At 51.4% G+C, this 57,671-nt stretch carries 57 protein-coding genes, 3 tRNA genes and 2 CRISPR repeat arrays (1 of these 62 running past the window's edge); of the genes, 17 read left to right on the plus strand and 43 right to left on the minus strand.

Annotation, left to right across the window (positions count from 1 at the left end):
• The first annotated feature begins 14 nt into the window (after positions 1–14).
• Positions 15–2,563: direct repeats of the CRISPR family, unit length 24 nt; unit sequence CTCTTAGTCTTGCTTATTTTGAAC.
• A gap of 12 nt (positions 2,564–2,575) precedes the next feature.
• From cas1 to F7C38_07495, 8 genes are read right to left on the minus strand one after another with little or no spacing between them, the layout of a single operon-like run.
• Positions 2,576–3,556, minus strand: a complete 981-nt coding sequence (cas1, locus tag F7C38_07460; protein MCE4601376.1) for a CRISPR-associated endonuclease Cas1 — start codon at positions 3,554–3,556, stop codon at positions 2,576–2,578.
• 3 nt (positions 3,557–3,559) lie between these two features.
• Complete coding sequence (locus tag F7C38_07465) at positions 3,560–4,174, minus strand: hypothetical protein (protein MCE4601377.1); 615 nt, start codon at positions 4,172–4,174, stop codon at positions 3,560–3,562.
• Complete coding sequence (gene cas2 / locus F7C38_07470) at positions 4,122–4,403, minus strand: CRISPR-associated endonuclease Cas2 (protein MCE4601378.1); 282 nt, start codon at positions 4,401–4,403, stop codon at positions 4,122–4,124. The genes F7C38_07465 and cas2 overlap by 53 nt, the downstream gene beginning before the upstream one ends.
• 10 nt (positions 4,404–4,413) lie before the next feature.
• Positions 4,414–6,546, minus strand: a complete 2,133-nt coding sequence (locus F7C38_07475) for a hypothetical protein (protein ID MCE4601379.1) — start codon at positions 6,544–6,546, stop codon at positions 4,414–4,416.
• 4 nt (positions 6,547–6,550) lie between these two features.
• Positions 6,551–7,231: a hypothetical protein gene (locus F7C38_07480; GenBank protein MCE4601380.1), complete on the minus strand. Its 681-nt coding sequence runs from the start codon at positions 7,229–7,231 to the stop codon at positions 6,551–6,553.
• A 14-nt stretch (positions 7,232–7,245) separates the two neighbouring features.
• Positions 7,246–8,274, minus strand: coding sequence for a type I-D CRISPR-associated protein Cas7/Csc2 (cas7d, locus tag F7C38_07485; GenBank protein ID MCE4601381.1), 1,029 nt, complete (start codon positions 8,272–8,274; stop codon positions 7,246–7,248).
• Positions 8,271–8,744 (minus strand): hypothetical protein, encoded by a 474-nt coding sequence (locus F7C38_07490; GenBank protein MCE4601382.1) that lies wholly within the window; start codon positions 8,742–8,744, stop codon positions 8,271–8,273. Before F7C38_07490 ends, cas7d begins: the two co-directional genes overlap by 4 nt.
• A 5-nt stretch (positions 8,745–8,749) precedes the next feature.
• Positions 8,750–10,591: a hypothetical protein gene (locus F7C38_07495; protein MCE4601383.1), complete on the minus strand. Its 1,842-nt coding sequence runs from the start codon at positions 10,589–10,591 to the stop codon at positions 8,750–8,752.
• A 100-nt stretch (positions 10,592–10,691) separates the two neighbouring features.
• Here F7C38_07495 and F7C38_07500 point away from each other — a divergent pair, with 100 nt between their 5' ends.
• Positions 10,692–11,324, plus strand: a complete 633-nt coding sequence (locus tag F7C38_07500) for a hypothetical protein (GenBank protein MCE4601384.1) — start codon at positions 10,692–10,694, stop codon at positions 11,322–11,324.
• Positions 11,325–11,328: 4 nt separating this feature from the next.
• Positions 11,329–12,177: a CRISPR system precrRNA processing endoribonuclease RAMP protein Cas6 gene (gene cas6 / locus F7C38_07505; GenBank protein ID MCE4601385.1), complete on the plus strand. Its 849-nt coding sequence runs from the start codon at positions 11,329–11,331 to the stop codon at positions 12,175–12,177.
• Between the two features lie 123 nt (positions 12,178–12,300).
• Positions 12,301–14,199: direct repeats of the CRISPR family, unit length 24 nt; unit sequence GTTCAAAATAAGCAAGACTAAGAG.
• Between the two features lie 33 nt (positions 14,200–14,232).
• On the opposite strand, the gene F7C38_07510 is transcribed toward cas6, so the two are convergent.
• The 4 genes from F7C38_07510 to F7C38_07525 form a co-directional block, all read right to left on the minus strand.
• The gene (locus tag F7C38_07510; GenBank protein ID MCE4601386.1) at positions 14,233–15,192 is read right to left on the minus strand and encodes a DUF1152 domain-containing protein; all 960 of its coding nucleotides are present in this window, start codon (positions 15,190–15,192) and stop codon (positions 14,233–14,235) included.
• Between the two features lie 162 nt (positions 15,193–15,354).
• Positions 15,355–15,663 carry a hypothetical protein gene (locus F7C38_07515; GenBank protein MCE4601387.1) on the minus strand — a complete coding sequence of 103 codons (309 nt, stop codon included), beginning with the start codon at positions 15,661–15,663 and terminating at the stop codon, positions 15,355–15,357.
• Entirely contained in the window at positions 15,660–16,226 is a 567-nt protein-coding gene (locus F7C38_07520; protein ID MCE4601388.1) for a hypothetical protein, read from the minus strand. The genes F7C38_07515 and F7C38_07520 overlap by 4 nt, the downstream gene beginning before the upstream one ends.
• 190 nt (positions 16,227–16,416) lie before the next feature.
• The gene (locus tag F7C38_07525; GenBank protein ID MCE4601389.1) at positions 16,417–17,523 is read right to left on the minus strand and encodes an inositol-3-phosphate synthase; all 1,107 of its coding nucleotides are present in this window, start codon (positions 17,521–17,523) and stop codon (positions 16,417–16,419) included.
• A gap of 94 nt (positions 17,524–17,617) precedes the next feature.
• Between F7C38_07525 and F7C38_07530 the strand changes: the two genes are divergently transcribed.
• From F7C38_07530 to F7C38_07550, 5 genes are all read left to right on the plus strand, one after another.
• The gene (locus F7C38_07530) at positions 17,618–17,944 is read left to right on the plus strand and encodes a PadR family transcriptional regulator (protein ID MCE4601390.1); all 327 of its coding nucleotides are present in this window, start codon (positions 17,618–17,620) and stop codon (positions 17,942–17,944) included.
• 94 nt (positions 17,945–18,038) lie between these two features.
• Entirely contained in the window at positions 18,039–20,726 is a 2,688-nt protein-coding gene (gene acnA / locus F7C38_07535) for an aconitate hydratase AcnA (protein ID MCE4601391.1), read from the plus strand.
• A 273-nt stretch (positions 20,727–20,999) separates the two neighbouring features.
• On the plus strand, positions 21,000–21,716 hold the full coding sequence (locus tag F7C38_07540) for a 5-formyltetrahydrofolate cyclo-ligase (protein MCE4601392.1): 717 nt from the start codon (positions 21,000–21,002) through the stop codon (positions 21,714–21,716).
• Positions 21,709–22,278, plus strand: a complete 570-nt coding sequence (locus tag F7C38_07545; protein MCE4601393.1) for a macro domain-containing protein — start codon at positions 21,709–21,711, stop codon at positions 22,276–22,278. Before F7C38_07540 ends, F7C38_07545 begins: the two co-directional genes overlap by 8 nt.
• The gene (locus F7C38_07550) at positions 22,254–22,853 is read left to right on the plus strand and encodes a UbiX family flavin prenyltransferase (GenBank protein MCE4601394.1); all 600 of its coding nucleotides are present in this window, start codon (positions 22,254–22,256) and stop codon (positions 22,851–22,853) included. Before F7C38_07545 ends, F7C38_07550 begins: the two co-directional genes overlap by 25 nt.
• A gap of 48 nt (positions 22,854–22,901) precedes the next feature.
• Here the strand turns inward: F7C38_07550 and F7C38_07555 are convergent, their stop codons facing one another.
• From F7C38_07555 to glyS, 6 genes are all read right to left on the minus strand, one after another.
• The gene (locus tag F7C38_07555; GenBank protein MCE4601395.1) at positions 22,902–23,279 is read right to left on the minus strand and encodes a hypothetical protein; all 378 of its coding nucleotides are present in this window, start codon (positions 23,277–23,279) and stop codon (positions 22,902–22,904) included.
• A gap of 57 nt (positions 23,280–23,336) precedes the next feature.
• Positions 23,337–23,897, minus strand: coding sequence for a tRNA-intron lyase (endA, locus tag F7C38_07560; protein MCE4601396.1), 561 nt, complete (start codon positions 23,895–23,897; stop codon positions 23,337–23,339).
• On the minus strand, positions 23,878–24,606 hold the full coding sequence (locus tag F7C38_07565; GenBank protein ID MCE4601397.1) for a hypothetical protein: 729 nt from the start codon (positions 24,604–24,606) through the stop codon (positions 23,878–23,880). The genes endA and F7C38_07565 overlap by 20 nt, the downstream gene beginning before the upstream one ends.
• A gap of 77 nt (positions 24,607–24,683) precedes the next feature.
• Complete coding sequence (locus F7C38_07570; protein MCE4601398.1) at positions 24,684–25,091, minus strand: hypothetical protein; 408 nt, start codon at positions 25,089–25,091, stop codon at positions 24,684–24,686.
• 44 nt (positions 25,092–25,135) lie between these two features.
• Positions 25,136–25,564: a hypothetical protein gene (locus F7C38_07575; protein ID MCE4601399.1), complete on the minus strand. Its 429-nt coding sequence runs from the start codon at positions 25,562–25,564 to the stop codon at positions 25,136–25,138.
• 30 nt (positions 25,565–25,594) lie between these two features.
• Positions 25,595–27,370, minus strand: coding sequence for a glycine--tRNA ligase (gene glyS, locus F7C38_07580; protein MCE4601400.1), 1,776 nt, complete (start codon positions 27,368–27,370; stop codon positions 25,595–25,597).
• Positions 27,371–27,468: 98 nt separating this feature from the next.
• On the opposite strand from glyS, the gene speB reads away from it, so the two are divergent.
• Positions 27,469–28,410: an agmatinase gene (gene speB / locus F7C38_07585; protein MCE4601401.1), complete on the plus strand. Its 942-nt coding sequence runs from the start codon at positions 27,469–27,471 to the stop codon at positions 28,408–28,410.
• On the opposite strand, the gene F7C38_07590 is transcribed toward speB, so the two are convergent.
• Positions 28,407–28,628 carry a hypothetical protein gene (locus F7C38_07590; GenBank protein MCE4601402.1) on the minus strand — a complete coding sequence of 74 codons (222 nt, stop codon included), beginning with the start codon at positions 28,626–28,628 and terminating at the stop codon, positions 28,407–28,409. The two genes, speB and F7C38_07590, sit on opposite strands and share 4 nt — an antisense overlap.
• Positions 28,629–28,745: 117 nt before the next feature.
• Between F7C38_07590 and yciH the strand changes: the two genes are divergently transcribed.
• Positions 28,746–29,051, plus strand: coding sequence for a stress response translation initiation inhibitor YciH (yciH, locus tag F7C38_07595; protein ID MCE4601403.1), 306 nt, complete (start codon positions 28,746–28,748; stop codon positions 29,049–29,051).
• A gap of 32 nt (positions 29,052–29,083) precedes the next feature.
• Here the strand turns inward: yciH and F7C38_07600 are convergent, their stop codons facing one another.
• The 3 genes from F7C38_07600 to F7C38_07610 are packed head-to-tail and all read right to left on the minus strand — an operon-like array spanning position 29,084 to position 31,782.
• Positions 29,084–30,238: an NAD(P)/FAD-dependent oxidoreductase gene (locus tag F7C38_07600; GenBank protein ID MCE4601404.1), complete on the minus strand. Its 1,155-nt coding sequence runs from the start codon at positions 30,236–30,238 to the stop codon at positions 29,084–29,086.
• On the minus strand, positions 30,235–30,918 hold the full coding sequence (locus tag F7C38_07605) for a methylenetetrahydrofolate reductase (GenBank protein MCE4601405.1): 684 nt from the start codon (positions 30,916–30,918) through the stop codon (positions 30,235–30,237). The genes F7C38_07600 and F7C38_07605 overlap by 4 nt, the downstream gene beginning before the upstream one ends.
• Before the next feature lie 6 nt (positions 30,919–30,924).
• Complete coding sequence (locus F7C38_07610; protein ID MCE4601406.1) at positions 30,925–31,782, minus strand: geranylgeranylglycerol-phosphate geranylgeranyltransferase; 858 nt, start codon at positions 31,780–31,782, stop codon at positions 30,925–30,927.
• An 87-nt stretch (positions 31,783–31,869) separates the two neighbouring features.
• Here F7C38_07610 and lysS point away from each other — a divergent pair, with 87 nt between their 5' ends.
• Positions 31,870–33,498 (plus strand): lysine--tRNA ligase, encoded by a 1,629-nt coding sequence (gene lysS, locus F7C38_07615; GenBank protein ID MCE4601407.1) that lies wholly within the window; start codon positions 31,870–31,872, stop codon positions 33,496–33,498.
• On the opposite strand, the gene F7C38_07620 is transcribed toward lysS, so the two are convergent.
• The 4 genes from F7C38_07620 to F7C38_07635 form a co-directional block, all read right to left on the minus strand.
• The gene (locus F7C38_07620; GenBank protein ID MCE4601408.1) at positions 33,487–34,278 is read right to left on the minus strand and encodes a DNA polymerase sliding clamp; all 792 of its coding nucleotides are present in this window, start codon (positions 34,276–34,278) and stop codon (positions 33,487–33,489) included. The genes lysS and F7C38_07620 overlap by 12 nt on opposite strands.
• A gap of 156 nt (positions 34,279–34,434) precedes the next feature.
• The gene (locus F7C38_07625; GenBank protein MCE4601409.1) at positions 34,435–34,965 is read right to left on the minus strand and encodes a cob(I)yrinic acid a,c-diamide adenosyltransferase; all 531 of its coding nucleotides are present in this window, start codon (positions 34,963–34,965) and stop codon (positions 34,435–34,437) included.
• Positions 34,966–35,034: 69 nt separating this feature from the next.
• A tRNA-Thr gene (locus F7C38_07630) sits at positions 35,035–35,138 on the minus strand.
• Between the two features lie 255 nt (positions 35,139–35,393).
• Positions 35,394–36,047 (minus strand): RNA ligase partner protein, encoded by a 654-nt coding sequence (locus F7C38_07635; GenBank protein MCE4601410.1) that lies wholly within the window; start codon positions 36,045–36,047, stop codon positions 35,394–35,396.
• Positions 36,048–36,125: 78 nt separating this feature from the next.
• On the opposite strand from F7C38_07635, the gene F7C38_07640 reads away from it, so the two are divergent.
• On the plus strand, positions 36,126–36,515 hold the full coding sequence (locus F7C38_07640) for a hypothetical protein (GenBank protein ID MCE4601411.1): 390 nt from the start codon (positions 36,126–36,128) through the stop codon (positions 36,513–36,515).
• Here the strand turns inward: F7C38_07640 and F7C38_07645 are convergent.
• From F7C38_07645 to pgk, 4 genes are all read right to left on the minus strand, one after another.
• Entirely contained in the window at positions 36,499–36,897 is a 399-nt protein-coding gene (locus F7C38_07645; GenBank protein MCE4601412.1) for a helix-turn-helix domain-containing protein, read from the minus strand. The genes F7C38_07640 and F7C38_07645 overlap by 17 nt on opposite strands.
• A 53-nt stretch (positions 36,898–36,950) precedes the next feature.
• Positions 36,951–38,159 (minus strand): PLP-dependent aminotransferase family protein, encoded by a 1,209-nt coding sequence (locus tag F7C38_07650; protein ID MCE4601413.1) that lies wholly within the window; start codon positions 38,157–38,159, stop codon positions 36,951–36,953.
• Positions 38,160–38,249: 90 nt separating this feature from the next.
• Positions 38,250–39,278: a type II glyceraldehyde-3-phosphate dehydrogenase gene (locus F7C38_07655; GenBank protein ID MCE4601414.1), complete on the minus strand. Its 1,029-nt coding sequence runs from the start codon at positions 39,276–39,278 to the stop codon at positions 38,250–38,252.
• Positions 39,275–40,528, minus strand: a complete 1,254-nt coding sequence (gene pgk / locus F7C38_07660; GenBank protein ID MCE4601415.1) for a phosphoglycerate kinase — start codon at positions 40,526–40,528, stop codon at positions 39,275–39,277. The genes F7C38_07655 and pgk overlap by 4 nt, the downstream gene beginning before the upstream one ends.
• 91 nt (positions 40,529–40,619) lie before the next feature.
• Here pgk and F7C38_07665 point away from each other — a divergent pair, with 91 nt between their 5' ends.
• Positions 40,620–41,267, plus strand: a complete 648-nt coding sequence (locus F7C38_07665) for an MBL fold metallo-hydrolase (protein MCE4601416.1) — start codon at positions 40,620–40,622, stop codon at positions 41,265–41,267.
• 15 nt (positions 41,268–41,282) lie between these two features.
• Here the strand turns inward: F7C38_07665 and F7C38_07670 are convergent.
• The 4 genes from F7C38_07670 to F7C38_07685 form a co-directional block, all read right to left on the minus strand.
• Positions 41,283–41,371 (minus strand) — tRNA-Ser (locus tag F7C38_07670).
• A gap of 85 nt (positions 41,372–41,456) precedes the next feature.
• Entirely contained in the window at positions 41,457–41,771 is a 315-nt protein-coding gene (gene rpsJ / locus F7C38_07675; protein ID MCE4601417.1) for a 30S ribosomal protein S10, read from the minus strand.
• A 138-nt stretch (positions 41,772–41,909) separates the two neighbouring features.
• Positions 41,910–43,223: a translation elongation factor EF-1 subunit alpha gene (tuf, locus tag F7C38_07680; GenBank protein ID MCE4601418.1), complete on the minus strand. Its 1,314-nt coding sequence runs from the start codon at positions 43,221–43,223 to the stop codon at positions 41,910–41,912.
• Positions 43,224–43,316: 93 nt separating this feature from the next.
• Positions 43,317–43,928, minus strand: coding sequence for a 30S ribosomal protein S7 (locus F7C38_07685; protein ID MCE4601419.1), 612 nt, complete (start codon positions 43,926–43,928; stop codon positions 43,317–43,319).
• Between the two features lie 148 nt (positions 43,929–44,076).
• On the opposite strand from F7C38_07685, the gene F7C38_07690 reads away from it, so the two are divergent.
• The gene (locus F7C38_07690; protein MCE4601420.1) at positions 44,077–44,574 is read left to right on the plus strand and encodes a DUF151 domain-containing protein; all 498 of its coding nucleotides are present in this window, start codon (positions 44,077–44,079) and stop codon (positions 44,572–44,574) included.
• Positions 44,575–44,605: 31 nt separating this feature from the next.
• Here F7C38_07690 and F7C38_07695 read toward each other — a convergent pair whose 3' ends face one another.
• The 7 genes from F7C38_07695 to F7C38_07725 form a co-directional block, all read right to left on the minus strand.
• Complete coding sequence (locus tag F7C38_07695; GenBank protein ID MCE4601421.1) at positions 44,606–45,049, minus strand: 30S ribosomal protein S12; 444 nt, start codon at positions 45,047–45,049, stop codon at positions 44,606–44,608.
• An 80-nt stretch (positions 45,050–45,129) separates the two neighbouring features.
• On the minus strand, positions 45,130–45,561 hold the full coding sequence (locus F7C38_07700) for a NusA-like transcription termination signal-binding factor (protein MCE4601422.1): 432 nt from the start codon (positions 45,559–45,561) through the stop codon (positions 45,130–45,132).
• Positions 45,562–45,572: 11 nt separating this feature from the next.
• A complete protein-coding gene (locus tag F7C38_07705; protein MCE4601423.1) occupies positions 45,573–45,875 on the minus strand; it encodes a 50S ribosomal protein L30e in 303 nt (100 codons plus the stop codon).
• 20 nt (positions 45,876–45,895) lie between these two features.
• Complete coding sequence (rpoA2, locus tag F7C38_07710) at positions 45,896–47,131, minus strand: DNA-directed RNA polymerase subunit A'' (protein MCE4601424.1); 1,236 nt, start codon at positions 47,129–47,131, stop codon at positions 45,896–45,898.
• 13 nt (positions 47,132–47,144) lie between these two features.
• The gene (gene rpoA1 / locus F7C38_07715; GenBank protein MCE4601425.1) at positions 47,145–49,793 is read right to left on the minus strand and encodes a DNA-directed RNA polymerase subunit A'; all 2,649 of its coding nucleotides are present in this window, start codon (positions 49,791–49,793) and stop codon (positions 47,145–47,147) included.
• A gap of 13 nt (positions 49,794–49,806) precedes the next feature.
• Entirely contained in the window at positions 49,807–53,346 is a 3,540-nt protein-coding gene (locus F7C38_07720) for a DNA-directed RNA polymerase subunit B (protein MCE4601426.1), read from the minus strand.
• A 20-nt stretch (positions 53,347–53,366) separates the two neighbouring features.
• Entirely contained in the window at positions 53,367–53,627 is a 261-nt protein-coding gene (locus F7C38_07725; protein ID MCE4601427.1) for a DNA-directed RNA polymerase subunit H, read from the minus strand.
• Between the two features lie 160 nt (positions 53,628–53,787).
• On the opposite strand from F7C38_07725, the gene F7C38_07730 reads away from it, so the two are divergent.
• Positions 53,788–53,902, plus strand: a tRNA-Lys gene (locus F7C38_07730).
• A gap of 71 nt (positions 53,903–53,973) precedes the next feature.
• Complete coding sequence (locus F7C38_07735; GenBank protein ID MCE4601428.1) at positions 53,974–54,696, plus strand: cytidylyltransferase family protein; 723 nt, start codon at positions 53,974–53,976, stop codon at positions 54,694–54,696.
• Here the strand turns inward: F7C38_07735 and F7C38_07740 are convergent.
• Positions 54,638–55,393, minus strand: a complete 756-nt coding sequence (locus F7C38_07740; protein ID MCE4601429.1) for an endonuclease V — start codon at positions 55,391–55,393, stop codon at positions 54,638–54,640. The two genes, F7C38_07735 and F7C38_07740, sit on opposite strands and share 59 nt — an antisense overlap.
• A gap of 13 nt (positions 55,394–55,406) precedes the next feature.
• On the minus strand, positions 55,407–56,024 hold the full coding sequence (locus F7C38_07745; GenBank protein ID MCE4601430.1) for a proteasome subunit beta: 618 nt from the start codon (positions 56,022–56,024) through the stop codon (positions 55,407–55,409).
• 177 nt (positions 56,025–56,201) lie between these two features.
• On the opposite strand from F7C38_07745, the gene F7C38_07750 reads away from it, so the two are divergent.
• Together F7C38_07750 and F7C38_07755 are read left to right on the plus strand one after the other, a co-directional pair.
• Positions 56,202–56,744, plus strand: coding sequence for a TFIIB-type zinc ribbon-containing protein (locus F7C38_07750; protein ID MCE4601431.1), 543 nt, complete (start codon positions 56,202–56,204; stop codon positions 56,742–56,744).
• Positions 56,725–57,671 carry the 5' portion of a 50S ribosome-binding GTPase gene (locus F7C38_07755; GenBank protein MCE4601432.1) on the plus strand. 76 nt of this gene lie beyond the right edge of the window, so only the first 947 of its 1,023 coding nucleotides appear in the window; it begins with the start codon at positions 56,725–56,727; its stop codon lies beyond the right edge, outside the window. The genes F7C38_07750 and F7C38_07755 overlap by 20 nt, the downstream gene beginning before the upstream one ends.

Raw genomic sequence — 57,671 nt, forward strand, 5'->3', positions numbered from 1 at the left:
GCTGTTGACGAAGGCTCTTAGTCTTGCTTATTTTGAACTCTCTGCATATCTCGCACTCTATGGCATCACTCTCTCTTAGTCTTGCTTATTTTGAACACGGTTGCTAGAGCCTCTATCTTGAAGGCATCTCTTAGTCTTGCTTATTTTGAACGAGGCGGTAACCGCCTCCCATGCATATTATATGATAACTCTTAGTCTTGCTTATTTTGAACATAAACCTTGAGAACGCTGACCATGTATTATCTCTTAGTCTTGCTTATTTTGAACCGTTGCCGTAATAGTCTACTACAGGCCCCCCCTCTTAGTCTTGCTTATTTTGAACACAAACTGTGTTTTGCGGAGAACGAATGCCTAGACTCTTAGTCTTGCTTATTTTGAACGCGGTGCATAAGAGCAAATGGACCATCCTGGTATGCCGACTCTTAGTCTTGCTTATTTTGAACAAGCCCATACCGGGCCCCATACGGGGGTTGCTCTTAGTCTTGCTTATTTTGAACGTGGTGAACAGCGTTTCAGCCCTCCTAGCCAATTCCAGAAGCTCTTAGTCTTGCTTATTTTGAACGCTACTTGTCCAGGTGTTAACTGGGGCCGCTGACTCTTAGTCTTGCTTATTTTGAACGGGAGCGGTTTGGGGGTATGCGGTCGCACGCATATCTCTTAGTCTTGCTTATTTTGAACACGAATGCCCCTGAGAAACTCTGCGCCTCTCTCTCTTAGTCTTGCTTATTTTGAACGCATCGATATCTGCATTGCTAACGCTGACGTCTCTTAGTCTTGCTTATTTTGAACACGGAGTAGCGAAGGATGGGACTTACACCCTAGCGACTCTTAGTCTTGCTTATTTTGAACGGCATAAACTACTCGTGATAGCCGGAAATGCTACTCTTAGTCTTGCTTATTTTGAACGGGGGAAAGTGGTATAGTGCACCTGTTACCTTGTCAATGGTTGCTCTTAGTCTTGCTTATTTTGAACGAAGAATAAGACTTTTGGAAGAAAGGAAAGAACTCTTAGTCTTGCTTATTTTGAACAAGTGTGTGAGGGAGGTGCACAGCTGTGAAGCTCCTCTTAGTCTTGCTTATTTTGAACGTAGATTTTCGGTGTGAATGCTGACTTGGCGAACCCGGAGCTCTTAGTCTTGCTTATTTTGAACTGAAGAAAATGTAACTGTAAAGAATAGTGTTAACGCGCGAGGTCCCTCTTAGTCTTGCTTATTTTGAACAAGCTTAGCGCCAACTTTAGTGGATACATTCTCTTAGTCTTGCTTATTTTGAACGAACAGGTTGAAGTGCTGGAGAAGCATATAGACTCTTAGTCTTGCTTATTTTGAACAAAAAATCTCTGACTGTATAAGGGTGTTGCTAAGCTCTTAGTCTTGCTTATTTTGAACAGTCGATCGTGTAGCAGTTGGCGTGTGGATTGACTCTTAGTCTTGCTTATTTTGAACTACATGTACCCGAGGCCGGTCAAAATGGCAGCTCTTAGTCTTGCTTATTTTGAACTGAAACGGCATAGCTCTACGCACTCGCTGGCTATCTCTTAGTCTTGCTTATTTTGAACTAACCATTTTTTCGGCTTATCTAGTCTTCGATGTCTCATCTCTTAGTCTTGCTTATTTTGAACTCATCGAGCTTTATAACGCCCGGTCGATCGCTCTTAGTCTTGCTTATTTTGAACTCATCGCTTAGCCAGCCATCGCCCTCGACTCTTAGTCTTGCTTATTTTGAACTAACCTGCTATACATACATACATACATAATAGAGGTTCTAGTTCCAGGATCTGCTCTTAGTCTTGCTTATTTTGAACGGGTTACCCCGCTAGTGATGAATCCTAAATGGACTTATACTCTTAGTCTTGCTTATTTTGAACTCTCGGTCCTCTCCTGTGTGGCGTGCTAACGCTCTTAGTCTTGCTTATTTTGAACATGCGTGGGGTCCCTTGCCTTACTGGGGTGGATCTCTTAGTCTTGCTTATTTTGAACAAGCAGGATAGCCTTCACAGCCAAGGAGTTGATTCCTCTTAGTCTTGCTTATTTTGAACTAGAGGGAGAAGGGTGCGTATTCGTGTAGGGGATATCTCTTAGTCTTGCTTATTTTGAACAACAACGGCTCTGGCGGCTCAGGCTCTGATTCTCTTAGTCTTGCTTATTTTGAACGCGCTAGTCTCTTCATAGTCTGTAGGGATGTTACTCTTAGTCTTGCTTATTTTGAACTAGACGTAATTCGCGAAGTCGTCGTGAACCTTTTCTCTTAGTCTTGCTTATTTTGAACGGGAAGGAAGAGGTTCAGGGAGCTGATGGAAGAGCTTGACTCTTAGTCTTGCTTATTTTGAACAGGAGAGGACCGAGACGATAGATATATGGCATGGGACTCTTAGTCTTGCTTATTTTGAACAGGGGGGCGTTCTTTTCATCCCTATAGAGCTTGCTTCTCTTAGTCTTGCTTATTTTGAACTCAAGACATATATCTTCCCCTCGCCCAGGCAGCTCTTAGTCTTGCTTATTTTGAACTACGCCATCCCATACGATACCGTGATCTTTGTCTCTTAGTCTTGCTTATTTTGAACTGGTAGTGTTTGTTATGTTCTTTTACGTCGCCTGTATTGGGCCCTACTCCACACAACCGTCAATCTGTCTTCTCTGCATTTGCCCTCAAGGTGTTTTGCTAGGCAAAAAGCTTTTAAGTATAAGTGCTGGTATGGGGTCTTTTTAGTGTCTTTATGTTTTAGTGTTAAGTAATCGTATAGGTATTTTATTGCTGTGTTTACCCATGGGCGGGTCAGTTCTCCTTCGTCTAGTTCTGGTAAGCCTTCGTTGTTTATTAATGATATTGTGGCTTCTATTGCTATTGGCTTAAACATTTCACTATAATCGAATGTTAAAGGCGTGCTGTAGCGGGTTCTGTGTAGGAAGCCGTATGTGGGGTCTAGTCCGGCTGCGATTAGAGCTTTTGTGGTTAGCGAGTATATTGTTGCGTACATTACGCTTAGTGTTTTGTTGAAGGGATCTGGATGTCGTGGTTTTCTACCTTTAAAGCTATATTCTATGTGTAGTTTTTCTAGTATATTGGGGTCGAGTAGGCTCTGTAGGTTACTCCATAATAGGCTTGAGGCTGTGGATTCCCATAGTCTTATTTCGGCCTCGTATGTATCTGCGTCTTCGATATCTTGTGGTGGTGCTGGGATGTTGGGCGGTTCTACACCATGGTATTTTAATATGTTGATCATTCCTTTGATTTTTGCCTCTATGTATCTTAACGCTATACTGAGTGCTTTTATCTTGTCGAGTTGGTACTGTAGCCTTCTATAGTTGTTATATCTCGTTACTATGGGATTCATCAAGATAGATATACTATCCTTGGCTAGGATCGCCAACGGGATATTGTGAAGGCTCAGGCTGGGAGGTACTGCCGAGTCTATGGATATCCCGGAGCCTATCACTAGAACCGAGTCTATATCTCTAAGCGCTTTTTCGCTTATACGGTCGCCTATCTTTATTACAAGCGTTGCCCTACCCTTTATCTTAAGAGTAGCCTTACTTCTTATGACGAGCAACCTCAAGGATCATATCACCCTGTAGGGACACTGGCTAGCCAGTTCGCAGAGGCTACAGAGGTTCGAGTTAGCTTCAAAGTTGCTACTCGGTTTATCTACGAGTTTCAGGAGAGCTACCTGATCCCGGTCTTCAACAACCTTATACATAATTTTAAACGGTGATACGATCATTACTATTACTGGAAGCCGGAGCTCGTAGTATAATGCAATAGCCCTTAAGATAGCCTGCCACGGCTTAGCCACGTTAATCCTGCTCGATGCTATCTCGACATAGAGCGTAGCTAATGTTTTGCCAAGTTTCACATTATAGACTAGATCAGCCTTAGATCTAGCACATAAAAGATCATCGCCACGATATATCCCAAGCACGTGCTCGTATTCAGGATAAGTTGCCAGAATCCTATCTCCCAGGAACGCGTTGAGATGCTCATCTACAAGCTTCTTCAGAACCTTATGTTGACTCTTGCTCTCCTCAGCCGTCGGATATAATGGCTGCTCTAACGGTGTTATCCCATGCCATAGCAGGTCTCTTGCATGAGGACATAGCAAAGCCCATCCGAGGAGGTTAAGCCTAGTATACCTCGAATCTTCGCTCTTGCACGATGTAGTAATCCTTGCCCTCAAATACATGTGCCCTCTGATACTCGTCCTCTCTAACCACGATAATAAACAGTGAATCGCTGTCTTCAACGAGCTTCTTAGCCTTCTCCGCCACGAGCCTCGCTGTAGTAGCTGTTCCAGGCCCAGCGTAGACGCTCCTGTTAACTCTAGACAAGCCCAGCCTCCGCAAGTAACGCCGCAATCTACCTCTCCTCGACTCATCCCCAATATCATAGGCGACAATAACAATCACCCATGACACCTCAGATAAAGATTACCGCATATCTTCTGCCTCGTGGTGACATGATTTCTGCTCCTTCTCCCGTATAGGAGAGGTAATCTGTGAGCTCCTCGCCAGCGTCAACTATGTAGACTAGTGCGTCTCCTGCTTGAATTGGGTCCATAGTGGTGTCTTCGCCAAGGTCTATTCGTCCTTTGAGAGTTTTGAGTAGTATCTTCAAATCGACGAATTTATCCTTGTAGATGGCCGGATTGCCTAGCACCGATATCCTTACACGTGTTCTGGCTGGCATTAGTGAAATTATTAATTCTCCGTTATGTGTTAAACCGTGGATAGCGAAGTTTCTCGCTATGAGGCCTATGCTGGATTCTCCCCGCTCATGCGTCTCTTTTACGATGTATTTGACGTTGAAGCCTGTTCTGCGGAAGACTAGGAGCTTCACGAAAGCGTTGGAGCCTACTACTGACTGGCGGAGTCTTCTTGCATGTTCAGGCGTAATTTTTAGCTTATCGTATACTGATTCCATACCGGAAACTCTCGCTACTGAAACTAGGCCGACAGTATATATGAGTCTTCTCCTTGTTTTATGAAATTCGTATGGGATCAGACGTGAGACTTCTCTTTTTCTCTTAGGGTAGTTTGGATATATAGTGTTAATTGTGGCTACTAGCCTCCAGTAGTCTAGACCAGTATTGATGTTGTCGATTAATTTGAGCTTATTATTGGGGATAACAAGGTATATCTTTGAGTCTATTCCTCTCCGCCCTATCCTGCCTATTCTTTGAATTACGTCCTCGGACGAGATACCCCCTGTAATGCCTAGAATTACTTTTCCAAGGTTCACCCCTTGCGTTGTTGCTTCGCTACCAACTATTATCTTCGACCCCGGTGTGCAGACCTGGGAGGGTACGATACTGGCTATGCACTCCGGTGCAAGCCCAGACGATGCCAGTTTCCTTGCTACGTCTGCTACCATCCAGAGCCTCTCAAGGATGAGTAGTGCCCGGCCACCACTCAAGTTTTTAAGTTCATCCATTAAGTCACCTAACACTATACCCGGTACAGCATCACTAGCTTCATAGAATGCGCCTAGCCCTTTCCGCCTAGTGACTACAGGTACTATTATAAACTCGGTTCTGCCTCTCACCTTAAACCCTTTTCCATTGCTCACTATCTCTGCTTTCAGTTGATGCACATTTATAGGCGTGTCAGATAGTTCTTCCTCTAAGATGTCACGTGCTGGTGTTGCGGATGAGAACACTACCGGTTTACCTATAAGTTCCTTATAGAGGTTAAGTAGTGCATGTAATGCGTCTACCTCGTATAACCCGTATAGGTGGAACTCGTCGATGAAGAGGGGCTGGTTAAGTATTCTCTGGACAAATGCAATGGTTTCATCAACCTGGCTTCTGGTTAAGACTCCAGTCTTCCTAAGAATATAGTCTATGTCCTTCCCTTCTTCGATGGCTAGCAATAGGTTTTCTACAGTCTTGTTTACGAGGTCAAAGTCCCTGTACGCACCCGTCATGACAAGCAAGAATGTGTCAGGAGTTGAGAATACGATAACGTAGATTCCTTGTTTCCTGTAAGATAGTATTTTTCTTGCAAGGTTGTGGAGAGACTCACGTTTAGGAATACCATTAATGGAAGGAATATACCTGCCGGAGAGTGCTAGGAGTGCCACGTACTTAGCCCCATTCCAAGCATTCTGGATTCTTTCGGTGTCTATCTCATATATTGAGAGTGGCTCTACACACTCCCGAGACCAGTCTTTATAGCAACACTCGCACCTCCTGGAACTACCTTGCTCTATATCTTTACACGGTTGCGTCATGCAGTAACCCGAACTGTTGATAAGTCTAGCACCAAAGTGTTCCACAAGTATATCTTCTACAGTGCATAGTTGGTTTAGGAGCAAAGTGTTGTTAGGGTATAATGCTACAAATCCCGGTGTCCTCGTGTCTATACTATTATTTAGTAGCAGTGTAAGTGTCTTTCCTCCACCGGTTGGCGCAGTAAGTAAAATATCCTTCTTCTTGTTCAGCAGGTCATAGACTTCTGATTGGAACTGGTTTAGTCTGATAGTGTCTGTGACCTGTTTTTTCGAATAGGGTATGGAGAAAGAGGGTACTGTAAAAGAAACAGGGTGCTCCATAATTCTACCTCCTTATTACTGGTAGAACTACTTCATAGAGACGTCTTCCGACCCTTACTTGGTACTTGAGTGCACGTTCAGCTACACCGAACATGCCGATGTTTCCGGCTTCGTGTGTCATTATTGTAGCGTAGTTGTACACGTTTACAACATCGTCAGTATTGAACGGATGCGTTACTTGCTTTTGCTCTAATATTTGCGGTTTTATACTAGTTAGCCTCACGAGAAGCACACCCATTCGTTTTGCCCCAATGTTAATAACCATCTTATCAGGCAACGGGTCTTCAGAGATTACTAGTGTTCTTAACATGCTTCCCGGCATTAGTACAACGTTTTTCGTGAAAAAAGGATATGCAAGCCTTGACTGGCCTCTAATCATTAGTAGTCCTTCATTGTTTCCTGCCATCAGTACCTCTCCTAGAACCGCTTTGAAAATTAGAGGAGGGTAAGCGTAGACGCCGTATCTCCTGTATACTTCGAGAGGTCTTTTGTATTTCTTGACGTTGAATTTTGACGCGTATCCTGTGTCTGGGTCTACAATGAAACCAGCTAAGGCTAGTGTCAGCCCGTAGTTGTGGATGACGGGTGGGATTTGGGATATGTAGTACTGGCTTGATGGCTGTGCCTTGAAGTGATACCATAACATTCCGTCGACTCTGATTTCGGCGTGGTAATAGCGTGGCATGGAGGGTTATCCCCTCACTTGAGGCCAGAAACTAGTTTATCCATCTGTTCCGCGAAGTCTATACTGGCGTCCCATAGTTCCTTGAATACTCCGTCTTTTTCTGCTGGGTTTACTCTTGAGAGGATGCCATCGTTGTTTATTGATATGAAGCCCATCTGGGTGATTATTTCTTTGAGTTTGCTGGTTATTTCGCTCGGTTTCTTGAGGTTCTCACTGGCAATCTTGTCTGCTAGGTCTAGTGCTGTTGTTAATGAGTATGTTCCACACCTTATTCCTAGGAGCTCTATTTTTACTGTCCCGTAGACGCCGCTTCTTCCACCTATTTCCTCGGTTGTTACGAGCGAGTATAGTACTGCTAGTAGTTCTGGCTCTGTCACGTCATGCAGGGTTACTCTACCGATGAATAATGTTCCCGGCATGACGTGTATATCGCTGAATAGCGCTCCTCCGGTTGTTGAAATTACTCCTTCTGTTACCTTATTGTGGGTTTCTGGCTGTACTTGTCTTGAAGTGGCGAATGCAGGGTCGAAGTGAACCCTTGTCTTTATCCCGACACTCATCTTGCTAGCCTTAGAGTACTGTGCGTCGGTTAGTGCGACTCCGAATATCGTACATGCGGGACAGTAGCCGTCCATTCCTGTGTCGGTGCTTTTTTCTCCGCTCTGTGCTAGTGGTGGCTGGATGGTGCAGTTCCATCCACTCTTCAAGTGCTCCTTTGCCTTCTTGAATCCTAGTTCGCTTGCCTTCTCTATGTATGGTTTGAGGTCTGCTCCACTATCCCTGTAGAGCCGGAGTGCTTGTAATAGTCTCCTTCTCACTGTTGCCATGAGCTTTTGTGGCTGGATTACTGGTACGCTTATTCCGCTCTCTGGTAGTGTAGCTTCGTTAATGTCTCCGGGTCCTTCGGTTCTTAGTAGTAGCATATTGGCCGCTTTTATTGTAAAGACTACCTCTATCTTCTTACCGTTTGGGAAGATGCGGCCCTCTTCCCCGATACTACGTAGACAGGGCCTAACCTCCTCTAAGATATGCTCGAGACTCATGCCTTCTCACCTCCTTCTTCAGATTGAGATTCAGGGGAGGAACCGGAATTAGAAAAAATAAATTTATATATTTCTTCCCCGACCGGAGCGCTAACTCCTCGTCTTGCCATTTCAGCTATCCCGGCTATTGTCATGTTCATTAGGCGTATCCTCGCACCTATCGGCAGGTCATCCGTCGTTTCTTTGAATCTCTTGAGTAGACCTACAAGCAGTTCTTTAAAGCACTCCTTCATCTTCGGGCTACGTATTCCAGTAGGTATGTTAGCTTCCGCTACTACCAGTACGTATTCGTCGCTTCTATCCCAGATTGAAAACACTAGTGTATGCATTGCCCTTCGGATTTCGCTTACATATGCGTGGGTTGACGGCTTGCCGGGCCCTACTACTACTTTCAGTATTGCCGCTAGGCCGGAGGCATAGTGGTCCACACCCCGGTCGGGGCTATATTTACATATATCCAACCCTTCCATACTTCTCACCCCAACCTGTTCCTCAAAAATTCAAGAGTAGAATAAAGACCGGGCGAGGCATACTGGACTAGTAGGGGAGCGTATTCCGGAGGATAGTCGAGAATCTCTAGTAGTGCAGGGAGATTTTCCTTCTTGTTTTTCCTGTAATTTAGCTCTGAGAGAGCTAACATAGCGGTTGCAACATAAGGTGTGTATGCGCCGAGCTTCTTGTCTCTCGGCTGATAGTCGTATAACGGTCTTCTTCCCTTGTAGTATGTCAGTAGCGTCTCGGAGGGCGTGGACGGAACGGTTTCAGATACTGTGATCGGGTAAAAGCCCCATGCAGACAGCACTCCCGCTGTTACAATGTCACGGAGCCATTCGTCCTGATGTTGTTTCATTTTATTTCTATACGGGATTATAATAGTTGATGAGAACGCGTCGTAGAAGTAGTTCGGTGTCTCTGCCACATCTAGGCTCTCGCCTATTTCTTTAAGCTTCTTCTCGAAAATATCATAATCGCTATATATGAGACCCTCTACCGTAGTGGACCCTGGTATGCCTGTTCCCAGATTAAACTTGAGAACGTATAGAAGCTTTCCAACTTCCTCTAGGACTTGGATTGGTGTTAGTGCCCTTACCGTCAAGCTTATGAGATACTGATATTGAGCTTGCCCCCTTATTATCGCTTCTCCTAGGCATAGCGGGTCTACTGCATAGGGCTTCACATCTTGCATAAGCCTGTTAACGCTTCCTGGGAAAAGAGAGCGAGTCCACTGTTCTGTTGTCGCATTGCTCGAAAAGAACTGTAGGAAATCTCCTGTGACTCCAGCAGGTGTTTCAACACCGCATACAGGGCACTTCACAGCCCCCTTCTGATAAGATACACCATTAACTACGACACCGTTGAACATCCCCTTAACCTGCTCTGGCAGGACTATAGTGCCCTTAACCCTATTCTTGTAGCCGAAGTACATTAACGCTATCTCATAGGAGCTCCTCTTTTTATTCCGGTACAGGCCTTTCTCGCAGTCTCTCTTCGTGAAACCGTGTTGTTTACATTCTTCTGGCTTACTTCTCTTACTGCATCTTTGTTTACACTCCGGGTTATGGCAACATTCGAAGTTCCACTTCAGGTTCTCTTCTAATCCTCCAGGGATTATGCCACTTCCATCGAAACCCTTTCTTATGTCATCCCAGTCTATGGTAACGGTTAAGTTTAGTTGGTCTGTTATTACTGCTAAGCCGAAAGGTGTTGCAATTGGTAATATGAACGTACCTTTTGCTTGTATTTCGTTTATCTTCTCATGAACAAGTCGGCTTATCAGAGTCCTAAATAGTTGTTGCGGTATCATAACGTTTAGCAGACTTACATTGAGGTTCAGACCCAGGTCTTCTTTGGCTTTATTAAGTAGCGGAACTATGTCGAAGGGATTCTCGATTCCTTGCAATCTGTCTGCTAGCCATAATAGTCTCCATATTTTATCGTCATATAAGGGGTCTCTGTTTCCCTCCGCTGGATTTGTATAGAGATAACGTGATAGCTCATCAGCCTCTCCGGGCGTAAAGCCTACTGCTTCTAATCTTTCCTTCACCCATGCTATTAGCTTACCCTCAGATGGTTTATCCCTTAACTTAATTTTCTGCCCCATATCGTGCAAAAATCCTATTACGAACGCCTCTTTAGCCTCAGGAGCATCAATGTTACCAGCTATACTGTAGGCTTGAATGAACTCCTGAAAGGCCCTAGCTACGGTGTAGCTGTGTAGTAGGAGGCTTATGCTTGTCCAGTATTTTGCTGGTAGTGCTGATAGTGGTGGTGGTAAGAGTGTGTATGCTGTTTTGAGTCTTTCGGAGATGACTTCCAAGGGATTTGTCCCCATTTATTGTATGGGTTGAGGTAGTATTTAACCTTTTATATCTGATTTGGTTGTTATTCTACTGGTGTTGGTTGAATTGGGGTTGTGTTTGGTTATGCCGGTCGGGGTTACTGGGGAGACTGTTAGTGAGCTCTTGCGGCGGGTGGAGCCTCCATCGTGCATAGTTAGTGTGACTATTCCTGGGTTTGAGGGGGAAAAGGAGAAGATTAGGGATGCAAACGAGTCTCTTGCGAGGATGCTGGGGGCGAAGCATTTCTGGGTTGTAGTTAGGCCTTGGATCGCGAGGGATGTGGTGAGGATCTTAGAGTGTGTCGAGGAGGCGGAGGCTGACAGATTATTGGTTGTAACCATGACAGGGAGCCGATACCTTTACCTTGTCCTGTTGGAGGTAGCGTTGTTCTACTGGAGGACTGGGGTTGAGGTCTCTGTTATCCATGGGGTCGAGGGAGGGGATTATAGGATAGAGCCGCTAGCCGGTTATGTGGCTCCGTGTCTAAGGCTTACTAGGGAGCAAGAGAAGTTACTACTACTAATCTATAGTACAGATAAAGTGCTATCGGGTTCGAGGTTGATGAAGGAATATGGTTACAGTAAAGTCGTCTACAAGCTACTTAGTGAACTAGAGCAGAAGGGCCTGTTAAGGGTTAGGCGAAACCGAATCGAGAAGACATTCCCAGGCTACATTCTATATGAGATAATTAAACATGCCAGGGGTGAATAGTCGCTTGGAGAACGTTAAGGCGATCAGAGCATGGTTAACTATTGAAGCCGAAGAGCCGATAGCTACATTCACCGGGCAACTCGTCAAAACACTCCTCTACACTCTAAACAGGGAGATAAGGCTACTGCATGGAATGCGGGGAATCATATCGCCCATCCACATATCACCTTTATTCACGCCTGGAAGGAGGTTTCACGAGCTAGGCACGCTAGTCACACCACTATACCGGTACAATAAAAATGTAAGAGCATATGAACTCGACCCCATCAAGCTAAACGGGGAATACGTTATCCACATAGGGGGAGACGCGTCTCTCATAGACTTGGTCTCTAAGAGCCTTGCTAGGCTAAGGTCGAGCCTGATGCTAAAGTATACGGACAATATAGTAACGTTTAAACTAGAGAAAATAGAGGACGTGACAAGCCATATATCCAGGAAAAACCTAGATAGCGATAAGATCACACTATACCTCAAGGGACCCGTCAAACCGTTCAACGTAATAGCACCATCGCGACTCCCAAAATTCAGCATATCCTCATATGAAATACTAATCACGGGCTACATGTACTTCAAGAGAGTCTACACGCTAACATACCACGAGGTGGTAAATGCAATGAGAATACTAGGCCTCCTAGTCGAAACATACTACAGCCTAAACACGGTCAAGCCAGTACTCATTCCCTACAAGGGCAAAGAACCCGCGATGATAGGCAAAATCACATATATCGTCGATACAAACAAACCAGAAGAAAAACAAACACTAAATAAAATACTTAACATAGCAGAAATAACAGGAACAGGAGAATCGCGTAGCAACGGCTTCGGAACAGTAACCTGGATCACCAAGACATAGACGCCTTAATAAGGTTTCCGCCCAGAAAACAACTTAAACTCACCATGTCTAACTCGCAGATTGACGGTTGTGTGGAGTAGGGCCCAATACAGGCGACGTAAAAGAACATAACAAACACTACCAGTTCAAAATAAGCAAGACTAAGAGTGTATTCGAATTTTCGGCATATTTCCTTGTGTATAGTTCAAAATAAGCAAGACTAAGAGCCCATTACCTGGCACGGCGTCTTTATCGTCTTCCCGTTCAAAATAAGCAAGACTAAGAGTCTCCGAGGACGAGCTAGAGGACCTAGTCGAGGCTCTCCAGGGCCTGTTCAAAATAAGCAAGACTAAGAGTGGCCCTAGCCGTCATCTCCTTAAGTGCTCGTTCAAAATAAGCAAGACTAAGAGTTAATAAAGAAATACTATGAGGAAAACCCTGTTCAAAATAAGCAAGACTAAGAGCAAACGTCCAATCCGCCAGATCCCAGTGACTTAGCCCGTTCAAAATAAGCAAGACTAAGAGTGCTCCGCCATTTTTCCCTGGCCTCCAGGGCCCGTTCAAAATAAGCAAGACTAAGAGATTGGAAGGTCGCTGTCAGGCTACTCGACTCTTCAAGTTCAAAATAAGCAAGACTAAGAGTTGATACACGGGGGTTTGGTGGGTGGGTTATCGTTGGTTCAAAATAAGCAAGACTAAGAGCTCATAGCAAGATACCGTTCAACCTCATCCCTCCCCAGTTCAAAATAAGCAAGACTAAGAGAGGGTGCTGGAGCATGGAGCTGGACGAGGTCCGTTCAAAATAAGCAAGACTAAGAGAACAGCGGCATGCACTGGGACAAGTGCTATCGAATGTTCAAAATAAGCAAGACTAAGAGACATCCTCCCAATACGGGTAATCCACCTCTAGTTCAAAATAAGCAAGACTAAGAGGGATACCCGCCGAATGGGGCGAGGAACAAACCAAGTTCAAAATAAGCAAGACTAAGAGTCCATGGACATAGCCAGACTCCCACTCTCCCTTTAGTTCAAAATAAGCAAGACTAAGAGATAATCGAGTTCGTAAGAAATGGTGTTACAGTAGTTCAAAATAAGCAAGACTAAGAGACGCCCTGCAACAACTCCCGCTGCACTGTCGGTTCAAAATAAGCAAGACTAAGAGGGCGGTGCTAGGAAGCTGGCTAGTAAGGCCTTCGTTCAAAATAAGCAAGACTAAGAGTATCATCATTTATAGCGAATCCATCCTGTCTAGTTCAAAATAAGCAAGACTAAGAGTCCAGTTTACCTTGCCGGTCACTCCACTCCAGTTCAAAATAAGCAAGACTAAGAGTTGTATACGCTGTGCCATATATCCAGGTAGATCCTGGTTCAAAATAAGCAAGACTAAGAGCCGTCAGCGAGGCGAGTAGCCTAACAATATTAGTTCAAAATAAGCAAGACTAAGAGTCGACTCCAACACCACGATATCATACTTCACAGTTCAAAATAAGCAAGACTAAGAGCGCTAAGCCTGTGCAGCTCAAGTAGCGAGGCCTTCCGTTCAAAATAAGCAAGACTAAGAGCATGCACTGGCCACCAATCCAACAGCGGACTCCACGTTCAAAATAAGCAAGACTAAGAGAAGTGGCTCGTGGCCCCGTTCGTATTATCATGTTCAAGTTCAAAATAAGCAAGACTAAGAGGGAGTACCCCTTGTACCCGAGGAGACGGCTAGGAACTGGGTTTATCGCTATGTTCAAAATAAGCAAGACTAAGAGAGGATCAGGCTTATCTCGGCCTGTGTGCAGCTGTTCAAAATAAGCAAGACTAAGAGAGCATAACAACCCAGAACCTGACGGTCGAGCTAGTTCAAAATAAGCAAGACTAAGAGATGAACGATATAGCGTCGAACCTGTCGTATCCCGCGTTCAAAATAAGCAAGACTAAGAGGCGACTGGATGGCGAGGAAGGCCGAGAAGAGGGTTCAAAATAAGCAAGACTAAGAGCTAATGCTTTTATGAACATTTTCCTTGCGTATTCGTTCAAAATAAGCAAGACTAAGAGGTGGTGCATTCGTTGTTGGATTCTCTTGGTATGCTAGCAGTTTATTATCGCTGCGAGGCTTATCCCTTCTTGGCTTTGGCTGCTCGTGTATTTCTTAATTATCTTTTTCAGCCATCCCTCTGGGTCTCTTTTGACTCGTTTCAGTATCCTCGCGTATTCCCGTGACGGGTTGGGGCGTTGCCAGTTTGCTATGCCGTCTATCCAGTTTTCCAGGGCGCTCCTGCATAGTGGACTGGCTTCGCAGGTTCCCTTGGCGTCTAGTAGGAACACGTAGGGGGTCCACCAGTCTAGTTTGTGGTAGCCTGTGCTGTAGCCCTTCGTTATCCTTATAGCGGTCCTCCCCTCCAGCGATGCTATGTATAGGGGTAGCATTACTGATACCATCTCCTTGCCCGGATATAGCAGGAGCTTAGCCACGTGCACCGTGTCTCGGGGCGGGTCTATTACTCCAAGCAGGTGGCCTAGGCCCTCGTAGTAGGCGATGGCGGCTACCTGTTCTTCGAGGCTGAAGAGCCTCCTCCTACCGCCTTCTAGCTGGAGGGCGCCAACGGCCAGCGTGGAGTGTATCCTGTGTCTGGTGGCTACCTCGTGTAGGACTGCTCTAGCCAGTGTATCGGCTATGTAGCTACCTAGGCTCTCCTCGTAGCCGGTTAGGAGCCCGTCTCCTCCCAGGTCGGTGTGGAGCGTGCAGCGGGGCTTGTAGGTTGATATGAGCCACTCTACACCCTCCATGACCTCCTCCCGGGGAGCCCTCAGGCATATCTTGTAGACGGGGGCCTTTGGAGCGAGCTTCTTCAGGGACCACTCGAAATCCCTGGGGTTGTAGGTTGCAGGGGTGAAGAGGCTCCTTACGATGCGGGAGCCGCCATACTTGTCCGGGCTGCAGCCCGAGAAGCTGGCGAAGACCGGCTTAGCGTCCTTGAGTTGCGCGGCCAGGATCAGGGCTAGGCCTATGTCGCCGCCCCCACCCAACCCGCCTACAATAAGGCTCATCCGCTCTATCCCTCCCGGTGGGTCTCCTCAAGCTTCCATCGAGCACTAATTACCTCAAACTGCGGAGCGACGGGATAAAGAGTGGACAGGGGGCTACGAAGGCGGACAAGAGCCTCCAGGATAGCCTCTAAGGCAACAAACGCCTTATCCTGGGGTGTCGTTCTATGGGGGTTTACGTGGCTCTAGGTATATCCTTGCCCTGTATACGCCGTCTGTTATTGTGATGTGGTTCTTGCCCCTGTAGACTCTTAGCTTCCTCCTCTTAGCCTCTTCGATCACCCTCTCCACGTCTCTACAGTGTAGCTGTAGGTATGGGGGGTGGTAGTCTATCGCTAGCAGGTTTCCTGCTTCGACTGCCTTCTTGGTTTGTTTGACGGGTTCACAGTACTCTAGGAGGAACCCCATGTATCCGGGCACGGCCAGGCCCGGCACTATCCGGATCATCCCCGTCTGGGCCTCTTCCGAGTTCATCCCAGTCTAAGCCTCCTCAATATCCTCTCCAGCTTCCTCTCTAATCCTGCCTGTCGAGCCCGCTTGTAGAGGTACTCCTTGTCAAGCCTATGCCACGTCTGGACGAGCATCTTCTTAACATCGTCCGTATCCTTCCTCTCTCCAGACATGAGTTTTAACACCACTATATCCTCTATAGAGGGCAGCAGTAGAATATCTCCAACTACACTCTTACTCCTCTCTATAAACTCTTCATCGAGCGTGAGTGGAGCATAGTTAATGTCTATGTGGATATCGTCCTCTACCAAGAATCCCCACTTCCTCCACTGCACCTTGAAACCCCTGGAGCGGAGCTCCCTAGTTATAGCATCTCGTAGCTCCGGCGTGAACGGCTTATCCACAGCTATGTCCCAATCCCGCGTCTCCCTACCCAAGTCCACTCCATGAACTATGGCGCTACGAGCACCTATAACAAAGACTCTGAGACCGAGCTTCGCGAGGATCTCGGAGACCTGGAGCAGAGACCGATGAATACCGCCAACCCTCCCAGCCCGGTTAGCGTCTTCATAGAAATCCCGTGTCACCGATACTCCACCACCTTTTCCTACTCGGTGATGAACCACCTTAGACCTAGTACTGTAGACGTTTTCAGGCAATTTACCTTCGGGTTTGTCTGGTCGCCATGGGGTTTACGGTCTTCATCGCCTGTTATGTGGGGCTCTGTTGACCGTCGTCCGCTCATCCCTGTATTGATTCTTGTCTTCCTGGGGGTGTTTATCTTGATCGTTCTCCCTTGATGAACTCTTGGAGCCAGTTGAGTGCATCCTCGTCGCTCGGCGCCTGCACTGGTGGGTGTTTGAAGAATGGTGCCGATACGCTTATGAGGGGCCCGCCTATCCCCCTGTCGAGCGCTATCTTCGTCGCCCTTATCGCATCTATCATCGCGCCTGCGAACATGCTTTTGTCGTCGACCTGTAGCTTGACTTCTAGCGTTACTGGGAAGCCGGCGAAGCTCTTGCCCTTCAGGTAGATGTATGCTATCTTGGTGTTCCCCAGGAATGGGACGTAGTCGCTTGGCCCTATCCTAACCTTGCCCTCCCGCCAGAGCTTCTCGCCGTAGGGTAGTATGCTTGTTACTGCACTCGTCTTGCTTATCCTCTTGCTCGCAAGCCTCTCCTCCATGAGCATGTTCTCGAAGTCTGTGTTGCCCCCTATGTTTAACTGGTAGGTCTCCTCCACGCGCACGCCCCTCATGTGCATGAGCCTTACCAGGGTCCTGTGGAGTATCGTGGCCCCCAGCTGGCCCTTGATGTCGTCTCCCACGAGCGGTAGCCGCTTCTCCTCGTAGAGCCTGGGCCACTCGCCCGTGGGGTCGCCGGCTATGAATACTGGGATCCCGTTTATGAAGGCTGTCCCGGCTTCTAGAGCTGCCCTGGCGTAGAATCTGGTCGCCTGCTCGCTCCCTACTGGGAGGAAGTTGATTAGTATGTCGGCCTGGCTCTCTCTTAACACGTTTACTACATGGTCTAGTCCTACCTCTTCATCGTGGGGGTCGAACCTCTCTCTCATGTGGGGTGCTACCCCGTCGAGCACGGGGCCTGGCTCGACGGTGACTCCTAGTTGCTTTGGTATGTCGGCGAATCTGGGTGTTATGTTTGGTGGCTGGAATATCGCTTCTGCTAGGTCTTTTCCTATCTTCTTTTTTGAGGCGTCGAATGCGGCCACCCATTCTATGTCGTCTACGTGGTAGCCTCCTAGCCTCACGCTGGTGAGGCCGGGTATCTCCTCGCCCTCGTCGGCGTGCTTGTAGTAGTATACTCCCTGTATGAGTGCGGAGGCGCAGTTCCCTACTCCTGCTATTGCCGCTCTAATCCTCGCCATGTTTCATCGCCACAAATATATCTACTGGTGAATATTGCATGGATCCATATAATAACCTTACCATGCGGAAAGGCAATTAACCGGCTGAGGAGCCGTGGAGGCGAAGCCGCTGAAGCGCCTGGAGAAGAAGCTCACGGTAGAGGTGCTATGGCTGTACATCATAGCGGTCCTCCTGGAAAAGCCGACCTATGGCTACGACGTGAGGAGGAGGATAAGGGAGCGGTTCGGGTTCAAACCAGCCACGGTAACCACCTACACCGTGATATACAGGCTTGAGAGGGAGGGACTCATAGAGAAGAAGAGCGATGGAACCTACACCGTTACAGAGGAGGGGGAAATGATCTTCCAGGAGGGGGTCGAGATGCTGGGCAGGGTCTACCAGCTCCTCTCCAGCCAAGCCAGCAACGTGCAGAAGGGATAAACCCGGGGCCACCCGGAGAGTCTACGACCATCACATATATCAGATATCGAACAACACCATCCTAAATAGGCAATGTAGACCCGGGTGAACTCGTGTGAGGATAGACAAGAAGGCATTTGAAGACTATATCGAGAGCCCGCGGGGAAGGGCCAAGATATACAGGGTCGACAAGATAACAGAGCTAGGGCTAGGCGACTACGCGGCGCTACCATACTCTATAAGGATAGTCCTGGAGAACCTGGTCAGGAACTACGACGGCTACGTCGTCCGCGACGAGGAGGTGCTGGCAGCGGCCAATTGGAGAGACCACGCTGGTAAGAAGGACATACCACTCTTCCCGACCCGAGTGATAATGCAAGACTTCACGGGAGTCCCGGCAGTAGTCGACTTGGCGGCTATGAGGGACGCCGTGAAGGATTTCGGGAGGGACCCGGCATCGCTCAACCCCCTGATACCGGTACACCTCATAATAGACCACAGTGTACAGGTAGACTACTTCGGGACCGCCTACTCGCTGGCCTGGAACATAAAGAGGGAGTACGAGAGGAACTCCGAGAGATACACCCTGCTGAAATGGGCCCAGAAGTCCTTCAACAACATGAAGGTGGCACCGCCAGGTAAGGGCATAATACACCAGGTGAACCTAGAACACATAGCCCAGCTGGTATGGCTGGGGAAGTGGAACGGGGAGCTCACAGCCTACCCCGACAGCGTGCTAGGCACGGACAGCCACACAACGATGATCAACGGACTCAGCGTCCTGGGATGGGGAGTCGGGGGGATAGAGGCCGAGGCGACGATACTCGGCCAGCCCTACTACATGCTACTACCAGAGGTGGTAGGCGTCAAGCTGGAGGGAGAACTGCCGGAGGGAGCGACTGCCACAGACCTAGTCCTCTACATAACGGAGAAGCTCAGGAAGATCGGCGTGGTAGGGAAGTTCGTGGAGTACTTTGGAGAGGGAGTCAAGAAGCTGTCTGTCCCCGACAGGGCGACGATAGCGAACATGTCCCCAGAGTATGGCGCTACGATGGGCTACTTCCCGCCCGACGAGGCGACCATCAACTTCCTCCTACTAACAGGGAGGGACCCCGCCCACGTCAAGCTAGTCGAGAACTACCTCAAGACACTGGGGATATGGTACAGTCTAGACAACCCGACGCCACAGTATACACAGGTCGTCGAGATCGACCTGAACGATGTAGAGCCCAGTATAGCGGGTCCAAGCCATCCGGAAGACAGGATACCGCTCCGCGAGGCCAAGAAGAGGACGAGGGAGATCGTGGAGTCTTACCTGAAGGAGAAGAAGAGGGGCAAGATAGTAGTCGAGCTGGAAACCGACGGGGAGAAATACACGCTCGAAGACGGGCACGTGGTGCTAGCTGGTATAACCAGCTGTACAAACACCAGCAACCCCGGGCTAATGATAGCGGCTGGGCTACTAGCCAAGAAAGCCGTAGAGAGGGGGCTATCCACGAAGCCCTGGGTCAAGACCAGCAACGCACCGGGGAGCAGGGTCGTACCGGACTACTGGGAGAAGCTAGGGCTAATGCCATACCTAGAAGCGCTGCGGTTCCACGTGACGGGCTTCGGATGCACCGTCTGTATAGGTAACAGCGGTCCCCTACCGCCAGCTATAGAGGAGGCGATAAAGAAGAACGACCTATGGACGGCCACCGTATTGAGCGGGAACAGGAACTTCTCCGGCAGGATACACCCCCTGGCACGCGGGAACTTCCTAGCGAGCCCGCCACTAGTGATAGCATACGCCCTGGCAGGCAGGATAGACATAGACTTCTACAACGAGCCCATAGGCTACGACCCCAACGGAGAGCCGGTATACCTAAGGGACATATGGCCCAGTGCAGAGGAGGTTAGAAAGGCCGTAGAGGAGGCACTAGACCCAGAATCCTACAGGCGGAAGTACTCCAACATATGGGAGGGCGACGAGCACTGGAATAAGCTCCCAGCCCACGAATCAGTGACCTATCCATGGGACCCCAAGAGCACGTACATAAAGAAGCCGCCCTTCTTCGAGGGCATGCCCCTGGAGCCCCCCGAGCCGAAGGACATAACCGGGGCCAGGGTACTAGTATGGGCGCCAGACAGGACTACTACAGACCACATAAGCCCAGCCGGCAGGATACTGCCTGAGACGAAGGCTGGACAATACCTGCTAAGCCTCGGAGTCAAGCCACACGAGCTCAACACCTGCGGTTCAAGGAGAGGGAACCACGAGGTAATGATGAGGTGCACGTTCGACAACCCACGCTTCAGGAACAAGCTAGTCCCGGACAGGGAAGGCGGGTGGACCATATTCTGGCCGACCAAGGAGGTAGTCCACGTCTATGACGCCGCGATGAAGTACAAGGAAATGGGCATACCGCTAATCATACTAGCCGGGAGACAATACGGTACAGGTAGCAGCAGGGACTGGGCCGCCAAGGGACCAGCACTCCTAGGAGTCAAGGCCGTGATAGCCGAGAGCTACGAGAGGATACACAGGAGCAACCTCGTAGGCATGGGCATACTGCCCCTCGAATTCATGCCAGGCGAGAACGCTGAAAAACTCGGCCTAGACGGGAGCGAGGTCTACGACATCCTGGGCATAAGCGAGGGCCTATACCCCGGGAAGATACTAACCGTCAGGGCTAGGAAGGAGGACGGCAGGGTGATAGAGTTCAAGGTGAAGGCCAGGCTCGACACCCCGATAGAAGTGGAATACTACAAGCACGGCGGCATACTCCAGTACGTCCTGAGGACCAGGTTCCTCAAGAAATAGACACGACCCCGCGGGGGTAGACGAGCCCAATCCCTCTTTCCACTCCCTCTCCCATTTTTGATGCCCTGGAGGAAGAGGAACAGACTAGACATAGAGGGGTCCCTCCGTTGTAGCTAACTTGACGCCTATAACCCTCCCCAGCTAGACTATCTGACAGGCGGCGATGACGACCGCTGGGTTAAATGACCCCCATGGGATGAGTATTTCACGGACCATTGGAGCCGCCATGGACTAAACGCCTCCAGGTGATGAGTCTTCAAGAGTAAAGATGAGATAAGAAGGGAGGTTTGGAGGAGGCTCCAGGATTCTGGCGCGGCGAAACCGCCATTCCCAGTCGAGGGGAGGATTCCTAACTTCCAGGGCGCGGAGGAGGCCGCCGCTAGAATACTATTGCTGGAGCAGTGGCGTAGGGCCGAGGTCGTCAAGGTGAACCCCGATTCTCCCCAGAGGCCTGTTAGGCGCGCTGCACTGTCCCAGGGCAAGTTGCTCCTAATGCCGACGCCCAGAATCCGGAGAGGATTCCTCCTACTCGACCCCTCCAGGATACCGGCCAGGAGTATAGGCTGGGCTTCTACAATCAAGGGCGCCTTCAGGCTTGGAATGCCCCTGGCGAGCCTGGATAAGCTGACGAGCGCGGTTGACAGGGTTGATTTCATAGTTGAGGGGAGCGTCGCTGTGAGCATACACGGCGATAGACTTGGAAAGGGCCATGGATACGGGGATCTGGAATGGGGCATATTATCGGAGCTGGGGCTCGTAGGTGAGGACACGCCGATAGCGACTACGGTCCACGACCTACAAGTATACCGAGACCGGCTACCACAGGATAAACACGATGTACCCGTCGACTTGATAGCTACACCAACTAGGCTAATCCAGGCCATGGATAGGAGGCCTAAGCCCAGAGGCATCTACTGGGACGAGCTAGACGCCACCAAATTAAACGAGATCCCGATACTCAAAGAACTAGCGGTGGAGAGAAATGGCTAGGTGCTGGAGCCTCCCTAACGGCATAACCCTTATCGTAGAAGAGGGAGATATAACCAGGGCCAGGGTAGACGCGATCGTCAACGCGGCCAACAGCCTCCTCATAATGGGTGGAGGAGTCGCCGGGGCCATCAAGAGGACCGGCGGGAGAATCATAGAAGAGGAAGCCAGGAGGCATGCGCCTATCCCGGTGGGAAGCGCAATAGCCACGACGGCGGGGAGGCTCCCGGCCAAGTACGTCATCCACGCCCCCACAATGGAGAGGCCCGCTATGAGGATACCCCTTGAGAACGCCGCCAAGGCCACGAGGGCCGCGTTGAGGGAAGCCGAGAGGCTGAAGCTAGAATCCATAGCCCTCCCCGCTATGGGGGCGGGGGTTGGAGGGTTGAGCGTGAGGGACGTTGCCAGGGAGATGGCCAAGGTGGTCTCGGAGCACGGCGCTAGAAGCCTCAGAAGAGTCCACCTGGTAGCTTACGGTGAAGCGGCCTATAGAGAGATGATAGAGGGGGTCGAGGAGGCACTAGGCCGCGGTGGTACCAGTTGCCGGGGAGCCCTAGAGGAATAAACACGGTATCGCTCGCCCTAACCGGGGCCTCGGGGGTAAGAGTCGGAGTCGAGGCTGCAAAAGCCCTCCACAACGCTGGTGTAACTATAAAGGGTATTATCCTAACCCGAGGGGCCATAGACGTGGCCCGCTATGAGGACGGCCTAAGCGAGAGCCAGTTAAAGAGCCTTCTAGAAGGCTACGGCCCAGTGTACAGGGAGGACGAGTTCAACTCGCCACTAGCCAGTAGCAGTAACCAGCCCGATGCGATGGCCATCGTCCCCGCTAGTATGAAGACCGTGGCGGCACTGGCCAGCGGGTATTCTAATAACCTTGTAACGAGGGCCGCGCTAGCTATACTGAGGCTGGGCAGGAGGCTCGTCGTAGCGCCCCGGGAGACGCCTGTTGGGGTAATCGAGTTGGAGAACATGGCTAGGCTCGCCAGGGCTGGGGCTGTAATAGTACCCCTCTGCATGGGTTACTACACTAGGCCGGAGACGATCGACGATGTGACGCGGTTCCTGGCTGGGAAGGTGTTGGATGCGCTGGGCGTGGAGAATGATCTCTATAGGAGGTGGAGGGGAGCGGAGAACTAGGGGGTCTTCACCGCGTCCTGGAGGGTCCCTCCAGAACCTTCCTAGAGTCTAGAACTTCTCCTCGAATTCGAAGTCCTTGTCCATCTCCATTAGCTCTTCCTCGAATTCCTTCACGCGCCGAGCCTTGACCGCTAGGGCACACCTCCCGTCGGGTAGCATGGCCCTCTTCTCGCAGTAGGCGAATCTACAGGCGGGTCCTATGCACTTGTCCCCTATCCATGCACACATAGCGATCTTTATCGGCCTGCCCTTGTACTGTTCTACCGTGAAGCGGAGGGCCCTCTTCTGGCACCTGAAGAATGGGCAGAGCGGGTTGCACTTGTCCCCTATAGGCCTGGGCTTCGGCTCCCTCCTGTCCCTTCTTGGCTCCTCCCTCCTCTGATTGGGGGGTCCCCGCCTCGGCCGCCGCGGCATGTATGTAGACACTATACGTACCCCCAACCTCATTTACGCGTCTCGACGAGTTCGCCTCCTTCTTAATAGTCACGGTACAAGCCATTTAAAGATTAGGTAACTAGCGGACCCACTGGGCTCGACCGACGCTAGTATGAATGCCTTCCTAACGCTGTGGCTCAGCCTCCCCGCCCTGACTATGTCCGTGGGCTCTAGCTCTCCGCTGTAACTAGTTACGTGGACTATGTAGGGCGCGTGTTCTAGGCCGGGTCCAAGCCTGTAAACCGTGAAGTCTGCTCCGAACTTTAACCCGCTCCTCACTATGAGCCCTGAATCGCGTAGCCTCTTGTAGACTGGATACTCCAGGTCCAGGTCTTTATACTGGACTGAGAGGATCTTAGAGACTTCTTCGGGGCTCAGCCTCCTATCGCTGGGATCATAGACCTCTAGTACTCCCTTCTCCATCAAGTAGAGGGTTTCTAGGGGAGAGAGCCTTACGGGCGAGTTGAAGTCGGCGGACTTGGGCTTCTCTACCCCCAGCGGGTGGCCGTAGAATCCCATTCCGTAGAGGCAGCGCGAGTCCTCTATAGATTCAACTACCACTGAGAAGCCATATAGCCTTGCCCTAGCCTTACATTTCAAACCCTGCATACTCCGTCACGCCGGAGGCGGTGGCGCTTGAAGCCATGCCGACGCCGAGTATGAAGTAGTTCAATGATAGCTTGGCGAGTAGATCCATAGTGTCTTCCAGCGTGTTTACGGCGTCGCGGACTAGTATGTAGGTCTTGAAGTCACTGGTCGTATCAATTAGGAGGTCGAGCAACTCCCTGTATACCTCGTCGACAAGCCTCTCTATCTCCTGCACCTTATCGTTCCTCTGCTCCATCCTCCTAGCTATCTCATTGTTGCCGTAGGCCCTTCCAGCGAGCCTGGCGAGCGTGGTTATGTGGCCGCTGGCCTCCGCGACGAGGCCAAGCATGTTAGCCATCCGCTCGACGATCTTCGAGTCGACCTCTGCCTCGGCCCTCCTAGCGAGCTTCAGCCTGTGGACGAACGACTCTAGCTTGGTGATTGTATCCCTATAGCCCTCGGTTATCCTGAGGATTAGTTCCTTGGAGTCGACGAGCTCTATCCTCCCGGAAGCTATGTAGAGGAGGAGCTGGGCTATATTCTTCTCTATCCTCTCCTTGGCCATCACTAGGTCTTGCCTGAATATCTTGTCTATGACTTCCGCTGTTGGAAGACTCTTATCCCGGAATATACCGTTTATCGAGACTATTATGGATTCGAGCTCCCTCGCTATATTTACTAAGTGCTCTATCACTACCTCCCTGCTGATGTTACCAGAGCCTGCATACATACTTAGTGCACCGTGCTCGCCGTTCACGTATGAAGTTGTGGGCGAACCCACTTATTAAAGCATTCAACAGGATCCGGCTATTCAAGGCTTGACAGTATTCTTGAGAAGACGCTCCTCAAGAGTTCCATGGACTTTCGATCGGAGTCGTCCACGTAGCCGCCCAGCATGGAGAGCAAACGCTTCTCCGAGTGGTAAGCAGCCTCTACATAATAGCCTGCCAGGGCATAGAGCTCCTCCACGCCATCGCCGCCCGGCGTTATATCGCCGCTCTCAATTGCATCGACCACCCGGAGCGCGTCCTTTAGCAGAGCCGATCTCAGGGATCTAAGCCTTGAGACAGCATCCCTGAGCTCCTCTGGACTCCTACTACTCATATCCGTGGACGCTAGCTCGCGGGCTATACCCTCTATTGTCTCCATCGCTTTAAGGTGCTCTTCGAGCTTCATAGAGAGTAGCTGGGCCATGATCTCGGTTCTTGAAGTCAATACACCGTGCACCCGGGAGAAGATAGGAATGAGTTCTAGGGGTGTTATACGTTGAGTTTTACCCCTAGTTTCTCGGTCCCCTTATATGCCCTCACAGTCGCTATGCTCTCATCGGCTATACCGTGTTCCTCCATCAGGTCAGGGTTCACGTGTACGTGGCCCTCGTCAACTTCCTCGTCTAGTATCGCCAGGAAAGCGAACCTATGTCTACCGGCAACGACTATCTCAAGCTTATCCGTTATGCCTAGCTGGTTAGCTATACGCGGGTTTATCTTAGCCTTCTCTGGTGCTAGGGAGTCGTCGTACTTCAACCTAATCCTCTTCTCCCGCACCTGCTTCTGACTAGCCTTAAGGCTGGATGCAGGGGGTATCACGGCTAGTATATCCCTTATAGAGCCCCTAGGCCTGTCTGGCCTTACCTCCTCCGTGGCCTCGCCCTCGGAGTGCTCCACGCCTTCCTCCTCTATCCTCATGCACTTCACCCTTTGGGCCCGGTCACACCATTAACCTGCTTCTGTATCCTGTCCCGTGCCCTCGACGGGGGTACCCAATTCCACGATGTCTACTCCCCCGTATAAGAACTTTCTCAGGATAACAGGCGCGTCCTTCAGAGGGACCCTCACCTGCTTCCAAGTATCCCTGTCTCGAAGGGTCACGGTGTCGTCCTCCAGCGTCTGGTAGTCTACTGTGAAGACCGCGGGCACGCCTATCTCGTCGAGCCTCGCATACCTCCTCCCGATACTCCCACTATCATCGTATACCACGTGGAACCCGTTCTCCACCAGCAAACGGTACAGGCCCAGGGCCCTCTCCCTTAAAGCCTCCTCCTTCTCGACTAGAGGGAGTACCCCGGCCTCTATAGGAGCTATGTCTCTGGGGAAGCTGAGCACGGTCCTTCCAGCCTTCTCCCGATACGCGTATTCAAACGCTACATACACTATCCTATCGGTTCCAAAGGAGGGCTCTACGACGTGTGGTATTATCTTCCTCCCAGATACCTTCTCGGTCCTCTCCACCACCTTGATAGCCTCCGGCGGGATCCTATAGCCTGCTATCTCGACCGGCTCTCCCTTCTCAGCCGCCTCAACCAGCCTCTCCATGGGTATCCTGCTGGCCTCTTCTAGGATCTTCTTGGCCTCCGACTTGAAGGTCCTCCCGATATAGGCCTTGTCGATGAAGGCCTTCTTCACCTTAACCTCACGGGGCTTCTCATAGGGCTTGAACACGGTCAAGTCGGCGCCGCTATACTCCATATGGCGTGAGAGGTCGTAGCTCCCCCTGTAGCTGTGGCCCGCTACCTCGACCCAGCCCCACCGGGAGACCTTGACCATCTGATCGAATGTCTGAGAGGAGTAGTGTGCCCTCTCGTGGGGGCCCTTCTCGTCGAAGAACATTGCCTCGTCGGGCACCCCCAGGCTATTCATGAACCTCTTGCCGACGACCATCCAGTAGGCCAGGCACTTATGGATTATCACACCATCCCTTACGGCCTCGTCGACCCTGTACTCACGGGGGCCCTCGCCCCTAGTCTTGGCCTCGTAGGTCCTTATCCTTAGGACCTCGTCCCTCACCCTATCATAGAAGGGACAGCTTCCGTCCTCATCTTCGGGGTCGATGAAATACTCCATCTCCATTATAGTAAACTCTCTCAGCCTCATCATCGCCTGCCGGGGGCTTATCTCGTTCCTACCCACACGCCCTATCTGGGCTATGCCCAGCGGCAGCCTGCCCCTCATCACGTCTAGGACCCGCTTGAACGCCACGAACATGCCCTGGGCGAGCTCCGGCCTGATGTAGCCCCTATTGCCCTCGTAGGGGCCTATCTGGGTGGGGAAGAGGAGGTTGAAGAGTTTGACCTCGCCCAGCTCTCCACCGCACACGGGGCACCGTATCCCGTGCTTTCTTATGAGGTCTGTCATCTCGCCCGGACTCAGCCCTTCAGCGTCGATACCAAGCTTCTCCTCTATGAGATGATCGGCCCTGAACTTCCTCCCGCACTTAAGGCATGTGACTATGGGGTCCGTGAAGTTCTCCACGTGGCCGCTGGCTTCGTAGACCCTTGAAGGCCCTATTATGGGGCTCTCTATCTCCACGACATAGTTGCTATGATTCTTTACTATGAATCTACGCCACTTCTCAATTATCTTCCTCTTCAATAGGACACCGTAAGGGCCGAAGTCGTAGAAGCCGGCGACGCCGCCATATATCTCGTAGGAGGGCCAGAAGAACCCCCTCCTCCTAGCGAGCTCGACAACCTTAGAGTACAAGTCCTCTCCCAACAGTCATACCCCCAGCCGCAATCCCCCATCTCTACACTGATACTCCCAATTTATACGATAATCGGACAGCATGTATGCCACCTGGAGGTGTGTAGTACTTGACTTACAGAGCCCTCTATACAGGGAGGGGAGAATGCTATTTTGGACCTCACAGGGAGGCGGAGAACCCACTCTACTCCATTCTGGGGGTCCCTCTCGACTCCACGTCCTCCTACCGTACAGGACAGCGGTTCGCTCCCTGTGAGGTGAGGAGGGCCTCATATAACATAGAGTGGAATAGCATGCTGGTCGAAGGAGCGTACCTATACGATGTTCCAATAGAGGATATGGGCGACCTAGCCGTGGTGCACGGAGACCCCCATACAACGCTAGACAGACTCTCAAGCCTCATACAGGAGGTTTCCTCAGAGGGTAAGATTCCCGTTGTCATAGGCGGGGAACACACCATAACCTACGGCGTGGTAAAGGGGCTCGTGGATTCGACTGGTAGGCGTCCATGTATAGTTGTCTTCGACGCCCACTTCGACCTGCGCAGAGAGTATCTCGGGGCCAGCACAAGCCATGCGACAGTCATGAGGAGGATCTATGACAGGTCTATGGCGGAGCTACTCTACTATGTCGGAGTTAGAGCGTGGGAGAGGGAAGAGCTAGACTACGCGAGAGGTAGAAAGGGCATATACTATGCGACTAGCCTGAGCGTGAAGAGAATCGGCCCAGCCAACGTCGCGGCCGAGCTCAGAGGGACCCTCTCATCATGCGATAGCATATACGTCTCCATAGACATGGATGTCTTCGATCCAGCCTACGCCCCCGGGGTCGCCAACCCCGAGGCACTTGGAATCAACCCGGTGGAGGCAGCAACTATACTATACGAGTTGGCGAGCGATAATCGGCTAGCAGGAATCGATCTAGTCGAGGTCGCGCCACCCTACGACCCTAGCGGGGCGACCAGTATCCTAGCCAGTAGGCTACTGGCAGAGACGATTATCATTAACAACCTCGTTAGGAGGGGAGAGAGTATACCTAGGATCCTCTACTAGACGGCGTAGATCCTCCTCCTCTTAAGCGTCTCCGGCGGGGGCCTCAGTTTAACGAATATCCTGCCGCCACAGTTCTTGCACATCATCTCTGAGAACTGCGTGAGCTCCTCCCTACTCATGACGGTGCCGCATCGAATACACATGTAGTATACCGGCCTATCCCTTATACCATAGGGGAGGCTTTCCTCCTCCCCCCATTCATAGTCGTAGCCACTCACCGCAGTACACACCCGTCTGCGTCACGTCCAGGGCTTAAACCTGGGCCGGGCGAAGGCTTATATCCCTTAGGCAACTATTAGATGGGATTGCGAAGGGAAAGGTGGGTAGCAAAGGCCATGTCGGACTTTTCGATGTGCGGAGGCCTTCCGCCCGAGATATGCGAGCAGCTTTCTGCAGAGGAGCAGATCATAAAGATCAGGGTCGAGAGAAGACGGTTCGGAAGAGAAGTAACCATAATCGAGGGGATTAACGAGAAGGAATTCGACTTGAGGAAACTTGCAAGCACCCTAAAGAGCAAGCTAGCGACTGGAGGTACAGCAAAGAACGGTAGGATAGAGCTCCAGGGAGACCACAGGCACCGCGCAAAGAAGATCCTGGTGGAACTCGGATTCCCCGAGGAGAACATAACAATCATAGAGTAAGACATAGCCGGAAGGTGTGAGAGTAAAGAGGGTCACATCCTAGCCTTCTTTAAACCCAAATAATACGCTAGGAGCGCGCCCGCATCCCCTGAAACCCCCTCCGATAACACCCTGAATAAAAGCTTGAACAACCTAGACGGGCTCGATAGAAGCGTGCTCACGAGAGCCTCATGGCCGTCGTATGTTAGCCTCCCACTAAGGGACTCGCAGAAGCCTCCCCGCAAGATCACGTCGAGGACTCGATATCCCCTATCCGGCGACGAGTAATAAGCCCTCGCTATCCTGAACTGCCTCGACAACAAGCCTACAACTTCTGAAGTAGCCTCATCGATCAAATGATAGTCCCCGGAAGCCAGGTCGCGGGAGGCTATCAAGTCCGCCAGGAGGCTATTCGGGTAGAGGCCTCCGCCCGTGAGGGGCTTGTTGAGGCCCGCTGCATCGCCGACAATAACCACCCTCCCCAGTCTAGGCCTCTCTAGGGGAGGCCCATGGACTACGACTCCGCCGTAAACATCGGCTGGGGAACCGCCTAGCATCGCCTCTTCAAGGATCCTCTTGGATTGCCTGGGGTTCCGTGATAGGGCTCCGTAGAGGGTCCCTCGGGGGAGAGGGACCCTCCAAGCGAACCCGGCGAGGCCTCTCCTGAACTCGATCACTATATACTCGCTGTTGTCGCTTGTATTAGGCGCTTCTACCTCTATGTTGTAGCCGTATGTAGTTAGGGGCCTCCACTCTAGGCCGAGGGAATGCCGGAGCCTGCCGTGTATGCCCTCGGCTAGGAACACCAGGTCGTATGTCCTGGTCTGGCCTCCTAGAGAGAGGCTGCCGTCGGGTTTGACCGATTCTACTCTGGTTTTCATGTAGATCTTAGCTCCGCCGGCCTCTGCCTCCCTCCTTAAATCCTCTTCCAGCTCTACCCTGTCGAGTTTTATCACGTCGTCAATGGTCTCTATTACACACTTGGAGGAGCCGGTTTCTAGAATGACACCCTTGTACCTGGATATTATATTCCTCTGCGCGGGTTCCCCTATCAGCTCGACTGTCCGGCTGGATACGAGGCCTGTACAGTGCTTTGGGAACCCGACCCTTGAATGCTCTTCGTAGAGGTCTACGTCGTAGCCTTTGGCAGCCAGCTTATACGCGAATAGTAGCCCCGCGAATCCCCCGCCTACCACTGCTATCTTCAAGCCAGGGCCTCCCTCAGAGTCCTTCCCAGCTCGACAAGACACTCCCTATCCATTGGTGATGACACTATGACTCCATCCATTAAGTCCTCCAGCCCGCTGACGAGGCGAGGTACTTCGCTGCAACCGCCTTTCCCTGCCACCAGGTAGAGGTATACTTTCTTGCCCGCCTCGTGGGCTTTATCAACAGTCATGGAGAGGAGGCCAGTGTTAGACCGGCTCCTCCAGTCGTAGTTTAGGGCTAAGTAGAAACCCGCCGGCACCTCCAAGCGTTTGGCTATCTCTGCCCAGGGCTTCCTGAGGCTTAATAGGAGCCCGGGCTCGGGGGCTTCCGGCCTTGTTCTAGCGTAGTAGACCGCTTCTTCCGGACTCATATCCCCCACTGTGCTTCCCTGCTGTGGGGGATCGCCGCGGAGGTAGACTATCCTCTCTACTCCGAGGGATCCTATGGTCTTGGTTATGGTCTTGATTGCAATCGTGTTCACATCTGTGACTCTAAGATGGGCTATGACCCTGAAGCCCCTGGCCCTCAGGTATGCCGCTACTACGGGTGAATTATAGTTGGGCTTGCCTAGGGGGGCGTCGGGTATGTCGATCCAATCGTAGTATCTTGATATAGCTGTGGCTAGCTCCAGCAGTAGCCTCTTATCTCTGGGCGGGTCTAGCTCTGCTATCAGCTCCAAGCCCCGTTACCCCGCGATCGAGCCCGCCATGAAACCTAGTAGCCCCAGTAGCATCGCTAGGAGTATGTTTCTCTTGTGGACGTATATCATTTCCCTGGAGTGGTTCCTGGCTAGCCGTAGCGCTTCATAGATTAGTATCGCGTCTACAACCGCCACGAAGATGGTGTAGGCGAGGGGGTGGACTGCATGCCAGTATACCGGGAGAGGGCTTAGCAGTACCGCCGCCAGGTAAAGTGCTCCTGCTATGATCGAAGAGGGACCCTCTCCGAGTATTATCGGGAGGGTGCGCGCTCCGGCCCTCCTATCACCCTCTACATCGGCTATGTCCTTTGCTATCTCCCTCCCGAGTACTGTTAGGAACACCATGACCCAGAACACTGTTATAGTCGGTGTCCAAACGCCAGCGACCGCCATGGCGTATGGGAAGGGAAGAGACGTGGAGAAGGCGACCATCAGGTTGCCTGGAAATCCGCTCCTCTTACCCCAGACGTCGTATACGCTGCCGACAAGCCACCCCAATACCGCCACCACCAGGGGCCACGGGCCCAGCAATAGTGAGGCCGTTATGCCTGCGGTGCTCGTCGCTAGATAGCATAGCCACGCGGTCCTCGCGCTTATGGTGCCGGCCACCAGGGGCCTATTGGGCTGGTTTACACGGTCGATCTCCACATCTACTATATCGTTGAGGACCATGGAGCTAGCGGAGACGCAGCAACCTGTTATGTAGGCTAGAGCCAGTGCCTTAACGCCTAGTCCCAGCAAGTCGCCTCTAGTTACAATCGCTAGGCCCACGAGTACCGCTAAGCCCACCATGAGGCTATTGGCTATCCTCACCAGCCTTAAGCACTCTTTGATACGGTTCAATCCTGCCCAGCCACTTTAATGCAAGGGATCCAGCCTAGGGTAAAATTATAGGATAGCAGTCCACATCGTGACGGTGGGGTACTGGGCTTGGAGGAGAGGCACTGGTTCGACGAGCTGGTTGAGAGGATCGAGGAAGCCCTCAAGGAACGCTACGCTAGGAAGGGCATCATAACCATAAACGGGGGGTTGAGCGTATCCGGGCTCCAGCACATCGGGAGGCTCCGCGGCGAGATCCTGTTAGGTGAAGCCCTAAGGAGGGAGCTAGAGAAGAGAGGCTACAGGGTTAGACAACTCCTAACTCTCTATACCGTGGATCCGTGGAAGGGGAAGGAGGGTCAAAGGAGGCAGTTCCCGGATCCAGAGGAGGCCAGGAGGTATGTGGGCTGGCCCCTTGAAGACGTGCCAGACCCTAAGGGATGCCACAGGAACTGGATCGACCACTTCTGGAGCGACTTCGGCCCCTATATAGGCGAATTCACTGATGGCAGGATAGAGATCGTAACCACTGGAGACCTGTACAGGGGTCCCTTCAGGAAGCTGATACTTGAGGAAGTTCTACCCAAGAGGGAGCTTGTGAGAGACGTAATCAACAAGTACCGGGGCAGGAAGCCTTACCCCGAAGACTGGATCCCCGTGGAACCCAGGTGTGGCTCCTGTGGCAGGATCGATTCTACCAAGGCCTTAAGCGTCCGCGATGACGGGAGGGTAGAGTACGTCTGCAAGTACTGCGGCTATAAGGGCGTAGCCGATGTCAGCGAATCGAAGCTTAACTGGAGGATTGAGTGGGCGGGCGTGTGGAAGGTCCTCTCAGTGGATTTCGAGCCCTACGGTAAGGACCATGCGACCCCAGGCGGTAGCAGGGATAGCTGTGTCGAGATATCCCGGGTAGTATTCGATTACGAGCCCCCACTGGGCGAGTGGTACGAGTGGGTGGGTCTGCGTGTTGGCGGTAAGGAGACCGACATGTCTAGTAGCGGCTTCACCGGCATCACGCCTAGGGAATGGCTTGAGGTCGCCCACCCCCAGATACTCCGGTTCCTATACTTCCTAGTGCCTCCGAGGAGGAAGATCGTAGTGGATCCCGGCCAGATACCACAGTACTATGAGCAATACTATCGAGCCGAGAGAATATACTTCGGCGTGGAGGACGGCGAGGACGACGCTTACCTGAAGAGGACATACGAGTTAAGCCATCCCGGGAAGATACCCGATAGGCTACCAGCCCAGGTGCCCTATACCCATGCAGCCATCCTAGCCCAGCTAGTACCCCGGGAGAAGGTCGACGAGGCTCTAGCCAGGCTTAGAAGGACCGGTCACCTGCCAATGGACGCCGACGAGTATAGTATAGAGTGGATTAAGGGCTTGTTGGAGAAGGCTAGGAGGTGGGTCGAACTATACGCGCCTAGTAGCCTCCGGGTCAAGATACTAGACAAGCTGGACGAAGCCGTGGCAGCATCCCTAAAGTACAAGGCTATATTCTCTAGGCTCGCCGACAGGCTTGAAACCCTGGAGGAGTGGCGTGAGGATAAGATAAAGGAGGCTATGATCGAGGCGACCACCGGGTTATCGGGGCGCGAGAGGCGGGAGTTCTATAGGGAATTCTATAGGGTATTCGTCGGAGAGGATAGGGGGCCCAGGGCCGCGCCGCTCTTATCGCTGTTACCCAAGGAGTTCGTATTGGAGAGGCTTAGGGAGGCTGCTGGTTTAAGCGATTGATGGTGCAAGCAGGTAGCGGACCCTGCTGCCGTCGGGGCTCTTGAACACCATCTCCAAGGGCCTCTCGCTTGAGAACTTGATGTCGACGGCCTCGGCTATCTTAGTCAGGTTTAGCACGTTCTTGAGGTAAGATACCTCGTAGACGCTTACAGACGGCTTCCTTACCTCAAGAAAGAGTAATGCGCTCGACACTCCCTCTTGAAGCACCGCCTCCACGCGTGCTCTCGTCTCGGCCTTGGCGCGTATAACAAGTTTCCCCTCCTCGGCCTCGAACTCTACATCCTTGCCCACGACCTCCACATCCTTTATAGCCCTCTTGACAGCCTCGGCTATTACGCTAGCTTCAACGTCGTGTTCAAGGGTTAGATTCTCTGGTACGTCGATGAATACCTCGATGTTGGGTAGGAGGAACCTTTTGACGACGGCGCTCTCTACCTGGATGAATATCTTGTCGTCTGATACCTTGAAGAGCACCGATTCACCCTTCTTCCCCTTCTTTAGCGCGTTTACAAGGGACTCCAGCCTCACGCCCATGTAGACGGATTCCCGAGTCTCGTCAATGCTGTATTCAAGGAACGAGTCCTGGGGCATCCATATCTCTATATAGGCTATCTTAGCCGGGTCCATGCCAGCTACCCTGACTCCATCCCTACCTATCTCGAACCGGGCCTCGTCTAGGATCTTTGAGAGGGCCTCTACAAACTCCCTAAAACTCTTCGAATCCGGGTATCTCAGGGTAGCAACCACATCCTCTATCGAAGCCTCTAGCGTCTCAGCCAAAACCCATCCCCATGCTATCGTGTATGCTATTATTCTTTATAGGGTTACTTGTTCTATTATGAAGGCTTCTTGGAGGGCCGATGAAGAATACGCCATCGCCCGACAAAACCCCTGTGTATGGGGAGGAACCGACCCCGAGAGGCCCCCTCTAAATAGCTACAGGTATTCGAGCTCGCCCTCCTCGGCCTGGAGCGCCGTGGCCATAGCGAAGAGGGCGTCGCTGAGCCTGTTTAAGGCCTTCAACGCCATCATCATAGAATCCTTACCAGCTTTGACCTCGACTCCCGACTCGATAACGGCCACCAGCCGTCTCTCCGCCCTCCTAACAACAGTCCTAGCTACATGTATACGCGCGCTGCACTCAGAGCCGCCGGGTAGTATGAAGCCCTTTAAGTCGACGTTTTTCATATAGTCGTCGGTTATCTTTTCAAGGGCCTTTACATCCTCCTCGGTTATCCTATTATACCCTGATAGAGAGAAGCCAATCCTGAAAAGCAGCCTCTGGAACCTTCTAAGCGCATCTCCAACGGTATCGCTACACGCGATCCTAGCATATCCTAGCAGGGAGTTGGCTTCATCGATCGCACCCATGAATTCTATTAGGGGATGAGTCTTGGCGACCCTCGTACCTAGTGCCGCGCAGAATGTTGTGCCGTCGTCACCTGTTCTCGTGTAGATGCGTACCATTAAGATCACCGTTCCCAATACGAGGGAAATACGCCATATTATAATCTGGGTATAATGAAAGGGGCTTGTTGGAGCCGCCGGCGGGATTCGAACCCGCGACCACCGGCTATCCCGCGACTCGGAGCCTTGCTGACCGTTACGAGGCCGGCGCTCTACCGCTGAGCTACGGCGGCTCCCAGGATTAAATGAGGGGTTATGAGTTAGGCGATAATAACCGTTTCCCGTCGAGATCATCGCTGGTTATACCCGGGCGTCTATCACCCTAGTAGATGGCCTGTAGTGGCGTTTATCGGTCGCCTTGAGGTTCTCTCGTAATCGTAACGGTATACTCGGCTTGTAAAGTAATGGTGGAGCGTTTAGTTGACGTGGGGACTATAATAGAATCCTACAGCTACTTGACTTTTACATGCACAGATAAGTAGGCTACTTCACCCGGGTTTCTCTCTGGAGGAGGGCTTTGATTTCACCGAGGAGAGCATCCTTCTCAGCATGTTTACAAAGTCTGCCGGGTCTACCACGATTATGCCGAGCTGCTCTCCCAGTCTTTTTATGCCAGCGTCGCTAGTGACTATTATGCCCTTAAGCTCCATCGCCAACAAGATAGTGTCCAGGTCCTCCACGCTGTCTACTAGGCCTTTACGGGTGGCCTCTCTGTACCTGTCTCTCAGGTCCCTGATTGCGTTGCCGATGCACCCGCTTTCGGGCTCTGGGCATTCTCTAGCGGCTTTCCTGACAGCCGTCTCAGCGACCCTCAGCCCCTTATAGAGCCGCCTCCTTATGTCGGCTACGTACTCTGAGAAGACGCTGGCTGGTATGTGCAGTGAAAGTTTGTCCGGGGCTTTGACGGTTATCCACGCCGCGAGTTCCTGGATGGCGTTTAAGCTGACCGAGTTCCCAATGAGTATCCTCCTCAGCTCACTCCACGTTGATGGAGTCATGTAGAATCTAGCCTTAAGCAATAACCGGGCTTCCCTTATGAGTGACGCTATCTCTATGACTACCTCTTCTAGATTGTTTCTCCCTAGGGCTTGCCTTAGCCTTGCTTCAGTGACGCTGGTGGTGTCAAGCACGAAGATATCCAATTCAGCGCCACCTCAATATCCTCACCACTATATTACCCCTACACGACTTAATTATTGGCTACTTGGTGCCATCACCGGTTGACTAGCCAGGGAAGAGAGAAGCTGCCTCCCTTCGCCTCGGGGCGGCTAGCCGGCGACTATAGACCCCTCTTCGAGTACTGGAAGATAGCTAGGAGTAGGAAGAGGGAGGACCTTGTAGAGAAAGCCATGTTAAGCAACAACGACTACAAGCTGCTGGAAGACGTCTTGTCTGGGAAGGCCAAGGTCGCTGCACTCGACCTAATAGATATTCTAACAGAGAAGCTTGCTGATAGGATAGACCCAGACATAGCCCTGGAAGCCATGGCTAGACTAGGCTATAATCTGAACAGGGACGAGGCCAGGCTCTTCATAGCCAGGCTACTCGCGACATGGCTCGTCGAAGCCGGCGACTATTGGAGGATTCTGAGACTCACCGGGACCCCCTAAGCCAGGCAGGCCTGGCCCTCATTCCCGCGACCATAGCTAGCTTCACTCTACCAACCACATCCGACAACCCTATTACATGGCTTGGAGCTACTAGGTCGCTTTTGACGAGTTTTTCGAGCAGTGCTTCCAGCTCTTTTGCCAAGTCTTCCATAATGATTTCCCCGATCTCGGCTAAACCGAGGTCTCCAGCTAGATCGATCGCCCTACACATGATTTCATCGCGGGGGGTTGACCTCCCCGTGAGGTACTTGTGTATCGCGGAAGGCGTCACGCCCAGGCTACTGGCCAATTGTCTGTAGCTTAGGCTTAGCGATAGCTGTTCTATGATCCTCCTTCTAGTCTTTGGGCCGATTAGCGATACGCCTTGGCACCTGTCTTCCAAAGCCTATCCCGGCTGATAGTTTGCCTGGAAGGTAAAAAGCGGGGTTAGCTCATCTACCCGAGCTTATCCTTTACTAGAGAGGCCACCCTCTTTACGCCTTCCTTGATCTCCTCTATTGATGGGAAGCTGTAGTTGAGGCGCATCGTGTTCTTCTTCTTACTTACTGGGAAGAAGCTCTCCCCCGGGACATAGGCGACCCTATACTTCTCCACAGCCTCGACCATCAGGCTCTTCATATCTATCTCTCCCTTCACGTATACCATCGTGAAGAAGCCGCCGACGGGCCTCGTCCACTCCGCTAAACCCGTCATGTATTCGTCTAGCGCATCCATCATGGCATCTCTCTTGGCCTTGTAGATTGATCTAGCCCTCTCTATGGTGTCGTCTACGATGCCCCTCTTTATAGCCTCCATTATTATATACTGGGAGAGAGTCGAGGAATGGAGATCCACCCCCTGCTTAGCCAGCTCTACATACGCCATAAGATCCCTTGGCCCCAGTATCCAGCCTATCCTGAGACCGGGTGCTAGTATCTTGCTAAACGACGAGATATAGATTACCCTTCCACTGTTGTCCAGTGTTTTCAGATAGTCTACGTTTATTGGCTCGAAAGTGAAGAAGCTATAGGGATCATCTTCGATGACTAGGAGGTCGTACTCCTCTGCCAGCTCGACTACGTGCTTTCTCCTCTCCTGGCTCATAGTAGACCCGCTTGGGTTTTGAGATGTAGGTACTAGATAGACTAGCTTGGGCTTCTTGCCCTCTTTCTTTAGGGTCTTGAGCTTCTCCTCCAGTATATCAGTCTGCATGCCCTCGCTATCCAGCGGTACTGCTTCGAATACAGCTCCGTGCTCTTTGAATACATTGACCGCGGCTAGGTACGTGGGCTCTTCGACTATAACTATATCGCCTGGATCTACGAGTATCCTCGCTAGCAGAAACAGTGCCTCCTGGCTCCCCGTAGTCACTACCACCTCGTCGTCGTCAGCAACCTTAACCCGCTTTTCCCTGGCGAAGTCCTTGAGCACCTCTCTGAAAGCTGTCACACCAGAGGTGGGTGAATACTGGAGTACCCTCTCCCTCTCCTTGACCAATAGCTCCCTAGTTAGGTCGGCCAACCTCGCATCAAAGACGGATGGATCTGGTAAACCGCCTGCTAAGCTGATAACGTTCTTCCCCTCGGTGAGCTTCAGTAACTCTCTTATCTCTGATGCCTTGAACAATGACGCTCTCTTGGAGGTAAATCTCCTATATCCATCCACGAGAATCCACCATCGCTTAAGTGGTTAAGGGGAAATAAAAGAACATAGCGCATATCAAGATAAGTGTGAGAGCCGTGGGATCCCTCTCCATCACCATAGACTCTTGGTTAGACCCAGCACCTCGTCCGTACTCTTTATAGCCCTATTCCTATCGGTTTCAAGGCCGCTCATAGCCTTGATGGCATCTATATTCTCGGGCACAACTATTGATTCCTGGTGTACCGCCTGGAATAACACTAGCTCCTTCCCCTCTATATGCACGGAATCCTCGAAGATCACGAGCTCGGGGATGTCATAGCGGTGGCGTACCTCGCGGGCAGCCTCAACGAGTTGGGCTGTGGACTTTATCCCGGATTTCTCGGACGAGACGAGCATAATCCTAGGAGCATCCCTCAATGCTGCAAGGACCTCTTCTCTCGAAGCCTCTCCCTTGAGAGTTATCAAGAGGCTGTGGACATGCATGAGGGTCGTGGGGACTACTAGGGCCGAGGTCCATATGTCAAGCCATGGCAGGACGCTCTTCACGTCTAGCGCATGGTGGCTAGGCAGTTTCGGCGGGTTCAAGACTATGCTGTTGACGGGACCCCTCTTTATCTCCTTAGGGTCAGCGGCCCTCCTAACTATAGTGGCTCTCACTTTTTCCACGCCGAAGGCATTGTTGAGGGTACAAATCGTTCTGAGTAGCCCGGTCGTGTTACATGAAACCACGCGCACGCTAGCCTTACCCAGCGCGTCCTCATAGTTGCACAGGCTGCTAAAGGATATCTCGGCTACATCGCTCTTCTCGCCGCCTTGATATATGGCCTTTACGTTTGCCTTCTCATAGACGGGTTTATACTTGGCTCCTACACCGCCCGGCGTGGCGTCCACGATTAAATCGACCTTGTCGAGCAACTCCGTTAGGGTTCCCGCCACCTCTAGGCCCGACTCCTTGAACTTGCCAGCGGCCGGCTCGTCGGGCGCGTAGACCTCTATGCCTAGGCTGGTGGCTTGGAAAGCTGAGTAGTCGGGCGTCCTCTTGACTACACCTACTAGTTCGAGACCCGGGGTCTTGAGGACTGCTGTTGCTATTCTCTTCCCTATGGTGCCATACCCGTTGATCCCTACCTTTACACTCATCCCCTAGCACCCGCTATGTACCTCTCATAGGATATGGCTAAAGATTCTAATCCTGGCAGCTTTCGCCCTGATAGGAAGTATAGGAGGGCGCCGCCCCCAGTACTTATATGGCCGACTCGTTTCTTTAGTTCCCCTGGTATCTCGTTTAGTATCGAGTTGAAGTGCCCCCCGCCGAATACCACGTAAGCCTTCGACTTTAACGCGTTCTCTACGAGTTCCCTTGTACCACGCCGGAAGCGTGGGTCTTCTATCACGCCCGCAGGGCCCCTCATAACTATTATCTTGGCATTCCTCATCTTCCAGGAATAGTATTCTATTGTAGAAGGGCCGACGTCCTTAGGCGCGCCAACTATGTTATTTGCGTCAACCAGTTCGATGCCTCCATCTATTTCGGAATAGAAGTCGAGTGGTGTCCTTATCGGGGCTCCCCTAGCCACTAGCTTCCTGGCAGTCTCTACGGTCGCTTCATCGACCTTCTTCTTAACTATCTTCTCTGCGTCGCCGATTCGGACTCCAGCTACCAGTAGTAGGAGGAGGCCGACGAGCCCGGTTGTTAATATCTCGTCGGCTACCTTCGCGTCTACTAGGTGCTTGATTACTTTTATCGTGTCTTTTATCTTGGCTCCTCCTAGGACGAAGACTTTCGGTCTTTCATCCCTTGACATTATCCTTGAAAGCACCCGTATCTCTTTTTCCATGAGCCTACCCGCCACGCCTGGGAGTGCAAGGGGGAATCCCACTATGCTGGCCTGGCTTCTGTGGGCGGTGGCGAACGCGTCGTTGACATATATGTCGACGTGCTTTGAAAGGGTTGAAACCATTATTCCTCTAGCGTGTACTTCGGGGTCCGCTTCAACGTAGTCTTCGGAGATTATTCTTGTGTTATCTAGTAGTAGGAGGTCTCCGGGCTCCAGCGAATTTATCTTCCTGATGGCTTCTGGGCCTATTACATCCGGTACATAGTCTACCCTGCGTCCTAGTAGCCTTGACAGTAGTTGGGCGTGCTTGTCTAGTCTAGTGAAGTCGTCGCTGGTGGGCCTGCCTTGATGACTCATCATCACTATGGAAGCATTCCTGTCTAGGAGGTCCTTGATCGTGGCGACATGTGCCTGGAACCTGGTGTCGTCTAATATCGCGCCTGTCTTGGGGTCTATTGGAGAGTTAATGTCGATGCGTAGGAGCACTTTCTTCTCTTTAACAGTAACATCGTCTAGAAACCCTATTTTCCTACCAAGATATTCGAGTGGCACCCGAACCCCCGGATTCTAAACGAGCCGACCCGTAAATTAAGATTTAGTAGTCCCCCTTGCCATGCAGATCCTGGTGGCTGGTTTGACTAGCGTGGAGATTAGGTGGTACGGACACTCATACTTCGCCCTCAAGTACAAGGGCTACACTATAGCCTTGGATCCTCACGACGGCGGTAGCCTGAATCTTCCAGAGACGCGTATAGCGGCAGATGCTGTACTGGTAACCCACAACCACTATGATCATAACGCTGTTGAAATGGTGACTGCTGAAAAGGTCGTGAAGTGGCAGAGAGGGGACTTCAAGCTAGGCCCCCTACGAGTCAAGGGCCTCTCTTCCTACCACGACATGAGTGGAGGGCAGTTACGCGGCGATAACACGGTCTATATAATTGATGCTGACGGCCTCAAGCTAGCCCATCTGGGAGATATAGGCCATTTACCGGGAGAAGATCTCCTGGCGGAGCTTCTAGGCACGCATATAATAATGATACCTGTGGGCGGGGTCTACACCATAGACGCGCATGAAGCATGGGAGTTTATCCAGCTAGTTAACCCGTCCCTTGTAATCCCGATGCACTTCTGGACTCCCTACTCTACACTACCCTTAGACCCGTTGGACAGGTTCCTTTCGGTTTCAAAGACCAGACGGCTAAGACTGGAGGATAGACTCCTAGAGATTACACGCCACGATCTACCGGAGAAGACGACTGTCGTTGTAATGCCGCCTCCGGTAACGTAACCTTTCTGGTAAAGATGGCGCCGGGGGCGGGATTCGAACCCGCGCCCCCCGTGAGGGGGAACGGGTCTCCAGCCCGTCCCCTTGGTCCGCTCGGGCACCCCGGCTTCCAGGTCCAGGCTAAGATATGCTCGGTGGGGGTTTTAGGATTTACAGGGCCTAGATTACGATCAAGGAGTGTGGACTTGGAGTCTAGCCCCGCATCTGCTTGATCTCTATCCTAACGTCCCTCGGGATCTGGATCCTCATGAGTCTTCTCAGGACTCTTTCATCGGCGGCCAGGTCTATTATCCTCTTGTGTATCTTTAGTTCCCAGTGCTCCCAGTATTTACTTCCTTCCCCGTGTGGTAGACGGAAGATCGGGACTTCCAGTCTCTTGGTTGGTAGTGGTATGGGTCCCTTTATCGGTGCCCCCGTCTTCTTAGCTATTTCCCTTATCTGCTCGACGACCTGCTGTAGACTCTTTACATCGGTGCTCCACAGGTATATCCTTATCTTGAACGCCATCTCGATCCGCCACCACTCCCGTATTGGATCTGCCGGCGGGATTATAAAGTAAATGTTGGGTTGCGAGGGTTTGGAAAAGACGCGTTCAGTTCCAGGCTTGGGCGTGTTGTGGTTTGAGGATAAAGGTTGTGGAGGGCTCTACTTCTTCCTGATCTCTACCTGAGCCGGCTTGACGTCTGTTATTATGCCGATTCCTATCGTCCTGTTCATGTCTCTCATAGCGAATCTTCCCAGTGCTGGGAAGTCGCTGAATTTCTCTACTACCATTGGCTTCACGGGCTTGAATCTTACTATAGCGACGTCTCCCGGCTTCAGGAACTGTGGTTTCTCCTCGACGACCTTGCCAGTCCTAGGGTCTAGCTTTGCGAGTATCTCGACCATCCTAGCTGATATGCTTGCTGTGTGCGCGTGGATCACCGGCGTGTAGCCTGGTGCTATAGCGCTTGGGTGCCAGATCACGAAGATCCTGGCGGTGAACTCATCAGCCACTGTTGGCGGATTGTCCAGGTGACCAGCGACGTCTCCCCTCCTTATATCGTTCTTGCTTACACCCCTCACGGCGAATCCGATGTTGTCGCCGGGCTCTGCCTTCTCTAGGTCTTGGTAGTGCATCTGTATACTCCTGACCTCTCCGACCGCGCCCGGCGGCATGAATACTACCTTGTCGCCTACCCTCAGTACTCCGGTTTCTACTCTACCTACAGGCACAGTGCCCGCTCCGGGTATGGTGTATACGTTCTGTATGGGTATACGTAGGGGCTTGTCGACGGGCTTCGCTGGAGGCTTCAGCTGGTCTAGCGCCTCCACGAGTGTTGGCCCCTTGTACCATGGCATGTTGGGGCTTCTCTCGATGAGGTTGTCTCCCTTCCAGGCGCTTACTGGGATGAACGGTATCCCTTCTACCTTGAATCCTAGTCCCTTCATGAACTTCTTGAGTATCCCGACTATTTGCTCGTACCTCTTCTGGTCGTAGTTGACATCGGGGGCATCCATCTTGTTTACAGCGACTATCACCTGCTCGATACCCATAGTCTTTGCGAGTAGTAGGTGCTCTCTGGTCTGGCCCTCCGGGCTCATGCCAGCCTCGAACTCTCCCTTCCTAGCCGAGACCACCAGTATAGCGGCATCGGCCTGGCTAGCGCCCGTAATCATGTTCTTGACGAAGTCCCTGTGGCCTGGCGCGTCGATTATGGTGAAGATGTAGTTCCTGGTCTCGAACTTCATGAAGGTGAGGTCAATCGTTATACCCCTGTCCCTCTCTTCCTTCATTTTGTCTAGAATCCATGCGAACTTGAAGCTCTCCTTACCCTTGGACTTGGCCTGCTCCTCTAGCTCCTTTAGCTTCTTCTCGTCTACCAAGCCGAGACGGAATAGTAGGTGGCCTACTAGAGTACTTTTCCCGTGGTCGACGTGACCGATTACTACCAGGTTCATGTGTGGTTTCTCGGGCATTCCCTTCTACACCCCGTAGCTCCATCTAGAGCCATTAGGAGTCTGGTATAATAAGGAGTTAAAAAGCCACCGCTTCGGGGAAGAGATGTGGGATTACCTAGAGCTTAGAGCTATCCTCTCTATCTCCTCCTTCTGCCTTATGGCATGACTCTGTGGATCGCTCCTGCTAGCCAGTATTATCTCCTGGGCTAGACACTCCTCTATGGGCTTGGGATTGTTGAAGGCGCAGTTCCTGGCTCCCTCCGCTAGGAACCTGAGGGCGAGGTCTACTCTCCTCTGCGGCGACACGTCTACGGATACCCTATAGGTTATACCACCGTATACTATCCTAGTAGTCTCTTCTCTGGGAGCCGCGTTCTCTATAGCCTTGACGAGGACTTGTATGGGGTTCTCGCCAGTTTCAAGGTATATTATATCGAAGGCGACCCTGACTATATTGTATGCTAGGTGTTTCTTGCCTCCATTCCTGCCCGGCCTCATAAGCTGGTTTATCAGCCTCTCAACTATAGGGACCTGGCTTTTCGCGAACCGCCTGTGCTCGTGGCGCCCGCCGGTGTGCGGGATCCATATGGGTCTAAGGCTTATGTATCTTTTGAGGCCTGGGTCTTTGACCTCTACTCCTACCCAGCTCCACTTACCGAACAACCTGATAGTATCGGCTCTTACCTCCACGTCCTCTGGCAGCTCTACGTTCGTAGCTGACACTCCTCTCTAGCACCCCTTGGGATTCCGTCGCATCCTAGACCTTTATAAGCTATCCTCGGTCCCGTGGAGACCCGGCTGAAGGATTTAGTTGATAAGCCCCGGTTGGGGCTCTTAGGGCTTAGATGTAGGTGGGCCGCTGTTGGGTGAGATGTATAGGGTAGTCGATGTCGCGCCAATATACCAAGTAGTGTATAGCAACGACGAGGACTACATAGTAATCGGGAATCAGGAGCGGTATCCGGTCGGGCTTAGATTATACCTAGAAAACGGAGAGATCTTTGAAATGTACTATGTACCGCCGGAGGTTATAGAAGCCCTTGAAATGATCCGGAAGGGAGACCCGCCCCCTAGGAGACAAAGCATCTTCTCCCTGCTAGCCTTCCACAATGACTTCAGGGATATGATAGAAGCCAGCCTGGATAAAGTTGTTATAGACGAATACGACGAGGCTACAGGCGTCTACACCGCTACCGCGCACTTCGAATCAGACGGGCTCCACGTGACTATAAAGATGATACCAAGCCACGCCGTATACCTGGCAACCATATCGGGCAAGCCCATCTATGTCACACAGGAGCTCGTAGAGATATCAAGCGAGTTAGACGAGGATAATAGTGGCGAAGAAGAGTATGGAGCCCCATACTAGATACTCACTGGATCCTGCGAGCCGCTTTATTCTACCGCCTGGGCTTCTGCTTCTTCCCAAGCCATAGCGCCTTCAGAGATACACCATTAACCATCACTACCTTGTACCTAACTCCTGGGATGTCACCCATAGAACGGCCTCTTGGCCCCCCTATACCCTCTATTATCACCTCGTCGTGCTCGTCTATGTATAGGATTCCTCCGTCCCGTGGGACGAAAGCTGTAACTACCTTCTTATTCTTAACCAACTGTACGCGGACACACTTTCGAAGCGCTGAGTTTGGCTGCCTGGCCTCGACTCCTACTTTTTCCAGGACTATACCCCTAGCCATAGGCGCCCCTTCTAGTGGATCGTATTTCTTCTTTAGTCCTAGACGCCTCCTCTTGAACTCTAGCTGGCTCCACCTGAACTTCATCCTCTTCCTCCTGAGCTTTCTAGCCGCGAAGAGCCCTACTGGCGACTTTTTACCCGTCATGCCTACCGTTACCCCCGAGCATTCTGGGAGCCCTGGTCTTTAAAAACTAGTGGGGTGGCACTGCCCCGGGTGTTTATATACTACCTTACAACTACCGACGAGATACCGTACAGCTTCTGAAGGACTAGCCTGGCCCTCTTTATATTTCTACCCTCTTTCCCGATGGCCTTGCCCTTATCCTCTTCTGCGACGCGTACCGTTACCTGTTTCTCCCCGTTTCTCTCGCTGACGTCTATCCCGAGTATCTTGACCGAGGGGAATAGGTTTCTGACCATAGATTCTAGATCGTCACCATAGGGGACAATCTCTATGTTCTTTTTCAGTAATACTCTCATGAGCTTCACGTTCTTGCCTCCCTTGCCGATGGCCTTCCCAACGTCGGTCTCCTTTACTAAGAATATTAGTCTATTGTTTTCATCGTCTATTATACATCTTATACCGAGCGCCCCAGTCAGCTCCTCCAGTATGGACAGATAGCGGAGTTCCTCGGGCGTTATTCTCTCTCCCGCCATGTCTGGCCCTCCTATGCTATCAACTCTAGTATCTTGGAGGAGCCCTCATCTATAACGCCGATAAGAGATACGACGAAGGGCTTGCCCAGCACGTGGCCTAGCTCATCGCTTGTACCCTCATACTCTATTACTGGTACGTTGCCCAGCCTCGCGTAGTATCTAACGCGTTCTCTTATCTCGGGCGGCGTGTTTTTAGCCATTATAACCACCTTTGCCTTGCCAAGCTTTAGCAGTTTCAGGGTTTGCTTGGTTCCTAGCACGTAGTTGCCTGTCCGGATTAGATTCCTCAACTCCCTCTCTATAGACAGCGCCATGCCTCACCCACCTCAACTAGCTAGCTACGTCTCTCCTGTCTCTTCGCACCGCGGGATCTTAGCCACACTACGAGGCCTGTGCCCAAAGGCGGTGGCTGGCCAATTATAGTCTTTTCTGATACTCCGATGAGCCTCTCGTATTCGCCTGTGGCGGCAGCGTCGTAGAAGTTCTTTACTGTGACCTCGAATACGGCTCGTGCTAGCGGGCTTTCCTTCTCGCCGGCTATGCCTAGCCGGCCGATCTGTCTAACCTTTCCTGTGAAGGTCATCATGTCTGCAACGAGCATTATGTGGCGTATGTCGACGTCGAGACCGGATTGCTGCAGTACGTTTATTATCTCTCTTATAATAGCGTTTCTCGCGGCCTCGATCCCCAAGACCTCTGCTATCTCATGTATGTTGTTCGTCGTGGTCTTGGTGTGGTCGACGCCCCTTATTCTCAGCACCTCGGCTAGATTGCTACCCTCTGTTACGATGTAATACTCCTTTACCTTTTCTCCATTTACTTCCTTCTCTTCGGCCTGTATGATGGCCCTCCTAATTCCCTTGATCCCCTTCAAGTAGATCTTCCTTATCTTAGCCTCTATCTCTCGGTACACGCCGGGATCGTAGTAGTACTCGGGGGGTAGTAGCTTCTCGGAAACAATCACTTTAATCACGTATGGATCCTCCGTGGTTTCGACCTCCCCTATTTTACTCCTCTCAAGAGCCTCTACGATCTTCTCAACGGTTACTCCTTTATCCTCCAATTGGTCTGGATCAAGGACTATTGAGAACTCATTGCTCCCCTGATAATATTCTATCTCGCTTACCACAGCGTCTAAGACCGTGTATTGGATCCTTCTGGCTATCTCCCTGGCCTTCTCCAGGTCATACTTGTACTTTTCATCGAGATATATCGTCATCATGGGGGTTGAGGGCTCTCTTCTGGCGTCGACGATCTCTATGAGCCTGGGGAGACCAAGTGTAACGTCGAACTCTACTATGCCAGCATAGTGGAACGTCCTCAAGGTCATCTGAGTTCCAGGCTCGCCTATAGACTGGGCCGCCACCGTTCCAACAGGCTCGCCGGGCTGTACCATCGCCCTGAGATACGTTAGTATTGCATCTCTCACTATCATGACCTTCTGTTTTTCCGTTAGCTTCTCATTATCCAGTACCTTTTCCTTGAGTTCCTCCATCTTCTTGCGTGGAAGTATCTGTTCTGCTATGGACGCGAGCTCCCCGAGATTTTCCGTGAATATATTATATACCATTTCCAAGATCACCTCATTTTACATGCGCGTATTTCTCGATTAGCCTGTCTATATCGACGGGGTCCCCGTGATAGGTCTTCATGGGATCGACGCCGTCTTCCCCGTATTTTACCTGGATCAGGTTCCCGTAGGCATCCCGTACTGTGCCATCGTGGAGCACAACTATGTCGTTTAATGCATTTATGAGCCTCCTCTGCATGTAGCCGCTTTGACTCGTCTTAACAGCGGTATCGACGAGCCCCTCTCTACCGGCCGCCGCGTGGAAGAATACCTCGGTTGGCTTTAGACCGTAGCGGAAGTTGCCTTTAACAAAGCCTTTAGCCTCTGGTGATAGATCGTCTTCCTTGAAGTGTGCTAGCGTGCGTTTTCTAAAGCCCCTGTGGATTCTTCTCCCTCTAACGACTTGCTGTCCAAGCATTGCGACCATCTGGGCTATGTTGGTCTCGCTCCCCCTTGCCCCTGTTCTCGCCATTATGAAGACATCGTTGAATGGGTCCATATAGTTTACAGCCACTTCCTGGGACTTCCTAAACAGTTCTTGGAGCCTGTTAATTATCTTTATTTCGAGGCTCTCTTCTGGCGTTCTCCCCGGTATGGGCTCCAGCTGGCCTTTCCGGAGCTGTTCTATCATCTCTGCAATCTCGACTCTAGCCTCCTCTATGAGTTTCTCTATCTCCTTTCTAGCCTCCTCGGGGATGTCAACGTCTGATAGGCTCAGTGTCAAACCGCGTAGCTCTAGCATTTTTATGAATGCCTTGTAGAGGGTGTCTAGGAGTTCTCGCGCCTTAGCATCGCCGTATTCGAGAGCTATCGTGTGTATCACGTTGTTGGGTTGCTCTGCCCCCATAGCGTTCTTGTCGAAGACTCCCTCAAGCAACTTGCCTCCGCGGATTACTATGTATGAATCGTGGAAGCAGTCGTGGCTGTCGCATGACAAGGGTCCTGCGTTGATCTTAGACTTACCCTCGTATGAAAAGTCCTTTGGGAGGAAGAGGCTCACCAGTTGCTTGCCGGTCCACAGACGTTGTGGATATAGAATGGCGGGCTCCGGTAGGTCTCCCTTGTATCCCGCCTTCGATAATAACTCTAGTATCTCATCCTCGGTGAAGAGCCTAGTTTTCACAGTCATTAGGTAGGCTCCACTGATATAGTCTTGGCGACCACCTATTATTGGCCCACCGTACCTAGGAGTCTTTATGTTCTTCTCGACCAAGAGTATCTCTTCGGCTTCAGCAATCGCCTCCTCGATCCTAGGCACGTGAAGGTTCATCTCGTCTCCGTCGAAGTCAGCGTTGTATGGCGGGCATACGAGTGGGTTGAGCCTGAAAGTCTTACCGGGCATTATCCTAGCCCTGTGCGCCAGGATTGACATTCTATGTAGGCTGGGCTGCCTGTTGAAGAGTACTATGTCCCCATCTAGTAGGTGTCTCTCTACAATGTCTCCTACTTCTAGCGTCTCGGCGAGCTGCTTATGGTTCTTGTGATACCTCAAGTCTATCTTCGTCTTAGTCCGGGCCTTGACTAGATAGGTGGCGCCAGGCCACTTGTAGGGCCCGTTTAAGATGTATCTCCTAGCCTCTTCTATATTCTCTGGCGTCACCTTTAGAGGATAGGTTAGGACCATGGCGATTTCCTTTGGAACCCCAACCTCGTTAATGCTTATCTCTGGATCTGGGCTGATGACTGTTCTAGCGGAGTAGTTTACTCTTTTCCCGGAGAGATTGCCTCTGAGCCTGCCCTCCTTACCCTTTAGCCTCTGGGCCAGGGTTTTTAAGGGCCTACCGCCCCTGTGCTGTAGAACAAACACGTTTGGCAACTCGTTATCGATGTAAGCAGCTATCATGTGCTGCAGGGCTATCCAGGCGTCCTCAACCATGGTTTCTGGAGCGCTCGTAGTGAGGTAGTGTTTCAGCCTCTCGTTCTGCCGGATTATCTCGACCAAGGCATGAGTCAGGTCGTCCTCCGACTTAAGCCCTGTTTCAAGCGTTATAGGGGGTCTAACCGATAGTGGAGGGACTGGGAGTACCGTGGCGACCATCCACTCGGGTCTAGCGGCCTCTGGATCTAGACCGAGTAGCTCTGCATCCTCGTTGCGCACCTTCTCAAGCCTATCTCTTATCTCTATCGGGGTCAGCCTGATCTCTCCCTCAGGCCTTTCCTCGTAGAAAACTACAGGCCTGATGTATCTAATCCTGTATTGCTTCGCGCCGCAATAGGGGCAAATAGAATTCTGCGCGGCCTGTTTTCTAACCTCTCTCACGAAGTTCTTAGCCAGCTGAGGCCACTTGGACTTGAGAGTCCTAAGTATCCTGAGCTGTCTCTTGGCCTGTTCCTCAGGTATCAGTATCCTACTACATGAGCGGCAGGTCCCCTGTAGAACTGCATTGACGTGGTCAGAGTAATAGGGAATTAAAACGGGCCTAGCTAGGTCTATCTTTCCGAAGTGCCCGGGGCAATTGTCTCTCCTGTTACCGCATACCGGGCATACCTCACCCGGTTCTATTGCCCCGAAGTGCGGATCTCTGGGTCCTCCCATTACGGGGGTTCCATCCGACTCATAGAGCTCTGGCCTCGTTATAGTTACCCTAGCCATCCGGGAGATCTCGAAGGGTGGCAGGGCACCGAATTTTATCCCGGACAGTATGAACCTTTCCTCGCTCATCTAGACCACCCCCCTAGCCCGAGCTTCCACGCGTGCCATCGCCATTCCTCGCCATGCCGCGTTGCAGCATCGATAGGCTGAAACCTGGCAGCTTGTTTAAGATGTCTATCTTGCTTAAGACAACGAGCTTCGGTTTTATGAACATGCTGGTTATCTCCTGTAGGAGCAGCTTGAAGGCATAAGGTACTATAACCGGCTTGATATCGCCGTCTTCCTCGTGGATGGGGCACTCGTATACTCCTCTCCGGGCATTGTACCACGCTATATGGCCGCACTTATTGCATACCAGCATCTCGTACTTGTCGCTGTTGAACAGCATTCTATCCCTCAATAGAGCGGTTGCGCCATGGCCTATCAGGCAATCCCTCTCCATTTCACCGAACCTGAGTCCGCCCTGTCTAGCTTTACCCTCTGTAGGCTGTCTAGTAAGTAGCTGCACCTTCCCCGTAGCCCTGGCATGCATCTTGTCCGATACCATGTGGTAAAGCCTCTGGTAGAAGGTCACACCAATTGTAATCGGTTTTTCGATCCTTTTACCGGTCCTGCCATCGTACATTACTTCACGCGCGTTGGGGTCGTAGCCACGCTTCAAGAGCTCAATCCTTAGCCCATCTATGTTCTCCTTGTAGAATGGCGTGCCATCGATGTATCTAGCCATTAGAGCCCCTGCCTTGCCCGCGATTGTTTCCAGGAGTTGCCCCACGGTCATTCTAGATGGGATCGCGTGGGGGTTGAGTATTATGTCGGGGACTATACCGTCCTCTGTATAGGGGAGGTCATACCGTGGTAACAATATACCTATAACGCCCTTCTGTCCGTGCCTGCTGGCGAATTTATCCCCTATCTCCGGTATCCTCTGTTCCCGAACCCTCACTTTGACCAGCTTGAACCCCTCCAGGTTCTGGGTGAGAACAACCGTGTCAACTATGCCCCTCTCGCCGTAGCGTAGCTGTATGCTAGTGTCTCTCCTGACTAGGGCGGTCGAGACCATGACTCTCTCTTCACCGATGAACCTGGGCGGGCTCACCCTTCCTATCAGGACGTCGCCACCCTCGACCTCGACTTCGGGCTCTACTATCCCGTCCGGCCCTAGTTTCTTGTAGAACTCGTCTCCCTTGTGGTCTAGCAGGTTTGGCTCGGGTATTCTTATCTCGTCCATGGCGCCTCCCGCGTAGAGGTTCTGCACTGCAGTATAGACCCTGAAGAAATGCGCTCTTGCCAGGCCAAAGTCCACGCTTGATTTGTTAAAGACGAGTGCGTCCTCCATGTTATATCCCATATAGGCCATAAGCGCTACGACCACGTTCTGCCCGGCAGGTCTTTCATTATAGCCTATGAGGTCTAACGTCCTTGTCTGGACAATCGGTTTTTGGGGATAGTGGAGTAGGTATGAGTGGCTATCAGCTCTATACTTGAAGTTTAATGCATACAAACCTAGGGCCTGTTTCGCCATCGCCGACTGGTAAGTGTTTCTTGGGCTCTGGTTGTGCTCTAGATACGGGATCGTAGCGGCTGCTACGCCGACGATCCCGTGAACCCATAACTCTAAGTGCGTGTGCTCCTCTGTAACCTCCCATGGGAACTCTGCTATGTATGCGTTCTCCTCTTCGTCCGGGTCTAGAAGCTCTATCACACCCTCTCTAACTAGGTCCCAAAAGCTGATTTCACCTTTAGCTAGTTTCTCAACGTGGCTTTTAGTTAGCTTGGGTTTCCCATTCTCGACGACTATGAGAGGCCTCATAAGCCTCCCTTCATCGGTATTGACGTAGACCTCGTTGTAGTACTCGGACTGGATGTGGGCTACGTTGACCTCATAGTGCAGCTTGCCTTTTCTCCTCAGCGAGCGCAGCTCCTTCACTAGTTTCTCGCCGTCGGGGTGGAATCCTACGGGTCTACCGTTTAGGAAGACCTTGGCTCCGTACTCCATGACCTCTGGAGGCTCGCCCGATTCGACCGCTTCCTCAACGACCTCCTTTATAGGCACAACCCCCATTTCATAGAGTAGCTCCTCGATCTCCTCCTCCGGGATCCCAACCGAGATATAAGCTAAGAGGGCCAGGTTCTTGACTAGACCACAGTTTATCCCCTCTGGAGTCTCGAATGGACAGAGGCGAGCCCAATGGGTTCCATGGAGGTCTCTGGCTTCCAGGTGGACCTGTCCCCTGCTTAGGGGGGATATGACCCTCCTCAAGTGGCTATGAAGACTTATCCAGTTTGTCCTATCTAGGGCCTGGCTCACACCGGTCCTGTCGCGGCCCCAGTTGCCTGTGGCAAGCGCTGTCCTCAGTTTATCCGTGATTACATCCGGCCTAATGAGATGGGATAAGCGAAGGGTGTTGACGGGCCTCTGGGTCAGTAGCCTCTCTAGTTGTTGTTCCACTGAGTACACGAAACTATTCAACGCCTCCCTGAGTATCTCAGCCAGCAGGTCTCCGGCTAGCCTCAGCCTCTTATTCGCATAGTGGTCCTTATCGTCGGCCTCCCTCTTGCCCAGGTATAGCTGTAGAACCCTGTTAGCCATCTCGGCCAGGTAGAAGGCCTTCTTAACCCTATCCTCTGGCTTGTTGCCGAGATGTGGTAGGAACTGGGTGTCCAGGAACTCTAGGGCCCGTTCAATCCTCTTTTCGCGGGGCTGTCCACTGGCTAACCTATTGCCGATGTACTCCAGGGCCTCCTCCTGGGTTGTTATAGTCGCCGAGACCTTCTCGAAGCTAGTTATGAGTTCCCTATGTATGTCGGGGTCCGCTGATACGGAAAACGCGATTCTGGGCTCTTCAACTACGCCGAGAGCCCTCATCAAGACAACAAACGGGATCCTAGCGTTCAACCGGGAAATCGAGACTTCTAAACTACCGTCGCTCATCCGGTCTACTATAACCTGTCTCCTGACTCCTAGCATGGTCGAAACTACCTTGGCGCTGTGAGTTATCTTTGCTGTCCCAGCTACGGCGGGGCCTACAATAATCCTGTTGACCGCGAGATCCTCCTGGACAACTATTACCTTCTCGCTACCATTTATTATAAAATACCCTCCAGGGTCGTACGGGTCCTCGCCAATGCTTATCAGCTCAAATTCCGACAGCTTAGATATTGGGTCGATCTCGGACTTCACCATGACCGGAAAGTCGGCTATCTTGACTAGCTGCTTTTCCTTCTGGACTCCATTTATTATGAGAGATGCTTCGACATAGAGAGGAGCCGTATAGGATAGATTCCGCATCCTACAGTCGAGCGGGTAGATCCTAGTCGTATATCCGGCCCCCCTGGCCTCAGGTATACCCATAACCACCTTTCCCAGCTTTATCCTAACGTCAGGTAAGGCTACGGGGGGTATAGGGGTACGACGCCTACGCGCCATCCGCCAAGCAGGGGTTATCTCTCCTATATCATTAATCATCTCCTGTATTTTATGATCAACCAACTGGTTATATGATGCTATGTGTTGCTTCGCTAAACCCATACTCAACAAATAGGAGCGAAATAGAATCCATAGATCTTCCGGCGTTATGTAAGTGGCATCCTCTAGGCTATTACCGTTAGACTCTACCGACATCTTATTCGCACCCCCAGCGTCTAGAAGGCTACAACTATCCGATAATATACCGCTTCTCCAGCGGTGGGGGATCGCCTAGTTATACGTATAATGTCTCCCGGCTTGGCTCCTAGGAGTTGCACGATGGGGTCGTTGACACTAATAGAGGGTAGTCTATTAGGGGCGATGCCTAGTCTACGCAAGACCTCTGTGGCTTCCTCGAATGACAACACCTCGTGTTTAGGAACGAGTTCATGCTCCAGTATCTTCTTGCTGACCTTCCTCCTAGCCCTGGATGGCAACCTCTACAAGCCCCCTACATACTCGCAAAGTTGGGGGGTGCCAAACGGTTCTTATAGCCTTTTCGTGCATATTCCGGTTCTCTAGCAACGGTAGCTACCGAGACAGTGCTATGGGTAGGAGTTTTAACCCCTAACACACAGACCACTCTGAGAAGGATATGGGCCCGTAGCTCAGCCTGGAGAGAGCGGCGGGCTTTTAGCGGGGGTAGACTGGGTCCTGGCCCCCAGGGGAAGATACCCGTAGGTCCCGGGTTCAAATCCCGGCGGGCCCGCCACAAACACCACACCGAGGGCTCCTAACTAGCTTAAAACCGGTTTCCGAGAGGTTACCCAAAGGGTGTCTATAATGACAGGAGACGATAGCTGCGATAGAGGGATGAGATATGCCACGGCAGTGCTTGAGACCATCGATGAGATCCCCCGCGAGGTCTCAGAGCGCTACCATGACTTAATCGACGCTAGCAGGAGATACGCCGAAGACGCAATCTACTACGCTGAGAAGGGGGATTGCAGCACGTCTCTATCAGCTGCCAGTTATGCCGAGGGATTACTTGACTCGCTCAAGTACATGGGTATACTAGAGCCGAAGTGGCCTACACCGGCCTGGGAACAGTCTACGGTCTTCCTGGCAGGAACCTTCGACATCATACACCCAGGCCATATAGAGTTATTCCGCTTCGCGGCAAGACATGGTAAGGTCCATGTAGTTATCGCTAGGGACGAGAATGTCGCAAAGGAGAAGGGGAAAGTCCCGGTACTAGACGAGGAGAGCCGCCTTAAGGTAGTATCCGCCATCAGATATGTGTACAAGGCCCGGCTCGGCGACCTAGAGGATAAACTCAAGCCTCTAGAGGATATAAAGCCCGACGTGATAGTTCTAGGCCCCGATCAGTCCTTCGATCCAGAGTTTTTAGCTAAGCTAGTGCAGGAGAGGACCGGCAAGAGGCCCAGGGTATTTAGATTTAAGTCGAAGCTAGAGTTCTCGGATGAAATGAAGAGCACGAGCGATATCATATCAAAGATATGCCGTGAAAGCTACTGTCAGAACACCTGGAAAAGCCGTGGGTAATGCCACTAGAGATAATTTTCCTCTTAACGGTCTTCGAGATCTTATCGGCTATTCTAGTGGGCTCGGGGAGCCTCCTCCCGCCCCTCAACATGGAGGCTACTAGCTTAGCCGCACTTAGCGGTGTTATTTTATTCCCGGGGCTAACATAGATCCTAGACCCCCTCCCACTCTCCACTATAACTGCTATTATATCTCCGTTTTCATCCAATAGAACACGTTTTCCCGCCGCTATCGACTCCCTGCCGTAAAGCCTCTTCTTAGCCACACCGATTGATGGCTTGTCGAGCACCACCCCGATGTGACTCGCTATGCCTAGTTTACGTGGATGCGCTATTCCATGTCCATCAACAACGTATAGATCTATGTTGTAGAGGGACTCTAACCGGATTACCGCGGGGGCTAGGACCGCCATTTCCCTGAAGGCGAGTAAACCCGGGATGTACGGTATGCATACTCTAGACACGTACACTACGCAGTCAATCAGTGATAGGGAAGGGTATGAAAGGACGACGGCGACGCCTATACCCGTCGTGTATTCGCCTCTGCCCGCATATGCGACGTCTAAACCCGCTATACGCCTAATCTGCCGGTAATCATCTCTCACAACCACTTTTCTCGATAGAACTTCTTGGGCCCTCCTAGCCCTGGCCTGGGAGAACCTGGCGTGTGTTTCGCTACAATTTATCGATGCGTGCATCCCCTATCTACGCCTATTCCTCTAGATAGGTTATACGGAGTTTCACTCTTCGTTCCCTTACCCCTTCCGGCGATATAGCCACTATGTCGATTCCATCGCCGCTACCAGCATCTCTAATTATAGCGGTCCTCACGGCCTTCTCAGCGATCTTCTCTGCCTCATCTAGGTTTATATCGTTTCTATAGTTGGCCTCAAGATATCCGAAGGCCACCGTCGCACCGCTACCCACTGCTGCGTAGGGCTCCTCGGTTATAGACCCTAGAGAGTCTAGGACATATAGCCTCGCCCGGCCGTCCGGGTCCAAGCCCGCTACTATAGTTTCGACCCAGAACGGGAGCATTTTATAAGAGTACATTATAAGTGATAGCCTTTTAGCTATTGTTAATACCGTCGGCCTATTACCAGTCGTAATAGCATAACTCCTTATGTCCGCTTCTAGAAACCGCATGAGGCCGCTTATATCGCCATAGAGGCCCGCGAAAGCTATGCCCACATTATCGTTTACTAAATAGATCTTCTTGGCGTTCTTACTCATTATAAAGGTCCCATAGGACATCCTCCGATCAGTTGCTAATACAACGCCGTTCTTAGCCTTAACCCCAACGCTGGTCGCTCCAAAGTAGCTAGACACCTCTATGCACCCGCACCAGACACAGCCATCCAATAGAGACGAAATAAAGAGGTGTTATAATACTATGTCCGGGAAGCTATAAACGCTATCCAATTATCCCTCACCCCCACCAAGACATCCAGCACCCTACCAACCCTTCACTAACCTAGAAGCTAACTACATGCTGGGAGTACGGCTATGAAGTGCCCCATATGCGGCTCCACGAAAGTGGCGTTGAACCCCCTTACCGGCGAGATAGTATGTAGCACCTGTGGTGCGGTCCTCGAAGAAAACCCTATAGACGACACCTATACTCGGGATCGGAGAATCCCTTACTACGAGAGTCTCTCAAGCAACTATAGAGCCAGAGCCCGATTCTATAAAGTCCTTACACTCGACTCTAGAAACTGGGGTCTGAAAAAAGCGAATAGCCATAACACGAACCGCCCCTCCCTCAAGGGAGACCATCCAAGGTTAAACCACATAGTCGGCTTTCTAACGTCAGAGTTAATGAAGAACAGATCCTTCAAGTCTAGAACACTAACAGCCATAGCAATTTACGTGGCTGAGAGATCGGAGGGGGCAAGTAAGAACGCTGCAATGCGAAGCGCCTCTAAGCTAGCCGGAGTCAGTTTAAAGACCCTTGAAAGGATAATACGTGAGTACAGAGACGACCTAGAAGATGCCATAAGAAGAGTCGCTCGGAGTGATGAAGGTGAAGATGTACAGCAACCCGGCTGAGGTTGCAAAGAATATACACGTTCCAACATACGAGGAGATCCTCGAAAGAATTAAGGCAAAGTATCCTAGGAAGGCTAAAACGCTCTTTGATAAGGAGCAAGCTGCGCTTCAAAGGACATACGATATCGTAATGGCTAAGACCGACTTTGTCCGTGAACTGGCCAAGCTCCTAGACGACTTGCATCCCTTCTATTGGAGGCTGATAGAGATTGAATTCAACCGGGACCAGGTCCATAGGTCCCTGTCCTGTATAAGCAAGAGTAGGAAAATCGCCGCGAAGCTCTTCAGTAAATACCGCTTCTTATTGATGGCGGTCGAGAATAGAAGAGAGCTTGCGAAGACTGGTAGCGAGGGCCGGGGGAGAATACTATCATTATTCAAAAAGTGTAGGCGGTCACTCTACTATTTAAGAGACCTTGTGATCTTCATACAGAAGCTCCCCACAATCGATCCATACCTCCCCACGATAATAGTTGCAGGACCCCCAAGCAGTGGTAAATCCACGCTAGTCAGAAACGCCACGCGAGCTAAGCCCAAGGTCGCGTCCTATCCCTTTACAACCAAGAACATACACATAGGACACTTCACCATAGGAGACAACAAGGTCCAGGTAATAGATACGCCGGGTCTCCTCGACAGGCCCATGGAAGAGATGAACAACGTAGAGAGAAAAGCCGTAGCTGCCATGAAAGAGCTACACGGAGTCATACTATTCCTGGTCGACGTTAGTAGAGAGGCCTACACGGACCTAGACAGCCAATTTAACCTACTGTCAAACATAATAAAGATAACACCCGACAAAAAAATATATCTTGCATTAAATAAAATAGACGAGGCCGACCAGGACCTTCTAGAAATAGCACGTGAGAAGGCTTCCCTCTTACTAGGGAAAGGAAGAATAGTAGGCTACCACGAAATATCCACGCT

This window comes from Candidatus Thermodiscus eudorianus (assembly GCA_015521085.1).
GTDB lineage: Archaea > Thermoproteota > Thermoprotei_A > Sulfolobales > Acidilobaceae > Thermodiscus > Thermodiscus eudorianus.

Coding starts and splice junctions, on each gene's coding strand:
- F7C38_07655 (MCE4601414.1), bottom strand. CDS start 39,278: ATGAGTGTAAAGGTAGGGATCAACGGGTATGGCACCATAGGGAAGAGA.
- F7C38_07475 (MCE4601379.1), bottom strand. CDS start 6,546: ATGGAGCACCCTGTTTCTTTTACAGTACCCTCTTTCTCCATACCCTAT.
- F7C38_07525 (MCE4601389.1), bottom strand. CDS start 17,523: ATGGCGAGGATTAGAGCGGCAATAGCAGGAGTAGGGAACTGCGCCTCC.
- yciH (MCE4601403.1), top strand. CDS start 28,746: ATGTCGGACTTTTCGATGTGCGGAGGCCTTCCGCCCGAGATATGCGAG.
- F7C38_07695 (MCE4601421.1), bottom strand. CDS start 45,049: ATGACGGGTAAAAAGTCGCCAGTAGGGCTCTTCGCGGCTAGAAAGCTC.
- F7C38_07700 (MCE4601422.1), bottom strand. CDS start 45,561: ATGGCGGGAGAGAGAATAACGCCCGAGGAACTCCGCTATCTGTCCATA.
- F7C38_07490 (MCE4601382.1), bottom strand. CDS start 8,744: ATGGAAGGGTTGGATATATGTAAATATAGCCCCGACCGGGGTGTGGAC.
- F7C38_07545 (MCE4601393.1), top strand. CDS start 21,709: ATGGCTAGGTGCTGGAGCCTCCCTAACGGCATAACCCTTATCGTAGAA.
- F7C38_07690 (MCE4601420.1), top strand. CDS start 44,077: ATGTATAGGGTAGTCGATGTCGCGCCAATATACCAAGTAGTGTATAGC.
- F7C38_07705 (MCE4601423.1), bottom strand. CDS start 45,875: ATGGCGCTGTCTATAGAGAGGGAGTTGAGGAATCTAATCCGGACAGGC.
- F7C38_07735 (MCE4601428.1), top strand. CDS start 53,974: ATGACAGGAGACGATAGCTGCGATAGAGGGATGAGATATGCCACGGCA.
- F7C38_07575 (MCE4601399.1), bottom strand. CDS start 25,564: ATGAGGATAGAGGAGGAAGGCGTGGAGCACTCCGAGGGCGAGGCCACG.
- tuf (MCE4601418.1), bottom strand. CDS start 43,223: ATGCCCGAGAAACCACACATGAACCTGGTAGTAATCGGTCACGTCGAC.
- F7C38_07515 (MCE4601387.1), bottom strand. CDS start 15,663: ATGAACTCGGAAGAGGCCCAGACGGGGATGATCCGGATAGTGCCGGGC.
- F7C38_07740 (MCE4601429.1), bottom strand. CDS start 55,393: ATGCACGCATCGATAAATTGTAGCGAAACACACGCCAGGTTCTCCCAG.
- cas7d (MCE4601381.1), bottom strand. CDS start 8,274: ATGAGTCTCGAGCATATCTTAGAGGAGGTTAGGCCCTGTCTACGTAGT.
- F7C38_07720 (MCE4601426.1), bottom strand. CDS start 53,346: ATGTCGGTAGAGTCTAACGGTAATAGCCTAGAGGATGCCACTTACATA.
- rpoA1 (MCE4601425.1), bottom strand. CDS start 49,793: ATGAGCGAGGAAAGGTTCATACTGTCCGGGATAAAATTCGGTGCCCTG.
- F7C38_07750 (MCE4601431.1), top strand. CDS start 56,202: ATGAAGTGCCCCATATGCGGCTCCACGAAAGTGGCGTTGAACCCCCTT.
- F7C38_07480 (MCE4601380.1), bottom strand. CDS start 7,231: ATGCCACGCTATTACCACGCCGAAATCAGAGTCGACGGAATGTTATGG.
- F7C38_07565 (MCE4601397.1), bottom strand. CDS start 24,606: ATGTATGCAGGCTCTGGTAACATCAGCAGGGAGGTAGTGATAGAGCAC.
- F7C38_07510 (MCE4601386.1), bottom strand. CDS start 15,192: ATGAGCCTTATTGTAGGCGGGTTGGGTGGGGGCGGCGACATAGGCCTA.
- rpoA2 (MCE4601424.1), bottom strand. CDS start 47,131: ATGGTATATAATATATTCACGGAAAATCTCGGGGAGCTCGCGTCCATA.
- rpsJ (MCE4601417.1), bottom strand. CDS start 41,771: ATGGCGTTCAAGATAAGGATATACCTGTGGAGCACCGATGTAAAGAGT.
- F7C38_07625 (MCE4601409.1), bottom strand. CDS start 34,965: ATGGTACGCATCTACACGAGAACAGGTGACGACGGCACAACATTCTGC.
- endA (MCE4601396.1), bottom strand. CDS start 23,897: ATGCAGGGTTTGAAATGTAAGGCTAGGGCAAGGCTATATGGCTTCTCA.